This window comes from Thermostichus sp. OS-CIW-31 (assembly GCF_054060305.1).
In genome coordinates this window covers 57,672-114,249 of sequence record NZ_JBSSDA010000007.1, presented here as the reverse complement: position 1 = coordinate 114,249, position 56,578 = coordinate 57,672, and the positions used below count along the sequence as shown (strand labels likewise).

53 protein-coding genes, 2 tRNA genes and 1 other RNA gene (1 of these 56 running past the window's edge) are annotated in these 56,578 nt (G+C 58.4%); 34 read left to right on the top strand and 22 right to left on the bottom strand.

The genetic code is table 11. From position 1 onward, the window contains the following. A protein-coding gene (ppc, locus tag ACVWY9_RS06190) for a phosphoenolpyruvate carboxylase (protein WP_457387791.1) crosses the window boundary here: on the top strand, positions 1-2,585 show its 3' portion. The gene continues 352 nt to the left of window position 1, outside the view; only the last 2,585 of its 2,937 coding nucleotides appear in the window; its start codon lies off the left edge, out of view; it ends in the stop codon at positions 2,583-2,585. A gap of 62 nt (positions 2,586-2,647) precedes the next feature. On the opposite strand, the gene ACVWY9_RS06185 is transcribed toward ppc, so the two are convergent. Then, positions 2,648-3,448 (bottom strand): Ycf66 family protein, encoded by an 801-nt coding sequence (locus ACVWY9_RS06185; RefSeq protein ID WP_414350922.1) that lies wholly within the window; start codon positions 3,446-3,448, stop codon positions 2,648-2,650. Positions 3,449-3,629: 181 nt separating this feature from the next. On the opposite strand from ACVWY9_RS06185, the gene ACVWY9_RS06180 reads away from it, so the two are divergent. Beyond that, complete coding sequence (locus tag ACVWY9_RS06180) at positions 3,630-4,031, top strand: hypothetical protein (protein ID WP_414330894.1); 402 nt, start codon at positions 3,630-3,632, stop codon at positions 4,029-4,031. 384 nt (positions 4,032-4,415) lie between these two features. On the opposite strand, the gene aroH is transcribed toward ACVWY9_RS06180, so the two are convergent. From aroH to ACVWY9_RS06150, 6 genes are all read right to left on the bottom strand, one after another. Next, complete coding sequence (gene aroH, locus ACVWY9_RS06175; RefSeq protein ID WP_011433434.1) at positions 4,416-4,790, bottom strand: chorismate mutase; 375 nt, start codon at positions 4,788-4,790, stop codon at positions 4,416-4,418. A gap of 103 nt (positions 4,791-4,893) precedes the next feature. Next, positions 4,894-5,580: a V4R domain-containing protein gene (locus ACVWY9_RS06170; RefSeq protein ID WP_414419025.1), complete on the bottom strand. Its 687-nt coding sequence runs from the start codon at positions 5,578-5,580 to the stop codon at positions 4,894-4,896. Positions 5,581-5,868: 288 nt separating this feature from the next. After that, positions 5,869-6,327: a globin family protein gene (locus ACVWY9_RS06165; protein WP_041436599.1), complete on the bottom strand. Its 459-nt coding sequence runs from the start codon at positions 6,325-6,327 to the stop codon at positions 5,869-5,871. 36 nt (positions 6,328-6,363) lie between these two features. Then, on the bottom strand, positions 6,364-6,615 hold the full coding sequence (locus tag ACVWY9_RS06160) for a hypothetical protein (RefSeq protein WP_414399553.1): 252 nt from the start codon (positions 6,613-6,615) through the stop codon (positions 6,364-6,366). Beyond that, positions 6,612-7,295: a V4R domain-containing protein gene (locus tag ACVWY9_RS06155; protein ID WP_414330909.1), complete on the bottom strand. Its 684-nt coding sequence runs from the start codon at positions 7,293-7,295 to the stop codon at positions 6,612-6,614. The genes ACVWY9_RS06160 and ACVWY9_RS06155 overlap by 4 nt, the downstream gene beginning before the upstream one ends. Before the next feature lie 323 nt (positions 7,296-7,618). Beyond that, positions 7,619-7,939, bottom strand: coding sequence for an Hfq-related RNA-binding protein (locus tag ACVWY9_RS06150; RefSeq protein ID WP_414415719.1), 321 nt, complete (start codon positions 7,937-7,939; stop codon positions 7,619-7,621). Positions 7,940-8,243: 304 nt separating this feature from the next. Between ACVWY9_RS06150 and gvpA the strand changes: the two genes are divergently transcribed. From gvpA to msrP, 6 genes are all read left to right on the top strand, one after another. Next, complete coding sequence (gene gvpA, locus ACVWY9_RS06145) at positions 8,244-8,462, top strand: gas vesicle structural protein GvpA (protein WP_011429717.1); 219 nt, start codon at positions 8,244-8,246, stop codon at positions 8,460-8,462. Positions 8,463-8,737: 275 nt separating this feature from the next. Beyond that, on the top strand, positions 8,738-9,769 hold the full coding sequence (gene gvpC / locus ACVWY9_RS06140; RefSeq protein WP_457387790.1) for a gas vesicle protein GvpC: 1,032 nt from the start codon (positions 8,738-8,740) through the stop codon (positions 9,767-9,769). A gap of 79 nt (positions 9,770-9,848) precedes the next feature. Beyond that, positions 9,849-10,733 carry a gas vesicle protein GvpN gene (gene gvpN, locus ACVWY9_RS06135; RefSeq protein WP_011433426.1) on the top strand — a complete coding sequence of 295 codons (885 nt, stop codon included), beginning with the start codon at positions 9,849-9,851 and terminating at the stop codon, positions 10,731-10,733. 41 nt (positions 10,734-10,774) lie between these two features. Further along, a complete protein-coding gene (locus tag ACVWY9_RS06130; RefSeq protein ID WP_011433425.1) occupies positions 10,775-11,110 on the top strand; it encodes a gas vesicle protein in 336 nt (111 codons plus the stop codon). Between the two features lie 74 nt (positions 11,111-11,184). Beyond that, a complete protein-coding gene (locus ACVWY9_RS06125; protein ID WP_011433424.1) occupies positions 11,185-11,604 on the top strand; it encodes an LptA/OstA family protein in 420 nt (139 codons plus the stop codon). A 305-nt stretch (positions 11,605-11,909) separates the two neighbouring features. Beyond that, positions 11,910-12,866, top strand: a complete 957-nt coding sequence (gene msrP / locus ACVWY9_RS06120; RefSeq protein ID WP_457387789.1) for a protein-methionine-sulfoxide reductase catalytic subunit MsrP — start codon at positions 11,910-11,912, stop codon at positions 12,864-12,866. Between the two features lie 17 nt (positions 12,867-12,883). On the opposite strand, the gene ACVWY9_RS06115 is transcribed toward msrP, so the two are convergent. From ACVWY9_RS06115 to cysS, 5 genes are all read right to left on the bottom strand, one after another. After that, a tRNA-Arg gene (locus ACVWY9_RS06115) sits at positions 12,884-12,957 on the bottom strand. A gap of 12 nt (positions 12,958-12,969) precedes the next feature. Then, positions 12,970-13,611 carry a ribonuclease HII gene (locus tag ACVWY9_RS06110; RefSeq protein ID WP_457387788.1) on the bottom strand — a complete coding sequence of 214 codons (642 nt, stop codon included), beginning with the start codon at positions 13,609-13,611 and terminating at the stop codon, positions 12,970-12,972. A gap of 35 nt (positions 13,612-13,646) precedes the next feature. Further along, complete coding sequence (locus tag ACVWY9_RS06105) at positions 13,647-15,818, bottom strand: Rne/Rng family ribonuclease (protein ID WP_457387787.1); 2,172 nt, start codon at positions 15,816-15,818, stop codon at positions 13,647-13,649. 766 nt (positions 15,819-16,584) lie between these two features. Beyond that, complete coding sequence (locus ACVWY9_RS06100) at positions 16,585-19,248, bottom strand: TIGR03960 family B12-binding radical SAM protein (RefSeq protein WP_457387808.1); 2,664 nt, start codon at positions 19,246-19,248, stop codon at positions 16,585-16,587. 420 nt (positions 19,249-19,668) lie between these two features. Next, positions 19,669-21,252 (bottom strand): cysteine--tRNA ligase, encoded by a 1,584-nt coding sequence (cysS, locus tag ACVWY9_RS06095; RefSeq protein WP_457387786.1) that lies wholly within the window; start codon positions 21,250-21,252, stop codon positions 19,669-19,671. A gap of 340 nt (positions 21,253-21,592) precedes the next feature. On the opposite strand from cysS, the gene ACVWY9_RS06090 reads away from it, so the two are divergent. The 5 genes from ACVWY9_RS06090 (at position 21,593) to ACVWY9_RS06070 (ending at position 27,381) form a co-directional block, all read left to right on the top strand. Then, positions 21,593-23,266, top strand: coding sequence for a LysM peptidoglycan-binding domain-containing protein (locus ACVWY9_RS06090; RefSeq protein WP_457387785.1), 1,674 nt, complete (start codon positions 21,593-21,595; stop codon positions 23,264-23,266). Positions 23,267-23,373: 107 nt separating this feature from the next. After that, the gene (locus ACVWY9_RS06085) at positions 23,374-24,699 is read left to right on the top strand and encodes an FIST signal transduction protein (RefSeq protein WP_414406827.1); all 1,326 of its coding nucleotides are present in this window, start codon (positions 23,374-23,376) and stop codon (positions 24,697-24,699) included. An 81-nt stretch (positions 24,700-24,780) separates the two neighbouring features. Next, entirely contained in the window at positions 24,781-26,313 is a 1,533-nt protein-coding gene (locus ACVWY9_RS06080; protein ID WP_414330782.1) for a leucyl aminopeptidase, read from the top strand. Positions 26,314-26,515: 202 nt separating this feature from the next. After that, on the top strand, positions 26,516-26,971 hold the full coding sequence (locus tag ACVWY9_RS06075; protein ID WP_457387784.1) for a J domain-containing protein: 456 nt from the start codon (positions 26,516-26,518) through the stop codon (positions 26,969-26,971). Between the two features lie 152 nt (positions 26,972-27,123). Next, entirely contained in the window at positions 27,124-27,381 is a 258-nt protein-coding gene (locus ACVWY9_RS06070; RefSeq protein ID WP_457387783.1) for a hypothetical protein, read from the top strand. 103 nt (positions 27,382-27,484) lie between these two features. Here ACVWY9_RS06070 and ACVWY9_RS06065 read toward each other — a convergent pair whose 3' ends face one another. From ACVWY9_RS06065 to ACVWY9_RS06055, 3 genes are all read right to left on the bottom strand, one after another. Then, complete coding sequence (locus ACVWY9_RS06065; protein WP_457387807.1) at positions 27,485-29,008, bottom strand: AAA family ATPase; 1,524 nt, start codon at positions 29,006-29,008, stop codon at positions 27,485-27,487. 219 nt (positions 29,009-29,227) lie between these two features. Further along, complete coding sequence (locus ACVWY9_RS06060; protein ID WP_457387782.1) at positions 29,228-30,274, bottom strand: thiamine phosphate synthase; 1,047 nt, start codon at positions 30,272-30,274, stop codon at positions 29,228-29,230. 109 nt (positions 30,275-30,383) lie between these two features. Next, complete coding sequence (locus ACVWY9_RS06055) at positions 30,384-30,719, bottom strand: hypothetical protein (protein ID WP_011433411.1); 336 nt, start codon at positions 30,717-30,719, stop codon at positions 30,384-30,386. Positions 30,720-30,790: 71 nt separating this feature from the next. On the opposite strand from ACVWY9_RS06055, the gene ACVWY9_RS06050 reads away from it, so the two are divergent. From ACVWY9_RS06050 to ACVWY9_RS06015, 8 genes are all read left to right on the top strand, one after another. Continuing rightward, positions 30,791-32,038, top strand: a complete 1,248-nt coding sequence (locus ACVWY9_RS06050; RefSeq protein ID WP_457387806.1) for a lipid-A-disaccharide synthase-related protein — start codon at positions 30,791-30,793, stop codon at positions 32,036-32,038. A 72-nt stretch (positions 32,039-32,110) separates the two neighbouring features. Further along, complete coding sequence (locus ACVWY9_RS06045; protein WP_457387805.1) at positions 32,111-33,958, top strand: NAD(P)H-quinone oxidoreductase subunit F; 1,848 nt, start codon at positions 32,111-32,113, stop codon at positions 33,956-33,958. Between the two features lie 12 nt (positions 33,959-33,970). Beyond that, positions 33,971-35,482: an NADH-quinone oxidoreductase subunit M gene (locus ACVWY9_RS06040; protein ID WP_457387781.1), complete on the top strand. Its 1,512-nt coding sequence runs from the start codon at positions 33,971-33,973 to the stop codon at positions 35,480-35,482. Between the two features lie 33 nt (positions 35,483-35,515). Continuing rightward, on the top strand, positions 35,516-36,697 hold the full coding sequence (locus ACVWY9_RS06035) for a CO2 hydration protein (RefSeq protein ID WP_457387780.1): 1,182 nt from the start codon (positions 35,516-35,518) through the stop codon (positions 36,695-36,697). An 82-nt stretch (positions 36,698-36,779) separates the two neighbouring features. After that, positions 36,780-36,851, top strand: a tRNA-Cys gene (locus tag ACVWY9_RS06030). A gap of 34 nt (positions 36,852-36,885) precedes the next feature. After that, entirely contained in the window at positions 36,886-38,049 is a 1,164-nt protein-coding gene (locus ACVWY9_RS06025; protein WP_414419384.1) for a pyridoxal-phosphate-dependent aminotransferase family protein, read from the top strand. A 93-nt stretch (positions 38,050-38,142) separates the two neighbouring features. After that, entirely contained in the window at positions 38,143-39,336 is a 1,194-nt protein-coding gene (locus ACVWY9_RS06020; RefSeq protein ID WP_457387804.1) for an RNA-guided endonuclease InsQ/TnpB family protein, read from the top strand. Between the two features lie 90 nt (positions 39,337-39,426). Further along, the gene (locus ACVWY9_RS06015) at positions 39,427-40,095 is read left to right on the top strand and encodes a PHP domain-containing protein (protein WP_414352014.1); all 669 of its coding nucleotides are present in this window, start codon (positions 39,427-39,429) and stop codon (positions 40,093-40,095) included. Between the two features lie 23 nt (positions 40,096-40,118). On the opposite strand, the gene ACVWY9_RS06010 is transcribed toward ACVWY9_RS06015, so the two are convergent. Next, a complete protein-coding gene (locus ACVWY9_RS06010) occupies positions 40,119-41,168 on the bottom strand; it encodes a potassium channel family protein (RefSeq protein WP_414373746.1) in 1,050 nt (349 codons plus the stop codon). 88 nt (positions 41,169-41,256) lie between these two features. Between ACVWY9_RS06010 and ACVWY9_RS06005 the strand changes: the two genes are divergently transcribed. Further along, positions 41,257-41,469: a DUF2997 domain-containing protein gene (locus tag ACVWY9_RS06005; RefSeq protein WP_414344087.1), complete on the top strand. Its 213-nt coding sequence runs from the start codon at positions 41,257-41,259 to the stop codon at positions 41,467-41,469. Between the two features lie 39 nt (positions 41,470-41,508). Here the strand turns inward: ACVWY9_RS06005 and ACVWY9_RS06000 are convergent, their stop codons facing one another. Both ACVWY9_RS06000 and petE read right to left on the bottom strand, forming a co-directional pair. Further along, positions 41,509-41,739: a hypothetical protein gene (locus ACVWY9_RS06000; RefSeq protein WP_011433402.1), complete on the bottom strand. Its 231-nt coding sequence runs from the start codon at positions 41,737-41,739 to the stop codon at positions 41,509-41,511. 183 nt (positions 41,740-41,922) lie between these two features. Next, positions 41,923-42,333: a plastocyanin gene (gene petE, locus ACVWY9_RS05995; protein WP_414373743.1), complete on the bottom strand. Its 411-nt coding sequence runs from the start codon at positions 42,331-42,333 to the stop codon at positions 41,923-41,925. A 1,276-nt stretch (positions 42,334-43,609) separates the two neighbouring features. Here petE and ACVWY9_RS05990 point away from each other — a divergent pair. From ACVWY9_RS05990 to ACVWY9_RS05935, 12 genes are all read left to right on the top strand, one after another. Continuing rightward, positions 43,610-44,014, top strand: coding sequence for a hypothetical protein (locus tag ACVWY9_RS05990; RefSeq protein WP_011433399.1), 405 nt, complete (start codon positions 43,610-43,612; stop codon positions 44,012-44,014). Between the two features lie 130 nt (positions 44,015-44,144). Continuing rightward, positions 44,145-44,363, top strand: a complete 219-nt coding sequence (gene ndhO / locus ACVWY9_RS05985; RefSeq protein ID WP_414343789.1) for an NAD(P)H-quinone oxidoreductase subunit O — start codon at positions 44,145-44,147, stop codon at positions 44,361-44,363. 57 nt (positions 44,364-44,420) lie between these two features. Then, a complete protein-coding gene (locus ACVWY9_RS05980; RefSeq protein WP_457387779.1) occupies positions 44,421-45,248 on the top strand; it encodes a cell division protein FtsQ/DivIB in 828 nt (275 codons plus the stop codon). A gap of 7 nt (positions 45,249-45,255) precedes the next feature. Then, a complete protein-coding gene (locus ACVWY9_RS05975; protein WP_457387778.1) occupies positions 45,256-45,981 on the top strand; it encodes an energy-coupling factor ABC transporter ATP-binding protein in 726 nt (241 codons plus the stop codon). A gap of 508 nt (positions 45,982-46,489) precedes the next feature. Next, a complete protein-coding gene (locus ACVWY9_RS05970) occupies positions 46,490-46,798 on the top strand; it encodes a carbon dioxide-concentrating mechanism protein CcmK (protein ID WP_011430450.1) in 309 nt (102 codons plus the stop codon). Positions 46,799-46,869: 71 nt separating this feature from the next. Next, positions 46,870-47,211, top strand: coding sequence for a carbon dioxide-concentrating mechanism protein CcmK (locus tag ACVWY9_RS05965; RefSeq protein ID WP_011433395.1), 342 nt, complete (start codon positions 46,870-46,872; stop codon positions 47,209-47,211). Next, entirely contained in the window at positions 47,211-47,510 is a 300-nt protein-coding gene (locus ACVWY9_RS05960) for a EutN/CcmL family microcompartment protein (protein WP_011433394.1), read from the top strand. Before ACVWY9_RS05965 ends, ACVWY9_RS05960 begins: the two co-directional genes overlap by 1 nt. 71 nt (positions 47,511-47,581) lie before the next feature. Beyond that, positions 47,582-49,543, top strand: coding sequence for a ribulose bisphosphate carboxylase small subunit (locus ACVWY9_RS05955; protein WP_457387777.1), 1,962 nt, complete (start codon positions 47,582-47,584; stop codon positions 49,541-49,543). A gap of 66 nt (positions 49,544-49,609) precedes the next feature. Next, the gene (locus ACVWY9_RS05950; RefSeq protein WP_457387776.1) at positions 49,610-50,293 is read left to right on the top strand and encodes a hypothetical protein; all 684 of its coding nucleotides are present in this window, start codon (positions 49,610-49,612) and stop codon (positions 50,291-50,293) included. Positions 50,294-50,325: 32 nt separating this feature from the next. Beyond that, positions 50,326-51,042, top strand: coding sequence for a carbon dioxide-concentrating mechanism protein CcmK (locus tag ACVWY9_RS05945; RefSeq protein WP_457385246.1), 717 nt, complete (start codon positions 50,326-50,328; stop codon positions 51,040-51,042). 72 nt (positions 51,043-51,114) lie between these two features. Continuing rightward, an RNA gene (gene ffs / locus ACVWY9_RS05940) (signal recognition particle sRNA small type) lies at positions 51,115-51,212 on the top strand. Positions 51,213-51,274: 62 nt separating this feature from the next. After that, the gene (locus tag ACVWY9_RS05935; RefSeq protein ID WP_457387775.1) at positions 51,275-51,679 is read left to right on the top strand and encodes a hypothetical protein; all 405 of its coding nucleotides are present in this window, start codon (positions 51,275-51,277) and stop codon (positions 51,677-51,679) included. A gap of 302 nt (positions 51,680-51,981) precedes the next feature. On the opposite strand, the gene serS is transcribed toward ACVWY9_RS05935, so the two are convergent. The 4 genes from serS to ACVWY9_RS05915 form a co-directional block, all read right to left on the bottom strand. Continuing rightward, entirely contained in the window at positions 51,982-53,289 is a 1,308-nt protein-coding gene (gene serS, locus ACVWY9_RS05930; protein WP_457387774.1) for a serine--tRNA ligase, read from the bottom strand. Between the two features lie 34 nt (positions 53,290-53,323). Continuing rightward, a complete protein-coding gene (gene ilvC, locus ACVWY9_RS05925; protein ID WP_457387773.1) occupies positions 53,324-54,316 on the bottom strand; it encodes a ketol-acid reductoisomerase in 993 nt (330 codons plus the stop codon). Positions 54,317-54,379: 63 nt separating this feature from the next. Beyond that, a complete protein-coding gene (locus ACVWY9_RS05920; RefSeq protein ID WP_457387772.1) occupies positions 54,380-55,861 on the bottom strand; it encodes a glycosyltransferase in 1,482 nt (493 codons plus the stop codon). 186 nt (positions 55,862-56,047) lie between these two features. Further along, a complete protein-coding gene (locus ACVWY9_RS05915) occupies positions 56,048-56,509 on the bottom strand; it encodes a YlqD family protein (RefSeq protein ID WP_414329203.1) in 462 nt (153 codons plus the stop codon). Positions 56,510-56,578: the final 69 nt, after the last annotated feature.

The following is a 56,578-nucleotide window of genomic DNA, read 5'->3' as shown; positions in this document are numbered from 1 at the left end:
TCTTCTTCCAGTTGATCAACATTGTTGAACAGCACTACGAACGGGCAGAAGACTCGGACATGCGCATGGTGGATAGCCAACAACGTACCGTGCGAGAAAACGAAAAATTTGAACGGCTGTTCCCTTACCTGCGGGCTCAAGGGGTGCCGCCGGGCCTACTGCGCAGATTGCTGGAGCAGTTGCACATTCGCATGGTTTTTACCGCCCACCCCACCGAGATCGTCCGCCACACCATTCGCGAGAAGCAACGAGCTTTCTCTCGCCTGCTCGGCCAACTGGATTGGGCAGAACAAACCCAGCCTTTGCAGGCCCAGATGATAAAAGAACAGATGGCGGAAGAAGTCTTGCTTTGGTGGCGTACCGACGAGTTGCATCAGTCCAAGCCGACTGTTTTGAACGAAGTCGATTACACCTTGCACTATTTTGAAGAGGTGTTGTTTCAGGCCATCCCCCTGCTGCACGAGTACCTCAGCCGCAGCCTGAAAAAAGCTTTTCCCAGCGTCGAGCCGCCGCCGGCAGGATTTTGCAACTTCGGCTCATGGGTAGGCGGGGATCGGGATGGCAACCCTTCCGTTACCGCCGATGTGACTTGGCAAACGGCCCGCTATCAGCGCAACCTCATCCTGGGCAAGTACATCGAATCGGTGAAGGCTCTCACCAAAACCCTGAGCATTTCCCTGCACTGGGGGGATGTGGACAGCCAACTGCTGGATGCCCTTGAGCAGGATCACCGCCTCATGCCTGAGGTTTACGAATCGTTTTCGCTGCAATATCGCCAGGAGCCCTACCGCCTCAAGCTCAGCTACATTCAGCGGCGGCTGGAGTTGACGCGGGAGCGCAATCGCAACTTGGCCGACTCCGCTTGTTTGCCCACCCCTCCCCCCATGGACAACGCCTATGCCAACGCAGAAGAATTTCTGGCCGACTTGCAGCTTATCCAGAAAAGCTTGAAAAACAGCGGCCTTTCCTGCCGTCAGTTGGATCATCTCATTCAACAGGTACAGGTGTTTGGCTTTCACCTGGCCCATCTGGATATCCGCCAAGACAGCAGCTACCACGAAGCCGCTCTCACGGAGATTTTCGAGTACCTGCGCATTTTGCCGCGCCCCTACAGCGAGATGACGGAAGAGGAAAAAACCGCCTTTCTCCTGCAGGAGCTACAAACACGTCGGCCTCTGATACCGCTGGAGATTGCCTTTTCCGATAAGACAGCAGAGCTGATCGCCACCTTTCGCACCCTGCGCCGCATGCAGCAGGAATTCGGCCTGGCCATTTGCCAAACCTATGTAATCAGCATGAGCCGCCAGTTAAGCGACCTGTTGGAGGTGCTGCTGATGGCCAAGGAGGTGGGTCTCTACGATCCCATTAGCGGTCGCGGATCCCTGGCGGTGGTGCCGCTGTTTGAGACCGTCGAAGACCTGAAGCGGGCCCCGGAAGTTTTGCGGCAGTTGCTGGAGATCCCTTTCTATCGCCAGTACTTGGCTCAGCAGGGGAATCTACAGGAGGTGATGCTGGGCTACTCCGATAGCAACAAAGATTCCGGCTTTTTGAGCAGCAACTGGGAGATTTACAAGGCTCAACAACGCCTGCAGACGGTGGCCGAATCCTACGGGGTGAAGCTGCAGATCTTCCATGGCCGGGGCGGTTCGGTGGGCCGTGGAGGGGGCCCGGCTTACGAGGCCATCTTGGCTCAGCCAGGGCGCAGTGTGGGGGGCCGCATCAAAATTACCGAACAGGGAGAGGTGTTGGCCTCCAAGTATTCCCTCCAGGATCTGGCCATTTTTAACCTGGAAACCGTCACCAGCGCCGTGATCCAGGCCAGCCTACTGCGCACCTACCCCAACGATCTGCACGAGTGGTCGCGCCTGATGGAATCCTTGGCGGAGCGCTCCCGGCAGGTGTACCGTAACCTGGTCTACGAGCAGGAGGGCTTTGTGGAGTTTTTCCACGAGGTCACCCCCATTGAAGAGATCAGCCAACTGCAGATCAGCTCCCGTCCCGCCCGCCGCAGCGGTAGCCAAAAAGACATCGGATCCCTGCGGGCCATTCCCTGGGTATTCAGTTGGACGCAAAGCCGCTTTCTCCTGCCGGCCTGGTATGGAGTTGGCACCGCCCTACAGGAATACGTGGCCAAGGGCGAGCACAACCTCAACCACCTGCAGCACCTGTATCGCGAATGGCCTTTCTTCCGCATGGTGATCTCCAAAGTGGAGATGACCTTGGCCAAGGTGGATTTGCAAATAGCGCGTCACTACGTGCGGGAGATGAGCTCTCCAGAACGTCTAGAGCGGGCGATGGAGCTGTTTGAGTGTATTGCCCAAGAAATGCACCGCACCCGCACAATAGTGCTGCAGATTACGGGTCACAGCGAACTGTTGGAGAACGACCCTTATTTGAAGCGCTCGGTGCAGTTGCGCAACCGCTCTATTGTGCCCCTCGGCTTTATCCAAGTCTCCCTCCTCAAGCGCCTGCGAGAGCGTCAGGGATCCCGCACCGGACGAACACGCTACGACCGAGCTGAACTTCTGCGTGGAGCTTTACTTACCATTAACGGCATTGCCGCCGGGATGCGCAACACAGGCTGAGGGATCCGACTAATTGACCCTGGCGCTGCTTCTATCAAGTTCAGATCGGCATTGAGAGCCTATCAGAACAGATCGTCATCATACTCTTCTGGCTCCACCTCTACTGGCTCTACTTCGACAACGCGGCGGGAAGGACGGCGGGGGGGTTCATCTGCGTAGCTTTCCCCTTGGTCTTGGGGCAGCCGTGGGGGACGGCGGCGGGTAGCTGTACCTGTGCTGCGCTCTTCCTGCACATCCACATCCTCTGGATACTCTTCGGTGGCAGGACGACGGGGGCGGCGGGCCTCTGGCGGCGGTGCTGGTTCATCGTAGTCCGTATCCTGACGCGGGCGGACCCCTGGCTCCTCGTAATACTCATCCCCTTCGGGTCGGCGGCGGGGACGCACACGGGTATCGCTGGTCAGTTGGGGCCGCGGGCGACGGCTCGGCTCTGCGCTGCCTTCGGGAATGGAGCGGGTGGAGGAGGTGTCGCGAATACGGGATCCCTCAGCCCGGGTGGAAACCGTGCGCCCTTGGGCATAGCCGCCCGGTGGATAGGTGCGGACAAAGCCTTGCCGCCGAGTAGTCGGACGAGCCCCGCCCACCTGCCGTGCCTTTTCACTCAAGAGGATGCGCAACCGGAAAGTTTCGAGGGCAAACCAGCCGGCCATCACCGCCAACAGCACCTGGGCAAAGAACAGCAACGGAATGAGCCGCTGACCTTCCAAGAGCAAACAGACGGAATAGATCAGGCCCATCGTGGCAAAAATCACGTCGTACTCAGCGGAGGCCTCGCGCTTGATGAACCGAACCGCGAAGATGGCTCCACTGGCAATCGCCACCAGCGCTGCCATCAAAAAGTAGGGGCTTTGGGTGAGAAACATGCCAGGGATCCCTAAACGATGAAGACGGGAGAGCGTTGAGCCTTATCCATTCCACAGCCGATCCTAGCATTGATCCTCCTGGTGGCACGGACAACAAAACCCAGGTTTGGGTGTAGGGACGGGATCCCTCTTCAATAAAAGGGATCGGTGCTAAAATCGGCAGCATCTTCCTGCATGTTCCATGCTGTATCTGGCACGGGTACACAAAAAAAGTCTCTTCGGCCAGGGGGAGCTGCAGCTCTTGGCCCGGCAGGCCGAGGACGGGGTTTGGATGCCGCTGCGCAAGCCAGAAGGGGTCACCTGCAAAGAGGTTGGCCCTTACAACATTGGGGTGTTGCTGCTGGTTGAGCTTTCGGAAGAGCGGCAGGTACGGCGGGTGGAAGAGGCAGCCATGAAGCTGGTGGAGATGTTGCACAACCTATCCCGAACCCACAGTCTGGTGGATCTGTCGGAGATTGAAAGCTGGCGGCAATCCTTGACTCGGCAAAGCCAAGAGCTGAGCCGTCGCGAAGCAGAGGTGGCCGCTCGCCAAGAGCAACTGCAACAGTGGGAAAACCGTCTGCGAGAAAAGCTGTCTCCTTGAGCTCTCAGATCTACTCTTATCTTAAGTAGAGTCATTTTAAGCTAATTGAGAAGCCCCCCAAGTGCTCTGTGCCGCTGCCATCACCCCATCTCCCAAAAAGAAAGGGGAGCTGGATGGAAATGTTTCATACCTGTTTAAAATGACTGTAAGTCCAAGTAAGTCTATGAGTGAATCTGGATGTTCTGCGCCTTCCCAAATCAGTAGTGATACGACCCGGATCAACTTGAGTTAAGCCATTCTTTTCCCCCAGAATAAGCGGGGCAAATCCGGGATCCATCATGCCCCATGTTGCCCATGGCAACAGACTGTCCCACCTCCAGTGTAGAAATCCCCCGACTTTAGTCGGTGAGAGTGTCAACCCTGTGCTGGTGCTGTATGGATCGATCAAACAGTGCTGAGATCTGGCCTTAACTCGCGGGCACCTCGCAGATAAACATGCTGCATATCAGCTTGGGCAAGGGGAGTATTCAACTGGATCAAAACCCGAATGCAACGGGGTAAGTCGCCGCTCACCTCCATCTGTTGCACATCCAACAGAGGCACCGACTCCCAACCGGGGCGACGACGAGCAAACTGGGCGGGAAAAGCTGCATTTAAATCAGGGGTAACGGAAAAAATAACGCTGACTAGTTCAGCCGGATCGAGGGCGTTGCGGTGCTCTAGCGTATCCAGCAGCTCAGCCACCGCCGCGCCAATGGCCTCGGCACTGTTTGTAGGTACGGTGATGGCTCCCCGAATTGCTCTGACTCGCCACCCCAATGGCCACACCCTCGCGCGCTTGAGCTCGCCTTGCTTCCAGAAAATTATACAGACTCATCCCTGTTGGGATCCCATCCCTCTGGGGAAAACCAGCCCCCATCGCCTAGCTGGGCTGCAGGAGCTTTTCCAGGATCTGCTCGTGGCTGAGGCCGGAGTCCACCCAGGCTTCTCCCTCTTTGAGGCGGGCAGCAGCGGTCACGACAAACAAATTGCTCTCTGCTCCCAAAGCCTCGCTGGCAGTTTGCACGCAGAGCAAATCCTGGCCGGTTAGCTGGCTAAACCAGGTGGCCAACAGCCCTGCCTCCAAAAAGCCCATCGGCCGCTTGAAATGGGGAGGGGTGACAGCAGCGAAGGGAGAATTGCGAATCGACACCACCAGGACTCCCTGATCTTTGTAAGTCCAGTCGATCTCGATCAATCCCCAGCCATGAGTTTTCCAGGCTTGTCTCAGACTTTGCAGGAAAAGGCCCATCTCCAGCTCGGCCAAAGGCTTCTGGTAGTAGTCGGAGAGTTCTTGGGCAAAACGGCGGAAAAACTCCTTGCCCCACATCCGACCACAGTTGCGCAATACCAAACGAGCAGCCTGGCCAGTCTCGTATTCCAGGCCCGTGTAGATGCCCCGCAGCAATGCTTCTGGAAGGGCCAAGAGACGTTCACCGTGGCGACTTTCCAGTAAGCCCGATTCCAAATCGCTTCGCAGATAAGCGCTGGGTGTGTAGTAGTTGGCCAAAACGGGCGTGTAGGGATCAAAGGTGACTGAGCCATTGGAGATAGAGCTAGTGCCGGTCATAAGGGATCCCCTGGTTATCCAATCCAAGTCGTTATTGAGCTTTAAGCATCCAAATAGGAGCAGGGTGCAGTTGACAGTTCGTTGGTTGTTGAGCTGGGAGAACGGTTGTTTACGCTCCAAATCTTATGGCGATCCCTCCAGCAATTGAATACCCCTTGGGCAGATTTACTACAACGCTAACATTAACTCCAACGACACTGAAGTCTCCGGCTAGTTGAGATAGAGCGCTCTAGCACCGAAAAATGCAAAAAGCAAAAAAGTATCTAGCTCTAAAAAAAGTATCTAGCTCTAAAACAGCAAGGCCACCTGTACCTGGGTGATTAAGGGGCGGATAAACTCCAACTCTCCAGGAGCCAAATGGTCTCTCAGCTCTTGCTGGAAAATCCGATAGGCAACCTCATAAACCCTCTGCAGCCCGTACAGGCGCACCTCTTCCTCCATCCACTCGAGCAGCCGCTCTTTCAGGAGGTTTTCGTCCTGCAGCAACATGGCCATAGCGCTGTGACGCAGCAGCAACAGCAGGTGTCGCCGGCACAGATCCAACACTTGGGGGGAAAGGTCGGGCATCTCTTTTTGCAGGGCATCTAGGGTTTTGCTCACCACCTGGCTCTCCCGTTCCCGCAAAACTCGGTACACATGTTGTCGTTTTGGCCAGCCGAGAACATAGGCCTTCAGATGCTCCAGCTCCTCTGGCTTGAGGTAGCGGGCTTCCGACTCGATCAGCATCTGCTCCAAGGGGCTTACCATCTCGCTTCTTCCGGATGTCAGTGGGTGCTAGGAGACTCAAAACAAGCTGAACAGATCTGCCAAGGTGATCTGTTCTTCTGCCGGCTCGGGTTCTGGTGCTGCCGACAGGGATCCCAGAGAATGCGCAGCCAAACTCAGGGGATCCCCCGCCCAGGGGATGGAACCAAAATGCTCCCGCACTTGCAGAAAAGGCATTGGCAGAGAGCGCATCTGTAGGGGGCGGTTATCCCAATTTAGACGGGCAAAAAAGCTCTGCACCGAATCTTCTAAAGCAATCTTCCAGGTCATGCCTTAGCTACTCCCTGACCTGAACGCAATTTTTGGGCAATTTCACCAGCACTGGCCCCTTCGTTCAGCCAGAAGGCAGCCGCATCGATGCGATCTTTGCTGCCGAGCAAAAACTTGCAGTAGCTTTCCCCCATAGAATAGCACTGGATCTCGATGCAGTTGAGCTGCCGTTCCACCATGGTGCTAAAAAAGCCGGCAAATAATCCGGCGTAAAGATGACAGACAGGTTTACCGACATCCCCCAGGGTGCGGGCCACGGCGGAGTCAAAGAGGTTGATGAAAATAAACCCTTGCCGCCGACTCTCGGTCTCCACCTCCCAGCGCCCCCATCCTTGGGAGGTCAGAGGCCACCACCAGGTTTCCAAGAGAAACATTAGATTACTCTGCTTGGGGTGGCGCCGATATTCCTCCTCAAACCAGCGGGAAAAATGGAGGGCATCGTTGCGTCCCCACTCTCGGCCAATGGTGTACATCAGAGAAGCCGAGGCATCTCCCACTTCTTCCTCCAGGCCCTGCTGTAAACCCAGGATAAAGTCTTCGCTCACCAAGACATTGCGGGCACCCGTCCAGTCCACAAGGGATCCCTGGGAGAGGTCAAAGCGAAAAAAGTCTTCGCGGCTGTAGTGGTTATGCCGTTGGGCGGCAGGCTGAAGAGGTATCTCAATGGGGGCAGTCGTCATGGTTGGGTGAGGAGAGATCAGATTTTTTAACACTCCTTATCATACCCTTCTTAATTGGCATTTTTACCAAAAAACTGGGTCTAAAGCCTCGTCCTCAAGGCCTACGGCCCGCTGACGCAGTTGCAACAGCGTTGCGGAGCAATGGGGGACGGCTTTGGGATAGACTCAGGGCGACGGCAGGGTAGTCAACCGCTCCAAAAACCCAGCAGGAGTGGGTCAACTGGAGAAAACTGCCCTCAGAGGGAGACAGAAAAGCCCTGAGTTGTTGTAAAGATTTATTCAAAAATTGGGAAGAAGAGCTGTACAGGGATCCGGAGCAGTACTTAAGACTGAGGCCTGACCTTGATGAAAGCAATGGCAGACCGCCACAGCAGCGACTCCCGCCCCTCGGCATCGGCTAAACAGAGGCAATCGGGATCCTGCCAGCGCAACTGGCCGACGAAGACATCTCCGGTATTGAGTTTGACCTCGAGGGTTTCCCGATCCTTGATGACCTTCTGCAGGCGACGCACGCTCGGGATCCCGGTGTTGAAATCGGTCACGACAGCCCTATCAGCCAGCGAGAAACGGTATGTCAGCAAGCCCACTGCCCCCAGTATAGGGGATCCCTGCCGCTTCCCACTGCCCCTCCACCACACTTCCACAACTTGGGCTCAAAACTCGCCCTCATCTTTGCCCATTTTTTCTGCTGGCGAGTACTATGTAGGGGGGATGGCGCTTAGAAAAGCGGTAAACCTTTCGAGTTCGCCGTCTTTTTTAAGCGAATCTACGGGTGTTCTCCCCGAAAAAAGCCAGCACAATAGGGCTAGGGTGATAGAGGGTGCGGCTGTCGCCCTAGGGAAGCTGAATCCTCAGCTGGGATCCCTTCTACATGCCATTTTGCCGCCGAGTTGTCTGTCCTTTTCAACCCTCATCAGTATCAGCAGTATCAGTGCAGGAGAGATCGTTATGGCAGTTGAGAAAGTGAACTCCTCGTCCAGCTTGGCCGAAGTGATCGATCGCATCTTGGACAAAGGTATCGTTGTCGATGCCTGGGTGCGGGTTTCTTTGGTTGGGATCGAGCTGTTGGCCATTGAAGCCCGCGTCGTTGTGGCTTCCGTGGAAACCTACCTGAAGTACGCTGAGGCTGTGGGTCTGACGGCTACTGCTGCTGCTCCTGCCGTCTAAATCTGGCCCAATCACTCAATCCCCTTGCCTTCAATACCGTGATGGTTTGACGGGTCATGGGTCTTGGGCGGGGGTCTGGAGCTGGCCGCTGTGAAGGCTCTCGGAAAGCGAGGCAGGGATCCACCGCCGGTCTCTGCCTTGCTTCTGCGGGTTTTGTTCGAGGATTGAGTCTTGCAGCCGCACTGAGCTACAGGTTGGCAGTGCCATCCAGTTGGGAACAGGCAGAGAAGCTGTATCCACCCAAGCATTGAAAACGACGTGAGGGATTGGAGATCATGAGTTTGCAGGAACAATGGGCCATGGCCCGCAGCCAGCGGGTGGCTCAGAATCGAAGTTTGTTAAGCCGATCCCGGCAGCAGCGCCTAGAGCAGCACCAAGCCCTGATGGTTGAGCTGGGGCAGCGCCGCCAGCAACGACAAGAAGCAATACGGCACCAGACGGAGCAAACCCGCAGCCAATTGCAGAAACTGAGGCAGGAGCGGGCTGTGAGGCGATCCCTGGACGAATGCTCCCGTTCGGAAGCGGCGGCTCAGCGGGCCAAGTCGGTGGCAGAGCGTCTTGCTTGCCTGGAGCGGGAACGGGCTGCTCAATTGGAAGTCAGCCGGCAGCAATTGCAGGCTTTCCGGGCTAACTTGACTGCGGCTGTGGAGCATTTGCTGAGCACCTATACGCAGGCTCGGCAGGCGATGGCCGACAAAACTCAGCAAGCGCGGCAGTCTTTTTGCGCCGATTTGCGGCAGTGGGTACAGGCTCTCCGGCAAATGGCTCGACAGGAGCTGGCTCAGATGGCTCAGGAACAGCAAGCCCAGGCCCAGGCCCTGCGGGGATCCCTGGCCACTTTCCGGGCGGAGTTGCATAAGCAGGTGTGGGGCAATGGGATCCCTGTCCTCGCCCCAGAACCTGAGGTCTCCATTTCCGGTGAAGGTTCTGGCAGTTCCGTTGAGATTGCCGGTGAGGCGCCAATATCTGCCTCTGACTCAACGCCCATAGCCGAAGACCAAGCCCCGGTGGAGCCGCCTGCTCCCGTCTCTGTTCCCCAGCCCCAGCCCTCGGAGGGTTTAATAACGCCTGAACCCCCTGAAGTTCCGCCTACTGTTGAGAAACAGGTGGATCCCATCCTTGACTATGTCAACAAGTATGTGAGTGATCTACAAGCGCAGGATCCCAACTTGACCCTGCTGCAGGTAATTGGGGATCGGGAACGGGTGCGGGATTTGTTGGCCCGCGGCGCGGTGGATCTGGGGTTGGATCCCTCGGAAATCTTGGCTACGCTGCGGCGCATGGTGTCGGGGACGGTCGCAGTTTAGTTGTGCCGAGCGCAGGAAGAACATCCGGGCTATAGTCAAGGCAAAGGAGTCTAGGGCAGCAAAGAGGTTGAGTATCTCCATGGCCACGGTTCTGCAGGCGCGTCCCCGCCAGTTCGTGAACACCCCCTACATTGAGCGGATTACCCGCCGCGCTTTGCGCTATTTGCAATCGGGCTTTGCGGTGCATTTGCGGGGGCCTTCGGGTACGGGCAAAACCACTTTGGCGATGCATCTGGCCAGCCTGCTGGGCCGCCCCATCATGCTGATCTATGGGGATGACCGCTTCGATTCTTCCGACCTCATCGGGGGGCGCACCGGTTTTACCCATCGGCGGGTGGTGGACAACTTCATTCACTCGGTGGTGAAGACGGAGGAGGATGTGCAGCAGCGCTGGGTGGATGCCCGCCTCACCTTGGCTTGCCGAGAGGGGTTTACCCTCATCTACGACGAGTTCAATCGCTCCCGCCCTGAGGCCAACAATGCTCTCCTGAGTGCCTTGGAGGAGAGGCTGCTGGTGTTGCCGCCGGACAGCAACCGCTCGGAATATCTGCGGGTGCATCCCCAGTTCCGGGCCATTTTTACCTCTAACCCGGAGGAATATACCGGGGTTCACAGGGCCCAAGATGCGCTGCTGGATCGGATGATCACCATCGATATGGGGGAGCCGGACATCGAGACCGAAAAGGAGATTCTCACCTCGCGAATAGGCTTATCCGGCCCCGACGCCCTCAAGATCGTCCACATTGTGCGGGCTTTTCGCCGCAAGTTGGATCTGACGCGCCACCCCAGCCTGCGCAGTTGTTTGATGATCGGGCGCATTGTCAAGGAACATGAGCTGGCGGTCAGCAAAGAGAATGCCGATTTTCGCGCTTTGTGTGCGGATGTGCTGTTGCCGCGAGCCGGCAAGCGCTATGAAGAGGGATCCCAGCTGCTGAATTATCTGCTAGACCAACTGCCTGGCTGAGTCTTTTGCCTGTTGGTACACTTTGGAGGTCGATTAACCCTGTGCCGATTAGCTCTCAACCCTTGACCACGGCTACTCATGGCTCCTCGCTGGCCGATGTGCTGGAGCGGGTGCTGGACAAGGGCATTGTGATCGCCGGAGACATCACCGTTTCGGTGGGCAATGTGGAGTTGCTGAATGTGCGCATTCGCCTGCTGATTTCTTCGGTGGATAAGGCCAAGGAGATCGGCATCAATTGGTGGGAGTCGGATCCGTATCTCAACAGCCAGGCGCGGGAGCTGCTGGAAGCCAACCGACAGCTCATGCAGCGGGTTGCCGAATTGGAAAGACAGCTTGCCCAAGCTCTGCCCCAGGGGGGAAAGGGAACGGACCCATAGGCTGCCCCCCGCCATTGTGACCTGGATTGACGGGCTAGACTGGCTGCTGGGGTGGTTTGACGGGGTGATGGGGCATGGCTTTGGAGATGGCGTTTGACCGGAAGGGTTGGCAGCGGCTAGGGACGCTGGGCTGGGCTGTGGGTGTGGTGCTGGCCCTTGGGATCCCGGCTTGGGGTCAGAATCCCCGTGCCATCAGCATCAGCGCCGATGTGCAGGAGGCCAACGCCAACACAGGGGTTTTTACGGCCATCGGCAATGTCACCCTCAGTTTTCCTGCCGAGCGGCTGACGGCCCGTGCCCAAAGAGCTGTGTATTACAGCCAGGAGCAACGCATTGAGCTGGAGGGCCAAGTCATCATCAACCAAGGGGAGAATCAGTTGCAAGCGGAGAAAGTCATCTACCACATCGACAAGGGCACCATCCAGGCAGTGCCATCGGCAGGGCGGCAAGTGGAGTCCATCTACGTTTTGCCGGAGCCCAGCTCAAGTCCTTAGCTGATCCCCACACTTTTTTCCAGCAGCACGGACTCAGCCAACACGGCTATACCGTGATTTCGTCACCGATCATCCCAGCCTGCAGGGTTTCCCTCACCCCCAACCCCTCTCTCAAAAGGAGAGGGGAGCCAGGGACAGACATAACAAATCGTTTCATTGCTGTTTGAAATGACTACATTTGAAATGACTACACATGGGGCAGCGCTGGAAACGAGCTCGGGGAATGTCGGCTTAGATCCGTTTAGGATGTAGTAGTTCGGGCGGCAGACTTTTTCCCTGACTCTGAATCAAAGGATGGCTGATGGATGTTCGGGATCCGAGTTCCTCACCCCTGGCAACGAGAGGCACAGGTCACTCCAGAAGAGATGTTTTTCAGCCGGCGGCAATTTCTAGCGCAACTGGGATCCGTTGGGGTGGGAGCCAGTTTTTCTATTTTTGGGTTTGGCAGCAGGGGAGCTGCTCCCTCGGTAGAACGAGAGCTGAGGGGGATCCCACTCAACCCCCACTTTTCGGATGTGGGCAGGCCCGTCACCGAGGAGATTGTAGCTGCTCGTTACAACAACTTTTACGAGTTTGGCTCCGGAAAGCGCGTCTGGCGGGCTGCACAGGCTTTGCCCACGGATCCCTGGACTGTCGAGATTACCGGGCTGGTGCGGCATCCTCAGCGGTTGGGCCTGGAAGATCTGTTTAACTTCCCCCTCGAAGAGCGCATCTATCGCTTTCGCTGTGTGGAAGCCTGGGCGATGGTGGTGCCGTGGTTGGGCTTTCCGATGCGGCTGTTGCTGGAACGGGTGGATCCTTTGCCGACGGCTCGATTTGTCCGCTTCACTTCCTTTTACGATCCGGAAATTATGCCTGGCCCGATCTGGCCCCCCAACTTGCCTTGGCCCTACACGGAAGGGTTGCGGATCGAGGAAATGGCCAACGAGTTGGCCTTTTTTGCCCTCGGCGTTTATGGCAAGCCGTTGCCCAAACAGCACGGAGCGCCAATTCGCATGGTAGTTCCCTGGAAGTATGGCTTTAAGGGGGGAAAATCCATCGTCAAAATCGAGTTTTTGGCCCGTCAACCCTCCACGTTTTGGAATACCCTCGCCCCTGGGGAATATGGATTTGAGGCCAATGTGGATCCCAGAGTGCCTCACCCCCGTTGGTCACAGGAGCAGGAAGTCTTGATTGGTTTCGGATCCCGTTCCCAGTGGCAAATCGTTCCCACCTTGCCCTACAACGGGTACGGAGAGTATGTTGCCCACTTATATGGCTGAACTTATATGCCTGAAGACGCCCACGAAAGGATTCGAACCTCCGACACCTGGGACCGGAACCCAGTGCTCTAGTCCACTGAGCTACGTGGGCAATGCAACTGCATTAACCATCATATCTGCTGACTTTCAGTTCTGCCAAGGGGGCAAAGCTGCGGCGGTGCTGCGGGGTGGGCCCCAAGTTCTGCAACGCCAGTCGGTGCTCTCGCGTGCCATAGCCAACGTTGGTGCGCCAGCCGTAGCCGGGGTACTGCCGATCCCAGCTCTGCATCAAGGCATCTCGCCAGACTTTGGCCACAACTGAAGCAGCGGCAATGGAGAGGCTGATGTGATCCCCCTTGACCAGGGCCGTTTGCCGGGATCCCAGCTCGGCCAGCGGCAATCCATCCAGCAAAATGTGTTCGATTGGATCCAACTTGGCCAAAGCCCGCTGCATGGCTAGCACCGTGGCCTGGCGAATGTTGAGCCGGTCGATCTCAGCAGCAGAGGCACTGCCAACGCCCACAGCCAAAGCCACCTGCCGAATCCGTTCCGCCCATTGAGCGCGTTGCTGCGGACGCAGTTGTTTGGAATCCCTCACTCCCTCCAGTTCTTTGGGATCCATCTGGGCCGGCAAAATTACCGCCGCCGCCACTACCGGCCCGGCCAGGGCCCCCCGCCCCACCTCATCCACCCCCGCCACCCGCAGGATCCCCTGCTGCCAAAGGGATCCCTCCCAGATCAAACTCGGCCTTGCCCGCTCCACCATACTCCCATGCCTGCCCCTGGGCTTGAGAGCAGCGCCTAACTGCTGCGGGAGCGCCGTCGCCTGGAGGCTGCTGGAGATTGCTGGGCAGGGCTGATCCCCAGTTCCGCGGCTGGCTCGGCCAAGCTGCTCTGCACGGCTGGCACGAACGATTCAGCAGAAGGGATTTCGGGTTCAGAAAGTTCGGGTGGAGAGAGGTTGTCCAGCGGCTCCTTCTCCTGCAAGGCATCCGGTTCGGGTGCAAACTCCTCTGTCTGAGAAGTTGCCTCAGTCTCCATCCTGGGCGGACTTTCCGCCTCTAGAGTTCCCGGCAGAACCACCCTAACCGCCGTGTCTCGGCCCCAAGGCGGCGGCTGGTCAAGCAGCAACAGCGGCGACAGTCCCAACTCCGAGTAGACCCGTTGTTGTAACGGGGTCATCTCCACGGTGACGGTTTGCCGTACCGGAGCCGGACGGCCTTCTGAGGACTCCGTCCCGCTGGCGCGAACGGTGCGGGCTGGGGAAGTGTGATCTTTGCGTGAGGCGGATTCTGCCTCTTCCCCAGGGCCAGAACGGCGGGGTTCTTGACGCTTTAGGTCTGCTCCGCCCCCTGGCAGTTGCATCGGCTCTGGGGCTTCCTCTTCTACAGGAGTATCCAGGCTCCGGGCAACGAGGCGCTGGCCAGTGCGGGGATCCCCCCAGTCTTCACGGGGACGCTTGCGTCCCGTTTCAACCCGTGGCTCTTCCTCCAGATCGTCTGAAGTCGTAAAGGGATCCGGGCTGGGGCGTCGTTGTCCGGGGGCAGAGCGCGACCGCCGCAGCAGCGCACGGCTATCGCCTCGAGACAGCCCATCGCTCCCTACTCGCAGGCGTGCCCGTTGGGGGTTGCCATCGCGGGGCAGGATCGGGCCGGCCTCTTCCTCATCCCCTCCTTCCGCCTCGGTGGGTAGCGTTACCGTCAGGCCGCTTTCTATTGTTAACAGATGCCCTGGCTCGGCCCCCGGCAAGCGGGCTAGGATCCCCAGCCCCTCACAGGTGGGGCAAGAATAGCCGAAGATCTCGTAAAGGCTTTGCCCCTGCCGTTTGCGGGTGAGCTCCACCAGCCCCAATTCCGACAGTTGGACCACCTGTGGGCGAGCTTTGTCGCTGGAGAGGGCCTTGTTAAAATGCTCCAAAACCAGCAACTGGTCGCGGCGGGAATCCATATCGATGAAGTCCACCACAATCACACCGGCAATGTTGCGCAGCCTCAATTGGCGGGCAATCTCGGTAGCCGCCTCACAGTTTGTCCACAGCACTGTCTCCCGAGAAGTGGCCGATTGGGTGAAGGAGCCCGAGTTAACATCAATTACCGTCAGGGCCTCGGTGGGCTCGATGATGATGTAGCCACCAGAGGGCAGATCCACCCGTGGCCGCAGCGCCTGCCGAATAACCGCGTTGACCCGAAAATACTCCAGAATGGGGGTGGGCTCGCGGTGGGCATCGACAACGACACCAGGGGGCATTTGGCCCTTGTTCCAGCCCTGCAGATAGCTACGGACTCGCTTCGCTCCTGCCGCAGAGTCGGTCACAATACGGTTCACATCGTCGGAGTAAACATCCCGCAGCACCCGCTGAATAAAGTCGTCATCCCGGTTGAGTAGCCCCGGCCCCCGTGCTGCCTGATACTGCTGTTGAATATCTTCCCAGAGTTTCTTCAATTGCTCCAGGTCGTCGATCATCGCTTCTTCGGACACACCTTCCGCTTCGGTGCGCACCAACAGGCCCATCTGCGGGGGTTTAATCAAAATGGCCAGCGACTTCAAACGGTTGCGTTCTTCTCGATCCTCGATGCGGCGGGACAGATGAACGCCTTTTCCGTAGGGTCGCAACACCAAATACCGCCCTGGAAAGGCCAAATCTCCGGTAAGCCTTGGCCCTTTGTTGCCGGTAGGCTCTTTCATCACCTGTACCAGCACCTTTTGCTGCGGCAAGACCAGCTCAGAAATCGAGGCATGACTTCGCTTGAGGCGCAGCGGGCCCAGGTCGCTGACGTGGATAAACCCATTGCGCTCTGCAGGGCCGATGTTGACGAAAGCGGCATCGATGCTGGGCAGAACGTTCTCGATGATTCCGACGTAAACGTCTCCCACTTGGTGAGCGCCGCTGGCGACGATCAGCTCCTGCACTTGATCTTCGGCGAAGACGGCTGCCACTCGATGTTGCTCGGCAATGACAATCTGCCTGGGCATCAACCTTCCTCCCCGCCCCAAGGGCACGCGGTTACGGGTTGAACCCTCATTCTGGCGAGGTGTTGTCCTTTTGCCGGGATCCGCTTAAGTTTCTTTGACCAGGATTGACTCATCATGGGGCTGTCCATTACCCTCAGCTCTGCTTTGACGCTTGGCTTTGTTTCCTCTCCAATGGGTGAGGTGAGTTTAAGTGCATGTGAACTACCCAATGCTGGCTCTGGTGGGTACAGCGGGGGGCTTCTGCTGATTGGAAGGAAAACTCATCGGATGGGATGAATGGATTCGGTGAGGTTTGCATGGAGATTCATGGATGGGCTCAATCGATAGGCTCAGGGAGCAAGACGGCTCCGCCTCGGGAGATCCAACGCTGGCCCATTGCAGAACCCCAGTTGTGCGGCCCAGCCTGTTCGCGAAAGCGTCGCGTAGCGATAGTCCACAACAAGACAGGGTTTGCGCGCGGAAAGAAGCACCTTCTCAGGGTAAAATTTTCTGGTTAGATCTGGGCTAGGTCGAAGAGGCACACTTTTCTGTTGCACCTATCGACTCGACCCCATCACGCCTGTTACCTGCCCTGGGTACTGAGTTAAGAGTGTCTCCATTCCAGAATCCGGCCCAGCTTTTGCCTGCTGCTCACCCCGCCCTTGGTCAAGTTGATGCTTGGCGAGCCCCACAGCGGCAGGAGCCAGCAATAGCAACATTATAGCGCTTGTGGGATCCCTCAGCCCAGACAGACCCTTAGCCCTTGGGTTGCTCCCAGAGGAAGTGCTCAATCTGGATCGGCTAGGGGGTTCTCCCACAACAGGCGCAGCCGCTTTGCCGTCTGTAGTGTCCAGTGGGGCAACCCCAATGACTCGGCCATTTGAACCAGATGGGTGGGCCGCAGGTAGGCACCGTCGTTGCGGCAACTGCCCCGGTAAAGGAGGCAAGCGCTGCCCTCGGGGGTCAGGCCCTGAAACTCTAGGTAGTAAAGCAGGGCGCGGGCATTGAAGGGAGAGGACTTGCCAGACTTGGAGGTTTTTTCAATCCAGATTTCCTGCGCGTCTAGGATCTGGGTGACCCAGGCAGGCCAAGAGGACTCCGTCCCGCTGCCGTGAACGGCTTTGGGCAACTCGCAGCTCACCGTGAGCTGATATTCGGCGGCGTAAACGGCTGCGGTGGCCGAGGGATCCCGAAGGCTAATTTCTTGGACGGCTTGGATGGGGATCTCCGGGGGCAGCTGTTCGCTCAGAAGGGCGCGCAGTTTCTCAGGCGTCAGAGGACCCTCAGGCCGATCCAGCAGCTCCAGATCCAGGATTTCGCCATAGCCTTCCTGGCCGATGGGCAGAGCGTTGGCGTTGGCCAGGCGGGGCATGGGGTGGTAGCCGCCGCTGAAGGCCAGAGGTAACCCCGCTCGCCGACAGGCCCGTTCCCACAGGCGCATGAGATCCAGGTGGCCCAGCCAGCGCAGATCCCCGGTTTTGCCGTAGGTGATGCGGAAACGCTGGGCAGGTGGCTCCGGCTCCAGGGGATCCGGGGTGGGGGTGGGTTGGCTCTGCAGGGGCGGGACGGGCGGAGGGGGAATGACGATGTTGTGGCCGAAGCCGGGGCCGCAGATGCCGCAGGCGGAGCAGCCCTCGAAGGAGCAGTCTTCCACGGTGAGGGCTTCCAGGGCGCGGCGGTAGTCTTTTTGCAGCCATTTTTTGTCGATGCCGGTATCGATGTGATCCCAGGGCAAGGGATCCTCCAGGCCCAATTCCCGGATGGGGAGATGGGCGCAGAGGGCGACCGGAGCGGCGGCAGGATCCACCTCTTCGCCGCAGTAGGCCCTCACCCAGGCAGCATAGGCGGTGTCGATGCTTTCCCACCAGGCATCCATGCCGGCACCGGCCCGCCAAGCCCGCTCGATCATGCGGCCTAGGGAACGATCCCCTTTGCCGATGAAGTCTTCCAGGATGCTGAAGCGGATATCGGTGAAGTGGGCCTTGACTCCCCGTAGCCGGCGCAGCTCCTTCTGCAGCAGGGCCTGCTTCCGCTGCACGTCGGCGTAGTCCACCCGGTGCCACTGGAAGGGGGTGTGGGGCTTGGGGGTGAAGTTGGAGAGGGTGAGGGTAAACTCCACCCGCTTGCGACCCAGGGCTGCACATTCTCGCTGCAGCATCTCGACGGTGCGGGCGATCCCCAGGACATCGGCGTCGGTCTCGCCGGGCAGGCCAATCATGAAATAGAGCTTGATTTTGTCCCAGCCCTCTTGGACGGCGGTGCGAATGCCGCGAATCAAGTCGGCATCAGTAAGGCCCTTGTTGATGATGTCCCGCAGCCTTTGGGTGCCAGCTTCGGGGGCAAAGGTGAGGCCGGAGCGGCGGGATCCCTTCATGATGGCGGCAATTTGCTCATCAAAGCGATCCACCCGCTGGCTGGGCAGGGAAAGGGCAATGTGTTCTCTGAGGAGACGGTTGTGCAGCTCCGCTCCCACCGCCGGCAGGGAAAGGTAGTCGGAGCAACTGAGAGAAGAGAGGGAAAATTCGTTGTAACCTGTTCTCCGCAAGCCCTGCACCACAGCCTCCACCACTGCTTCCGGATCCACATCCCGCGCTGGTCGGGTAAGCATTCCCGGCTGGCAAAATCGGCAGCCCCGTGTGCAGCCCCGCCGCACTTCCATCACCAGGCGGTCGTGGACGGTTTCCACCAAAGGCACCAGGCCGATGGAGTATTGGGGTTGAGGCAGGGCCACCCGACGGCGGATGCGCTCCGGCACCCCAGGCACAATGGGTCGAGGCGGGATCCCCTCGTAAAACTGGGGCACGTACACCCCCGGCACCTGGGCCAGCTCCAGCAAGACCTCTCGGCGGGGCTTGGACAGGGATCCGGCCAGCACTTGGCCAATTTCCGGCAGCACCTCTTCCCCATCTCCGAAGACGAAGAAATCGAAAAAGTCGGCAAAAGGCTCCGGGTTGGAGGTGGCGGTTGGCCCGCCGGCAAAGATCAGAGGGCACTCTTCCGGGGTAAAGGGCTGCCGCTCCCACCACTTGAGCGGGATCCCGGCCAGATCCAGTATCTCCAGGATGTTGGTGCCCCCCAGCTCGTAAGCCAGGCTGAAGCCAATGATATGGAAAGCGCGCAGAGGACGGCGGGATTCCACGGCAAAGAGGGGGATCCCCAACTGCCGCAGGCGGGCCGCCAGATCCGGGCCTGGCAAGTAGGTGCGGTCACACAGTTGATCCGGCTGGGCGTTGAGGATGTTGTAAAGGATGAGGTGGCCTAGGTTGGAAGCTCCCACCTCGTACAACTCTGGATAGCTCAGCACCCAACGCACCCGTGCCGAATCCCAAGGACGGTGGACGGCGCCAAACTCTTTGCCCAAGTAGCGGGCTGGCCGCTGAATCTCAGGGGTAAGCAGGCGATCCAGATCGATGGGACTCAGATGCGGTTCAGTTGCAGCCAGAGAGAGCATGGGGATCCGCCGAGACGTTGACACAGTCACTGATCTGACTCTAGCCGAACTTTTCCAGCAACCCAAACGAAGGGAGAAGCACTTTGCCCCTCTGAGCCCCTAGGTTACAGCCATATCCATTTTGAATGAGCCCGAGGAATGCTGATACATTCACGCTGAACTCTCCTGAACATGGTTCAGGAAAGAAGCGATCGCATCCTGCCTATCTCTGAGCAGGAAGGCGGTATCCCGCAAAGCCCTGAGGAATACCCCCCGAGCGCTTTCCCCCTTCACTTCCCGGCAACCGTTGCGGTGGACTCAAGGATCAGGGGGAAACTTGGTCTACTATATCCCTCTCAATGACTTTTGCCAAACCGCCTAAAGCTCAGTAAATTCAGCAAAGTTCAGGGTTTTGGGGGTTAGAGGCATGCTCCTCAACCCCTATTCTCGCAGCCAACGGGTGGTGCCATCTTTTTGATCGATGAGGGTGATGCCGAAGGCTTTCAACTGATCCCGAATGCGATCTGCCTCTGAAAAGTTTTTCGCCTTACGGGCTGCCGAGCGCTGCGCGATCAGCTCCTCGATTTTTTTAAAGTTAAGTTCCCCATTTGTAGCTGCTTCTTTGGATCCCTCGAATTCAGAGAATGAGGGCCAACAGAATCCCAAAGTAGCCAAAATCTCCAGCAAGGCAGCGCTTTTTTGTTTGAGGGCCTGGGGCTCCAGATGGGTTTGGCCTTGATGGGTGAACAGGTTGTGTTCGCAGGTGAGTTCTTTGGCCAATTCAAAGGCGATAGCCAGCGCTTCAGGGGTGCCAAAATCATTGTCCATAGCAGCTTGAAAGGCTTGCATGGCCTCAGCATCAGGGGATCCCTTTTCTTCTTTGCAGAAGTGCTGGGCACAGTGGATCCCTTTCTGGAGGGTTTCCCAGCCACGGCTAGCCGCCTGCATGGCTGCCTCGGTGAGATCTATGGGGCTACGGTAGTGGGTCTGCAACAGAAACAGCCGCAAGGCCATGGGGTGATAGACGGCGAGGGCCTGTCGCAGGGTGGTGAAGTTGCCCAAAGATTTGGACATTTTCTCGCCGTTGATGTTGAGAAAACCGTTGTGCATCCAGTACTTGGCCATCGGCTTGCCGGTGATTGGCTCCGATTGGGCCAGCTCATTTTCGTGGTGGGGGAAAATCAAATCTGCCCCGCCGGCGTGAATGTCGATGTGATCTCCCAGGGTCTCCCGCACCATGGCGGAACATTCGATGTGCCAGCCCGGTCGTCCCCAACCCCAAGGGGAGGCAAACCCCGGCTCAGAAGGGGGGGCCGCTTTCCAAAGGGCAAAGTCGAAGGGATCCTGTTTGTCGGCTCCTTCTTCTCCTACCCGGCCACTGGCTCCCGCCTCCATCTCCTCCAGTTTTCGACCGGATAGCTGGCCGTAATCCGGGAACTTGCGGACAGAGTAGTAAACAGAGTACTGAACAGAGGCGGGGGTCTCTGGCTGGTGTCCCGCTTGCAGGAGGGAAGACTGGTCGGTCTGGTGTCGAATCGGATCCCGTACCCGGTAGGCAAAGCCTTTGAGTTCCAGAGATTGGATCAACTGGAACATGGCTTGCAGCGATTGCGTTGCCCTCGGGTAGAGATCGGCCCGCTTGATGTTCAGGCGATCCATGTCCTGGAAATATTCGGCGATGAAGCGCTCCGCCACCGCTTGCATGGATTCGCCACGTTCCAACGCCCGCTTGAGGATCTTGTCGTCCACATCGGTAAAATTCTGCACATACTTCACTCGGTAGCCGCGCCACTCCAAGTAGCGACGCACCATGTCCCAAACCACGTAGGTACGCGCATGGCCGAGGTGGCAGAGGTCGTAAACCGTTACACCACAGACATACATCCGCACCAGGGGCTTCTCCTCCGCAACTGGAGCTGCAGATCCCTGGGAATTGCCGACAGAAACGGATTGAGATCCACCTGCTGCCAGCGGCTGAAACACTTCCTTGCGGCGAGTCAATGTGTTATAGACAACCAAATCCATGGGTATCCCTAGTTTGTAGTTTCAGCTACAGCAAAACAGGCTTTGTCTTCCAAAAAAAGACGATGGCGCACTTTGTCTTGAATCGGATGAGGCTCGACAAAATCTCAACGAGCCAAGGGCTGGAACCATTGTGAGGCAAGCATTGTGGCTGAAATTACCTGCCAAGACTTGTCTAGATTTGTTAACTACGGTACTCTAACCTGAGTGCGAGCCAGCCTGTTCATTAGCGAGCTCCACCCCGGCTTGAGTCACCCCTGGGGTGCTCGGTGCCAAGGGGCTTATGCCCCTCATTTTGACATCTTCTTCTCTTGCACTCTAGTGTCAGCCTGTTGGTGTGAGGATGCCTTTAAAACCCACTTTCCCCAATCCCCAAAACGGGGAGCTGGATTTCCGCGGTGCTGCCGTGAGCACCCTTTCCCCCCCACCCCTAAAGGGGATCCCTTCAGAACAGTCCTGGACTTCTCCGGATTCATCTGCCGAGGAAGCCTATCTTCTGGAGTGGGCTCCAGCCCCTCTCTCTGGGCGGTCGAAGCCAAGATGGGTTGGTTTGGCCCTCTCTCTCAGCTTAACGGGCCTGGTATGGCTTCTGAAGCTGGAGGCGGATCCCTGCGCAGAAGCTGGGGAAGAGCAGCTGCCGGCCACCCCCAGGTGCCCAACCGAGCCTGAGACAGCCCATCCAGAGCCGGGGGATTCTGCTCCTGCGCGTCGGGGATATCCGGCTTGGGCCACTGGTCTTTTGCTGATGCTGGGCTTGGCCGGAGTCGCTACCCTACAGCAGCGACAGTTGAATCGCCCCCTGTCTCCGGCGGTAGAGCCGATCCCACCCTCTGTGCATACGCTATCTGGCGCTCTGCAGCAAAACTACGAGCGGAAAAAGGAGCAGCTGCGCCAAGCCTTCGCAGAAGGGCGAATCCCGACAGGAGAAGGGCCCAGAGGCATTCTGGAGCATGAAATTCAGCCGGGGGAAACCCTCTGGCAACTGACCCAGATGTATCAGCTCGACGCGGCTGCCATCACCGTCTCCAATGGTATTCAGGCCAGTACTGAGCTGAAGCCGGGGCAAGTTCTCCTCATCCCCAGCCAGCCGGGATTGATCTACACCGTCAAGCAGGGAGACACACTGGAGGACATTGCCAACCGCTACCGAGTTCCCCAGCAGCGGATTATCGAAGCGACTCCTCTGGATCGCCCGGAATATCTGCGCATTGGCCAACGCCTGCTCATCCCCGGCGATGTGGGCGAGTTGATCCAGCGTCAGAAGGAGATGATCGCTGCCCAGAAAGCTCGCGAAGAGGAAGAGCGCCGCCAGCAAGAGGAGGAAGCCCAACGCCAAGCCGAAGCCCAAGCTCGATTACAGGCGGAGCAGCAACGCCGGGCCCAGCAAATGGAACAAGAACGGCAGGCCCTCTTGGCCGGTGGATCCCTGACCCACACAGTTGGAGCCGGTGACACCATCGAACGGATCGCCGCCCGCTATGGGGTAACTCAGCGATCCATTATTCAAGCCAACAACTTGCGCAATCCCCACTGGCTGCGCATTGGCCAACGCCTTACGATTCCGGCGCCGGGTACGCAGCCCACCCCAGCTCCCGCCCGACAGGCTCCGCCAGCGCCCCCTCCAGCCCCTCCCCAGGTTCGCAGCAGTGGGTTTGTCTGGCCGGTCTCCGGGCAAATCACCTCTGGCTTTGGCTACCGTCGCGGTCGCCTTCATGCAGGGGTAGATATTCCTGGCCCCGTGGGATCCCCCATTGTAGCCGTTCAGGAGGGAGTGGTGTTCTTCGCGGGGAATGCTGGGGATGGCTACGGCAATCGAGTGGACATTCGCCATCCCAACGGAATTGTTACTCGCTATGCCCACGGCCATCAGATTTACGTTTCCACAGGCCAGTACGTGCAGCAGGGGCAGACAATCATGAGCCGCGGCAGCACTGGCTGGAGCACAGGGCCGCATCTGCACTTTGAAGTCCGCCCCGGCGGGGGCGCGCCTGTGGATCCCCGGCCCTATCTGCCCTGATCCTGTCCCAAAGCGAGACTACACAGAACAGCCAGCCTGGCCATAAATTGCTAGCCTAAAGACAGCTACCCTAAAGACAGCAAACTCCAGACCGTAGGAACACGCCGATGCAGTGGGTGAACGCGCTCTCCCAGCTCCCTTCCCTAGAAGCGGCTCTGCGGCAGGTGGTGGAGGAAGCCAAGGCCAAGCTTCAGGCGGCCCAGCTGAAAAGTGTCCTGAGTCGGCAGGTGCAGACGGTGGGATCCGGTGGGTTGCCGGGGCTGCTGACGGGGTATGTCCCCTCTCAGCCGCTGCGGCCCAACTTGGGGGTTTTGTTTGTGTCGGCGGCCTTTGCCAGCGAATACATCCGGGTGTTGCCGTTGCTGTCGGAGCTGCTGGAGGTGGACGTTTTGATCGGCTGCTCCGGCGGTGGCATTGTGGGTGGGGGGCATGAAATTGAGGATGGCCCGGCTCTCTCCTTGTCTTTGGCAGTCATGCCGGAGGTGGTGCTGCATCCTTTTCATCTGCGGGGGAACCAATTGCCGGACTTGGATGCGGCTCCTTCTGCTTGGATCGATTGTGTTGGGGTTTCGCCGCAGAGCAAGCCTCATTTTCTGCTCTTGGCCGATGGATTTTCCTCTGGCATCTCAGAGTTGCTGCAGGGGTTGGATTTCGCCTATCCGGGATCCGTCAAAGTGGGGGGATTGGCCAGTGGGGGCCGCGGCCCTCGGGGCAATGCTCTGTTTTTGCTGGATGCGCGTACCCTCACACCTCGGCGGGAGCTGTATCGAGAGGGCACAGTGGGGTTGGCGCTCTACGGCAATGTGGTGCTGGATGCAGTGGTGGCCCAGGGGTGTCGCCCCATTGGGGATCCCTTGCGGGTGACGGAAGCAGAGGGGAATGTGATTCTTGGCTTGGAGGGTCGCCCTCCTCTAGCGGTTTTGCAGGACTTGGCAGAGCGGCTCAGTCCCGTGGATCAGCGATTGGCCCGCCACTCTCTCTTCATCGGCCTGCTGATGGATGAGTTCAAGTCGGAGCCGACGCCGGGAGATTTCCTCATTCGCGTAATCTTGGGCGTTGATCCGCGCGTGGGGGCGCTGGCCATCGGGGATCAGGTGCGCCCTGGCCAGACGGTGCAATTTCATCTGCGGGATGCCCAGACTTCGGCAGAAGATCTGCGTTGGGCCCTCAGCCGCTATTGTGCCGAGCGCAACTTGAGGCAAAGCCCCTCTCAACCGAGGCCGGAGCCTTGTGGGGCGTTGATGTTCTCCTGTTTGGGGCGAGGCAAGGGCCTGTACGGCACTCCCGATTTTGACTCGCAACGGTTTCGGGAATTGCTTGGAGAGCTGCCCTTGGGGGGGTTCTTTTGCAATGGTGAGATCGGCCCCGTTGGGGGATCCACCTTTTTACACGGCTACACTTCCTGCTTCGGGATCTTCCGGCCCGCCCACTAGAGGGGGGATCCCTTGCCCTAAGAGCCGGCAAAATTAGATAAACTGAGGATCTGCTGTCAACAGCTTGGTCAAGGGTTTCTCATGCAGCTTCATCTCAGCGAGCCGCCACTCACTCAAGGGGAATGTGCCCTGGTTTATTGCTTTGCCGCTTCCGGCGGGAATGGCCGCTTTCCTCTGCCCCCTGAGATCGCCTCTTGGGATGAAAAGGCGTGGTCGGGGCTGGTGGCGGAAACCGTTCAGGAGCAGGGGTTTCAGGGGAAGCCGAATAGCAGTGTTGCCCTGCGCCTGACAGGAGAGATCCGCAAACTGGTGTTGGTGGGGCTAGGGGATCCCGCCGCCCTAACGCTAGAAGCCCTACGACGGGCCACAGCCAACGGCCTGCGCCAGGCTCACAGCCTAAAAGCCAAGCAGGTGATGCTGTCTTTGCCGGAGACGGGGTTGGATCGGGTGCGTGGGGTTCAGGCGGTGGCCGAAGCCTGCCTACTGGTGGCGCACCGGGACAATCGGTTCAAATCTTCAGCCAAAGGGGAAGAGGAAAACAGCTTTTCTGTGCAGGAAGTAACCCTTTTGGTGCCGGGGTTGGCCCAGGCCCGTTCTGACTACGAGGCCGCGCTGCGGCGGGCCATTGAGATGGCGGCAGGAACCATCTTGGCTCGGGAATTGGTGGCTGCCCCCGCCAACATTGTGACTCCTCTTGCCCTGGCCGATACCGCCCGCCAACTGGCCCAGGAATATGGCCTAGAGGTGGAGATTTTGGGACAGGAAGAATGCGAAGCTCTGGGGATGGGGGCTTTTTTGGGTGTGGCCAAAGCCTCTGATCTGCCGCCCCAGTTCATTCACCTCACCTACAAGCCGCCACAAGGGGATCCTGTTACCAAATTGGCCCTGGTGGGCAAGGGGCTGACCTTTGATTCCGGTGGGCTGAACATCAAAACCGACTCCCGCAGCATCGCCATGATGAAAACCGACATGGGGGGAGCAGCGGCAGTTTTGGGAGCTGCACGGGCCCTAGCCGCCCTCAAGCCGCAAGTGGAGCTGCACTTCATCGTCGCTGCCACGGAAAACATGATCAGCGGCCATGCCATCCACCCAGGGGATATCCTCACCGCTTCTAACCAGAAGACCATTGAGGTCAACAACACCGATGCAGAAGGCCGCCTCACCTTGGCAGATGCCCTGGTGTTTGCGGAAAAGCTGGGCGTTGATGCCATCCTCGATCTGGCTACCCTGACCGGTGCTTGTGTGATTGCTCTGGGGGAAGAAATTGCCGGCTTGTTCACCCCAGATGAGACGCTGGCCCAGGAGCTACAGCAAGCTGCCAACCTTTCCGGCGAAAAAATCTGGCGCCTGCCGCTGGAGGAAGGCTACTTCGAGGGTCTCAGCTCCATTGTGGCCGACATGAAAAACACTGGTCCCCGCTCAGGGGGATCCATCACCGCTGCCCTGTTCCTGAAGCAGTTTGTGGAGAAAACCCCTTGGGCCCACCTGGATATAGCAGGCCCCGTTTGGACAGAGAAGGATGCAGGCTACAACAACAAAGGGGCCACCGGTTATGGGGTGCGCACCCTGGTGGAGTGGGTCTTGGCGCGGCAAGCCGCAGCAGCTTGCTCATAACCCCGCCTTTCTGGACGTTGGGCCTTGAAAAAGCATCTACTGAGGGAGGAGCCAAGGGCTGCTTGGCTGGAGCTGTCCGATCCCTAAAATAGGCTTAAAAAAGAGTCTAGGTATTGAGTAGCACTTTGCAAGGCTTCCCCTCAGGGAATAGGATCCCCGCATCAAAGTAGCCGGCACAAGGCCCCCTGCGCCGGATCCTCCCATGAAAGACCTTTACCGCGAGCTGGAATTACAGCCCAATGCAACTCTAGAAGAAATTAAAGAGAGCTATAGGCGGCTTGCCAAAGAATACCATCCCGATAAACTTCACCCAGATACGCCTGTTAAAGCGCGGCAGTACATTGAGGAAAAGTTTAAGTCTATTCAGGAAGCATACTCGGTCCTGAGTGATCCTGTGAAGCGAAAAGCCTATGACTCCCAAAGACTTTCCCAGACTTCGCCCACAAAAGGGAGCGGGTATGACCAAGACTTAAAAGCAGAACGCGGTTACAGCACCCAAGACGGCAACCCTTGGCCCTTTGACTTCGACAAGATAAAGGAAGCTGCAGAAGAGATAGAACGTCGTAAGAAAAACATCGAGGCCAACTATAACCAAAGAGTAGAGCAAGTTAAGTCTGAGTTAAGGAGAAACTTGATCTCTATCGGAATAAAAAAATAAAACAAGAGGAAGCTAAAATTGATCATACCTTTGCCACCAAAAGTGACACTATACTGGGTGCCCTCTCGCTTTTAGTCCTGAGCTTGTTCATTGGTGCCTTAAGTAGCTCAATCGGGCTTGTGCTCTTTCTAATCTCAGTTATTAGTCTTTTTATGGCCATTTTTGATAAAGGATATAGCAAGTCGCAAGTTGAGAGCGCTAAGAAGCTACAGGAAGAGGCAAAATCAGTAATAGCCCAGATAGAGAAAGATAGGAACTCGAAGCTTTCCCAGCTTGAGCTTCACTGTAGAATTAAGATCGATCATTTTAAAGCTGTCCCTATCGAATCTATATCCCCATTTTATAAGTGGGCTGAGTGGGGAGGATCAGCTATTTTTGCTAACTGCAATGAAGGAAAAGGCAGATGCTAAAAGCCTAGAAGAAAACTTGAAGATAGCGGCTGGAGTTGCTGTGGGTATTGGCATACTAGCCGCCTTATTTGGGCTGGGAGGTGGATTTCACCCATTCTGAATCTCAAGAAGAGGCAAAACACTGCTTCATCTCCTGCAGCACCTGGGCATCTTGAGAGGCCGTTCTCGCGCCCGCTTGAGCAGCCCAGCACTTAAGACTCTCGATTTGGTCGCGGGCAATCGAGGCCAAAGGCACGGTTTCGCGGATGGCCTGCAGGATATCCTCTTGGGTAAAGTCCCGCCGAGTGCTGCTGCCACTGCCCCCAAAGGCGTTGTACATGGCATCTACGATGGCTTGCTCGATCTCGGCCCCGCTGAAGTCCTGAGCTGTGGCTGCCAAGGCTTCCAGGTCGAACTCCCGCAGGCGGCTGGGGCGCAACCGCTGCAAATGCACCCGGAAGATCTCTTTGCGCTCAGCGTGGGTGGGCAGGTTCAAGAAGAAAATCTCGTCAAAGCGGCCCTTGCGCAACAGCTCTGGCGGCAGCAGCGGCACGTTGTTGGCAGTGGCCACAATGAAAACGGGGCTGGTCTTCTCCTGCATCCAGGTAATCAGGCTGCCAAACACCCGGCGGCTGGTACCAGAATCTCCATCGGCACTGCTGGTGATGTTGCCAAAGGCTTTGTCGATCTCGTCGATCCAAAGCACGCAGGGGGCCATCGCCTCTGCCAGTTGGATCATCTGCCGCACCCGGCTTTCCGACTCGCCAACGATGCCGGCAAACAGACGCCCAGCATCCAACCTCAGCAGGGGCAACCGCCACTCATTGGCGATGGTCTTGGCGGAGAGGGATTTGCCGGTGCCCTGGATCCCGACCAGCAGCACGCCCTTGGGGTTGGGCAGGCCATAGCGACGCGCCTCTTCGGTAAAGGCTTCTTGCCGCACTCGCACCCAGGCCTTGAGGTTATCCAGGCCCCCCACACTTTTGAGGGTCTCGCGGGCGGTGAAAAACTCCAGGATGCCGGTTTGGCGGATGGCCTGCTTTTTCTCCTCCAGCACCAGGTCGATATCGGCTTCGTTGACCTCCTGCTTGGCGGCCAAAGCGCGGGCCAAAACGCGGCGAATACGTTCTCGGCTCAGCCCTTGACAGGCTTTGACCAGTTGCTCGCGGGCTAGAGGGGTAAGCTTGAGCTTATCTGGAGCCACATAGAGCTGGATGAGGCGGCTGATCTCTTCGCTGTTGGGCAGGGGAATATCGACGACGGTGATCTCCTCCGTCAGGTCGCTGGGCACTTCCAGGGTGTGGCTGAGCAGGATCAGCATCTTGCGGGTGCGCTTGAGCTCGCGGCTGAGGTTTTTCAGCTCCCGGATGATGGGAGCGTTTTTGTCGCTGGTGGCGTTGCGCAACACAAAGTGCAGATCCCGCAGCACAAAGAGAGTGTCCTCGTTGGGGGCAGAGCGCCACACCCGCCCCAGAGCTGCCATGATGGAGCCCCGATCCTCGCCTGTATCTTGCCAGCCCCGCACCAAGTCCCAGAACAACAATTGCCGCGGTGGGTCTGTCCGTCTGGCTACTTGGGTTAGCACGGCATCGGCAGGCTCTTCTTCTGGAGAGACCAAGTAAACCAGGGGGTAGCGGGCCCGGATCATCAAATCCAGCTCTGTCACCAGCCCTGCTTGCAGCTCCGCCGGGATCTCGACCAGGGCAGGATCCCTGCTGTCTGGATTTGTTTTTCTTGCGGCTTCTGTCATCGCCTCTGGAGTTTAGAACATCCTTACTTCATCTTCCTCTCACTTGTTCAGAAACCATTTGGATTGGAACAGCCAATAAGCAGCAAAATGCTCACGGTTGAGCTTCACGGTTGATCTTTAGGATAGGGCAGGGATCCCTTGCAGTTCGGCCAGCATGGTGCGGGCTGTCTGGGTGGGATCGGCAGCTTCCATCAAAGCACGCACCACGGCTACACGGGTGGCCCCAGCTCGACGCACCTCGGGCAGGTTGTGGGGATCGATGCCGCCGATGGCAAACCAGGGCAGGTGGGCTTTCTCGGCAGCCAGGCGCACGTACTCCAGGCCGGCAGGGGGTTTCTCCACTTTGGTGGGGGTGGGGTAAACGGGGCCGACGCCGATGTAGTCCACGTCGCTGTTCAGGGCTTGGGCCAGCTCTTCGGCGTTGGTGGTGGACAGGCCAATGAGCCGCTGGGATCCCAGCAGTTGTCGGGCTTCAGCCACCGGCAGATCCGTCTGGCCCAGGTGTACCCCATCTGCCTGGCTGAGCAGAGCCAAATCCACGCGGTCGTTGACGATCATCAGCGCCTGGTAGCGGTTGCACAGCTGCCGCAACTGCTTGAGATCCCGCAGCATCTCGCCGTCGGGGAGGTTTTTGCGGCGATATTGCACCAGGGTCACCCCGCCCCGCAGGGATTTTTCCACCACCTCTAGCCAGTGGGGCACAGGGCTGGTCACCAAATAAAGATGGGCTGCCAGGAGACGCTGCCGCAGGGATCCGCCCAGCAGTTCACTTTCCAAGACGTAGAGCCGATAGCGCATGTCTTTGGCCAGCTTGGCCAGGCCAGGGGCCACCCAGTGGTGGGATTCGGCCAACTTGCCGTATTCTTCTAACACCCGCAGGGCTTCTTGCACACGGCTGCAATTGGCTTGCAAGAGGTGGCGGAGATCCCGCCGTTGCTCCTCTTGGGGGTGGGAGATCTGGGTGCCTGGATCGGCGGGGGTATCGCGGGCCAAACGCAGGGGATCGCTGTGCCAGCGGGCTAGGGCTTGGCGCATGGCCTTGCATTCGGCAGAGAGCTCTCCCTCTTCCAGGCCGAAACGAAACCATTCTTCCAATACCCGTAGTCCTTCACGAGCTCGATCGAGGTTGGCATCCAGAATACGGGCGACGGCCTGGGGTTTCATGTTCCCTATACGTGGGAAGAGAGTTGCTTAATTTTTACCAAAAAAATGCGCCTAAAGCCCCGTCCTACCCTTAGCCGGAAGCAAGTCAGTAGGGTGGAGAGTAGTCAACTCACTGTAAATCGGAATGGTTTCCCTGAGGCTGTCCTTGGCCCTGAGGAGAAAGAGGGTGATGCCATAAGGCGTTAAGAAAGGCTTGCTGCGGCGTGTGTCCCCAGGCGAAGGCCCGTGGGCCGGCCCCTTCCGGCAAGTAGGCCCAAGCATAGCGCTCGCAGGCGGGAAAGTAGCGGATCTCCCACCAAGTTCCCCCTACAGGCACATCTTTCACTGCCCGCAAGAAAGGGCCGCGATGGCGGGCGAGGCGCTCTTCTATAAAGTAGGGGCCTTCCAGCTGAAGGGCTTCTACCGCTGCAATAAGCTCGGCTCGTTGTCGCTCATTTCGGATCATCTCCCGGGTTCCCCTCTTGGATTGGCTCTATTCTATGAGGAGATTTCTGGTGAGCTGGGGGATCCCTCTTGATTCAGCCCAGATTGCGCCTACGGCAAGCTGTGGAAACCCAATGGAATCCGACAAACCCACCGCAGGTGCTGTGTCTGAGCAATGGACACGGGGAAGATGAGGTGGGCAGTCGCCTTGCTGTTGCCCTAGTCCAACTGGGGATCCCGGTGCAAGCCTTGCCGATTGTGGGAGAAGGGACAGCCTACCAACGCCAAGGGATCCCCCTGCTGCCCATTGCCCAGGTGATGCCGTCGGGGGGGTTTATTTATCAGGATTGGCGGCAGTTGTGGCGGGATTTGCGGGCCGGTTTGCTGGGGCTGACGGGGCGGCAATTGGCGTTGGTTCGGCGGGCAGCAGCCCAGAGGAACCTGGTGCTGGCCGTGGGGGATATTGTGCCCTTGCTGATGGCGTGGTGGAGTGGGATCCCCTACGTCTTTGTGGGCACGGCCAAGTCGGACTATTACTGGCGGGATGAAGGGGGTCCCTACCGACACCCCTGGATCCCTTTTGGGCAGCCGATTTCCGATTACCTGCCCTGGGAGCGCTGGCTGATGGCCCACCGACGCTGCCTGGGTTCTTTTTTGCGGGATGAGCTGACGGCTACAGCTTTGCAAAAACGGGGCCTAAGGGCCTTTTACCTGGGCAACCCGATGATGGATGGCCTAGAGCCACGCGGGACATTGCCTTTGGATCCCCACCGACCGGCCTTGCTGCTCTTGCCCGGATCCCGTCCGCCGGAAGCCTATCGCAACTGGGCTCTGATGATGCAGGTGGTGGAGCGGCTCCCAAAGGAGCTGCAAGTCTATGCTGCCCTCAGCCCCAACCTGGAGCGAGACCCGCTTCAGGCTTGGATCCCATCTCAGCGCAGCGATGTGCTTCTGGTTTGGGGGGACTTCGGGGCCTGTGCCCAACGAGCAACAGTGGTGCTGGCCATGGCGGGAACGGCTACCGAGCAATGTGTGGGCCTGGGAAAACCGGTGGTGACCCTGCCGGGAGAGGGACCGCAGTTTACCCCGCGCTTTGCCGAAGCACAGACCCGTCTTTTGGGATCCGCCGTCCACCTGACCTCAGTGGAGCAGGCTCCCGCCGTGGTTGGCCGGATTCTGGAACGCCTGGCCGCCGATCCCAACTACGCGGCTGAGTTGCAGGCCCATGGACGCCGCCGCATGGGATCCCCAGGAGCTGCCCGGCGCATTGCCGCTCAACTTCGAGATTGGCTCCGGCCAGCCGGCCCGACTTTGGAACCGTTCGAGCCAGGTATATCGTGAAATAGAGAACGAGCGATTCAAAAGCCTGACTGATTTCCATTGGATCCAGTTTTCCGTATTTAGCATTTAATGATGTCAAACCTTTTGGGGTTGGAGAGCAGTTGGTGGATCCCTTGCTATGGGTGGGCGGGAACAGCTTTGGCCATTCCCTGGGCAACGGGGTGGGTCAAGCGCAGTGGCCCGCGTCCGGCAGCTTACCTCAACATCCTTCTGACTTTTGCCGCCTTTGCCCATGGCCTTTGGCTGTTGCGGCAGGTTTGGGGTCGGGATCCCCAGATCCTGAACTACCCCTGGTTTCGGGTGGCCGATCTGGATTTGACCCTGTCTTTGGAGATCTCGCCCCTGACAATGGGGGCCGTCGTCTGGATCAGCGGTTTGAGCTTGCTGGCCCAGATCTATGCGCTGGGGTATTTGGATAGGGACTGGGGCCTGGGTCGCTTTGCCGCCCTGATGGGCTTTTTCGAGGGGGGAATGACAGGGATCGCCCTCAGTGACTCGCTGTTTTTCAGCTATGCCCTGCTGGAGATGCTCACCCTTTCCACCTATTTGCTGGTGGGCTTTTGGTACGCCCAGCCTCTGGTGGTGACGGCGGCGCGGGATGCGTTTTTAACCAAGCGGGTAGGGGATCTGTTGCTGCTGATGGGGGTGGTGGCGGTTTCCAACTTTTCTGGGGCCTTGACGTTTTCCGACCTGCGGGACTGGGCGGCTACGGCCAGCTTGGATCCGGCTTGGGCGGCTTTGATGGGGTTGGCTTTGATTGCAGGGCCTTTGGGGAAATGCGCCCAGTTTCCGCTGCACCTGTGGCTGGATGAGGCGATGGAAGCGCCCAACCCGGCTTCGATTTTGCGCAATTCGGCAGTGGTGGCCTGCGGGGCTTTTGTGCTGATTAAGCTGCAGCCGCTCTTGGCCCTGTCGCCGATTACGAATGGGGTCTTGGTGGCCATCGGCACGATCACAGCCCTGGGCGGATCCCTGGTGGCCTTGGCGCAAATCGATATCAAACGCACCTTCTCCTACTCCACGAGTGCCTACTTGGGGTTGGTGTTTGTGGCAGTGGGAATGCAGCAGCCGGAGCTGGCCCTGGAGTTGCTGCTGATGCACGGCCTGGCTAAGGCGTTGCTGTTTATGGGGGTGGGATCCCTCATCTACACCACCTCTACCCAAGATTTGACAGAGCTGGGGGGCCTGCGCAGCCGCATGCCGGCCACGGTGGCCGCTTTTGCCGTGGGATCCCTGGGGATGGTGGCCCTGCTGCCGCTGGGGTGCTTTTGGACGCTGGCCCGCCTGGCGCTGGTCTACAGCGGGGTGCAGCCGGCCCTGGTGGGGGTGCTGCTGCTGGTGAATGGGCTGACGGCTCTCAACCTGGCGCGGGTATTTGGCCTGGTCTTTTTGGGATCCCCTCAACCCAAAACCCGCCGGGCCCCTGAGGTGGGCTGGCTGATGGCTCTGCCCATGGGCATCCTGACGGTGCAAACCTTGCTCATGCCCTGGCTGTTTGGGCGGTGGAGACTCTATCCCGACTGGAGCCCGGAGCTGAGGTGGATGGCAGCCCTGCTGACGGCTGCTGGGCTGGTGGGGGCAGCCATTGGCGGCTGGCTGTACTGGGGAGGCCAACGGAGGGTGCACCTGCCCTGGCCGGAGTTGCAGGATCTGCTGGCCCACGACTTTTACACGGGGCACCTCTACCAAGCCCTGGTGGTGCAACCGGTCAGCGCCCTCTCCCGCGGATTGGAGTGGCTGGATCGCAACGGAGTGGACGGCTTGGTGAACGGGGTGAGCCTGGCCTTTTTCTTCAGCGGCGAAGCCCTCAAGTACACCCTGTCGGGGCGGATGCAACTCTATGTGCTGGTGATTGTCATGGGGGTGGTGTTGGTTACAGCTTGGCTACTGCGTTCGCCCCATTTGGGGTTGGCCTATTGATGGGAGAGAGCCATGTTGAGCCTTTTGATTGGGATCCCGTTGTTGGGGAGCATCTTGATTGGGTTGATTCCCGAGCAGGCGGGGAAGGGCTTGCACCGGGCTTTGGCCTTGGGGTTTGGGTGGGTTTTGTTTGGCCTGAGCGCGGGGCTGTTGCTGATCTTTGACCCCCACCTTGGATCCCTGCAATTGGCGGAAAGGATGGCCTGGATCCCCCAGTTGGGCTTGGTTTATGAGGTGGGAGTGGATGGGATCTCTCTGCCTTTGGTGGTGATGACCGGGCTACTGGTGTTGATGGCTATTTGGGCCAGCGGCCAGGTGGAGCGGCCCCGCCTCTACTACAGCTTGGTGCTCATGCTGGCGGCAGCGGTGGCCGGAGCTTTTTTGGCTCAGAATTTGCTGCTGTTTTTCCTGTTCTACGAAGTCGAGCTGATCCCCCTGTATTTGCTCATCGCCATCTGGGGAGGGCCGCGCCGCACCTATGCCGCCACCAAGTTCTTGATTTACACCGCTCTGTCGGGGATCCTCCTCTTGATTGGCTTTTTCGGCCTCAGTTGGCTGAGCGATGCCCACAGCTTTACCTATACCGTCCTGCAGGCTCACCCCTTGCCCCTGGTGCAACAAACCCTGTTGCTTATTCCCATTCTGCTGGGGCTGGCCATCAAGATCCCCTTGGTGCCCTTCCACACCTGGTTGCCGGATGCCCATGTGGAGGCTTCCACCCCCATTTCCGTGTTGCTGGCGGGTTTGCTTTTGAAGTTGGGCACCTACGGCCTGGTGCGCTTTGGCCTGCAGCTCTTACCGGATGCTTGGGATCAAGCCGGGCCTTGGCTGGCCGGTTGGGCGGTGGTTAACGTGCTCTATGGATCCCTGAACGCCTTGGTGCAGCAGGATATGAAAAAGCTGGTGGCCTACAGCTCCATTGCCCACATGGGCTACATCCTCTTGGCTGTAGCAGCAGCCACTCCCCTCTCCCTGGTGGGATCCATCTTTCAGATGGTCAGCCATGGCCTCATCTCCTCGCTGCTGTTTCTTCTGGTGGGAGCCGTCTATGCCAACACCGGCACACGGGATCTCAAGCTGCTGCGGGGATTGCTCAACCCGGAGCGGGGCTTACCGCTTATTGGCAGCTTGATGGTGCTAGGGGTGATGGCCAGTGGCGGCACACCGGGCATGGTGGGCTTTATAGCTGAGTTCACCCTCTTTCGGGGCAGCTTTGCCGTCTTTCCCCTGCAAACGCTCCTGTGCATGGTGGGGACGGGATTGACGGCGGCCTATTTTCTGCTGATGGTGAACCGTGTCTTTTTTGGGCGCCTCTCGCAAGTGGCCATAGCCATGCAACGCCACGCCACTGAAGAGCGCCTGCCTGCTGTTGTTTTGGCAACGCTGGTGGTGTTACTGGGCCTGCAGCCTAGCTGGGCAACCCGCTGGGTGGAGTCCACCACCTTGGCCTTGGCCAAGGCTAACCTAGCTGGTGTTGCAGGACTGGTCACTGCCTTTCAGTTTGGGTTGTCTTCCTTTTGGTGATTTGATGAGATCGACGGAGTTTCTTTTGCTCCCATGACTGCCACTCTTGCTCCTGCTCCTTCCTGCTTCTTTCTGGCCGGCTTATCTCCTCTGGAGCAACTGCAACTGGCTCCTATTGTCCAGCACCTAGAGGCAGGGGGAGCCCTTGTGCCGGATGCCCCTGCCAATCGCCTAGAGGTCATTGGCATCCTGCATAGCTACGGCGAGGTGCTGGATGCCTATTCGCGCAATTTGATCTTTATTGCCGACCACCAATTTTTGGAGCTTTTTCCGGCGTTTAAGTATTTCAACGGCGAGATTACCCTGGGCAAATGGCTGCGCTACCTGTGGCATGACCGCATCAACTACGAGTTTGCCGAATACTGCATGAAGGCTATGCTCTGGCATGGGGGAGGGGGGCTAGACCGCTACCTGGATACCCCTGAATTTGTCGAGCGGGCCAAGAGAGCCATCCGGGCCAAAATCCGCTTCAATCCCTTCTTGCAGGGCTTGGGGATCTTGTTTCCCGACTTTGCTCTAGAACAGGTGCGCATGCTGGCTATGTACAGCGGCTTGGGCCAGTTTTGGCGGGTGATGAGCGATATTTTCCTGGCGCTGGCCAAGCGCTTTGAGACAGAACCCCACCTCACCATTCCCGACGTGGTGGCTCACATCCAGCAGGGGTTGGTGGCAGCTGCCGACAAGCCTATCACCTACGCTCCCTGCATCTGGGGCCGGCGCTATGAGATCATTCCTCTCTCAGCAGGCCTGACCTTCCTGCCGGATACGGCCATCCCTTATGTGGAGGCGGTGTTTTTCCGCTCCTTTCCCTTTATGGGCACGGTTTCCTACAACGCCCAGGCCCACCAGATCCCGGCTGAGCAGGCTGACTTTGCCTACGGCGCCCTCTACGCCGATCCGCTGCCGGTAGGCAGCGCTGGGATCCCGCCTACCCTGTTGATGCAGGATATGATGCGCCACCTGCCCCCCTACTTGCGAGAGCACTACCGCCGCCAGCCTCGCGGGGATGATGACCTGCGGGTGAAAATCTGCCTTAGCTTCCAAAAGGCCATGTTCTGTGTTACCACTGCCGCCCTGCGGGCTCTTGCCCCCTTCCCTCTGGAAACTCAGGATCCCCAGCAGCAGTTGGCCAACCGCAAGTTTCTGGCTCCTTGGCTGCAGCGCCTGCTGGGATCCCGTCTGTTAAAGGTGCAGGAAGAAAGGGTTGAGGCCTAGCTGAGCTGGGAACTGCTACTTTTGGTTACTGGAAGGGGGATCCCCTTTTCGGATACAATATCTGCGCCCAGTTGAGCAATGGGGTGGCGTAGCCAAGTGGTAAGGCAGAGGTCTGCAAAACCTCTATGCGCCAGTTCGAATCTGGCCGCCACCTTTTAAACCTTACTTGCATCCCAAGCAGGGCAAGCATGAAAGACAAGCTGATATTGATGATCCCCGGCCCCACTCCCGTTCCCGAGAGTGCTCTGCTGGCGATGGCACGGGGGCCCATCGAGCACCGCAGCAAAGAGTTCACCGCCATTTTGGAAGAGGTCACCGATGGGTTGCGCTGGCTGCACCAAACCACCTCCGATGTGTTTGTCTTTTCCGCCAGTGGCACTGGTGCCATGGAAGCCGGGATCCTCAACACCCTCAGCCCTGGGGATCGGGTTTTGGTGGGGGTGAACGGCAAGTTTGGGGAGCGCTGGGCGGAAATGTCCGAGCAGTTTGGCCTTCAGTGTGAGCGGGTGGAAACCCCCTGGGGGATCCCTTACCCCGTCGAGATCTTCCAAGAAAAGCTGGCTGCCGACCGGGAAAAAACCATCAAAGCCGTCATCCTCACCCACTCGGAGACTTCCAGCGGCGTAGCCAACGATGTCCAAGCCATTGCTGCTGCTGCCCGCGAGCACGGGGAAGCCCTCGTCCTGGTGGATGGGGTCACCAGCGTGGGGGCAATGCCGGTGTTAATGGACGAATGGGGCTTGGATGTGGTGGCCTCGGGATCCCAGAAGGGCTATATGATCCCACCAGGGCTGGGATTTGTGGCCGTCAGCCCGCGGGCCATGGCCGCTACGGAGCGCTCTAGGTTTCCCAAGTACTACTGGAGCTTTAAGCTGGCGCAAAAGGCCCTGCGCCAAGGCACCACTCCCTTTACACCGGCGGTGAACCTGTTTTACGCCCTGCAGGTTACCCTGCGCATGATGCGCGCAGAAGGGTTGGAAGCCATCTACCGGCGTCATGCCAAGCTGGCCCAGGCCACCCGTGCTGGCGTCAAGGCTCTGGGGCTAAAGCTCTTGGTTGATCCAGAGTCAGCGGCCAGTCCTTCGGTAACAGCTGTACTCGCTCCCGAAGGGATCAACGCTGACACCATCCGCAGCACCTTGAAGAAACACTTCGACATCGCCCTTGCCGCTGGACAAGACCACCTCAAGGGCAAAATCTTCCGCATTGGCCATTTGGGCTTTATCAGCGACCGCGATGTGCTGATGACCTTGGCTGCTCTGGAGTCAGCTTTACACACCGTGGGCTACAGCGACTTCACCCCAGGGGCGGGAACTCGCGCCGCCGAGGAAGTATTGGCCCACGGCTTCTGAGCCCCCAGCTCAGCTAGAAATCGCAGGAGCCCCGCACTGTACCCGTAGGGTCAGTGCCGGGAGAAATGCGCTTTGATGAAGTACAATGGACTTATGAGCCAAGTCCTGACAATATCCTGTAAGCTCAAGGCGTTCCCGTCACAAGCCGCCAAATTGGACGCGACGATGGATGTCTTTGTGCAGGCATTGAACTGGGTCAACCAGAACACGCCGGAGAAGATCGTCAACGCGGTCAAGTTGCAATCCCTTTGCTACTACGAGATTCGAGCTCGGTTCGGCTTGTCCAGTAACTTGGCTCAACAGGTGTGCAGACGGGTGGCAGGCGCTCGCAAAGTGGCGAGACAGCGCAACCGTCCGGTTAAAGAGTTCAAGCGTAGGTTCGTTACCTACGATGCACGTATCTTCTCATTTCGCGAGAAAGACTGGACGGTGTCGCTGACCACGGTGGAGGGGCGAGAGCGCTTTGAACTAGCCATTGGTAACTACCAGCGTGGGATGCTGGCTGGTTCTAACCCCAAATCGGCCACCCTAGTCCAGCGGAAGGACGGCTCCTACTACATCCAGATTTGCGTAGAGAAAAACCCGCCCAAGCAACAAGATACCGACAGGGTGATCGGGGTGGACTTGGGCAGGACGGATATCGCCCATACGTCAGAGGGGGACAATTGGAATGGGCAGCAGTTGAACCGAGTCCGCGACCACTACTCCAAGCTGAGGGCGGCACTCCAACGCAAAGCCAGTAAGGGCACACGCAGTTCGCGGCGCAGATGCCGTCAACTGTTGCAACGGCTGTCTGGCAAGGAGAGACGCTTTCAAACGTGGGTCAATCATCGCATCTCCAAAGTTATTGTCTCCAGGGCAAAAGCTACCAACAGCGCTATCGCCCTGGAAGACCTGACAGGGATCCGAGAAAGAGTCAATCAACAGCCGCGCAGCAAAGCCGAACGGCGCAGGGCCAACAGTTGGGCGTTTTATCAACTCCGTCAATTTTTGGAGTACAAGGCTCTGCGTGCAGGGGTTGCTTTGATTCTTGTTCCGCCTGCCTACACGTCGCAGACCTGCCACCGGTGTTTGCACATTCATCCCGACCCTGCGCAATCCTACCGCAGTGGAAAGAAGTTTAAGTGTGGACACTGTGGATGGGAAGGGGATGCGGATTTGAATGGTGCGAATGTGATTGCGCTTTTGGGGGCTGCTGTAAACCAGCCTAGAGGTTCGTGGTTGGCTTGCCAACTGCAGGGCTACCGAAAGCCCGCCCTGTACTGCGAAGCAGTCAGGGTCGGGTAGTTTACTAGTCTTTGACCCATAGCACTGACCCTTGCCCCTGGCTACAATGGGGGGACATGCTTAATAAAACTTCAGAACCCAAGGGTGGCTATGGTTGTCAGCTTGGAACGGGATCCCTGCGTGGTGCCTTCTGCTGGGGAGTTGCGGCAGGTGCTACAGGGGGTTGGCCCTCGTTCTTGTCCCTTGCAGTACAACTTTCACCTACACACTCGTTGTTCGGATGGGCAGATGGATCCCGTGGATCTGGCGGAGCAAGCACGCCGGCACGGTCTGAAGGGACTGGCCATCACCGATCACCACACCTTGAAGGGCTACGAGCGAGCCCGCGCCCACCTGGATCGTCCCGACGACCCCATCCTGTGGCCGGGGATCGAGATCACAGCCAACCTGTTGGGCTGTGAAGTGCATATTCTCGGCTACGGCTTCGATCCCACCGATGGTGTCCTGGATCCCTTTGCCCAAGGGGAGCAGGTTCCCGGCTTGCCCGCCGCCGACGCGATCCAGGCCATTCAAGCGGCAGGAGGCTTGGCGGTGTTGGCCCATCCCTTTCGCTATTGCCTGCCTGCAGAGGAAATTGTCCCAGCAGCAGCGGAGTTGGGAATAGATGGCCTTGAGGTCTACTACGCCTACAAAAACCCGGAGATTTGGATCCCTAGCCCAGAAGTGACGGAGAAAGCGGAAGAGTTGGCCGAGGCCTACGGACTTTTGAAAACCTGCGGCACCGACTCTCACGGCCCCAGTATCCTGAGGCGGATTTGAGCCAGGCTACCCAGAACAAGCTGCTACGGGCGTGGATAGAGCAGCTGACCAAGCCGGCGCAACTGCTCTGCAGTGCCCATACACAGCAGCAGATCCCCCGGCTGCAACAGGGTTTCTCCGCTGGGGCCACCGATCAACTGGCCATCCGCCCGTCGAATCGCCACCACCAAAGCTCCGGATCGGTTGCGCAAATCGGCTTTCCGTAGGGTTTGCCCGACATAAGGACATTCTTGGGCTGCCAGCTCGTACTCCTCCAGGTAGAAAGTGCGATCCCGACCGACAAGGATGCCATCCACAAAGTCCACAACCCGGGGGCGTAAGGCAGCCGCCGCCATGCGTTTTCCGCCCGTGATGTAGGGAGAAATGGCATGGGCAACGCCCGCCCGCTGCAGTTTTTGCAAAGCCTCCTCCGTATTGGCGCGGGCAATGGTGCGAATGCGGGGGTTCAAGGTGCGGGCCGACAAGACCACGTAGAGGTTCTCGGCATCGGAAGATAGGGCGGCAATCAGTCCCTCCGCCTGTTGCACCCGCGCTTCCAGCAAAGTGGCATCCAGAGTACTATCCCCCTGGAGAGCCACATATCCCAGCTCTTGAGCCACCTGAATCGCCTCAGCAGACTGATCGATCACCAAAAATGGCACCCCTTCTGCTCGAAACTCTTGGGCCACCTGCCGGCCAATGCGCCCGAAACCGCAAATGATGTAGTGGTTGTTCAGCGCTTCCATCTGTTTCTTCCATTTCCGTTGCCGGATCCCTTCCTGAAAATGTCCCTGGATGAGGGCCTCTGTAAAGCGATTCACCATGAACCCAATGCTCAAGACCCCCATCAGGATCAAGGCCACCGTAAATAAACGCCCCCGCTCCCCCAGCGGCCCCACCTCCATGAAGCCCACGGTGGTTAGGGTGATAACGGTCATGTAAAAAGCTTCCACCCAAGGCCACTGCTCCACCCCGTGGTACCAGAGGGTGCCGATCAGCACCACACACACCAATGCCCCCACACCCAAGCCGAGGTCTCGCCGGATCCCGGGATCCCTTTTGGCAGCCTGGAAGGGGGGACGAGCAGAAGCCATAGAGCCCAGCCAGATCTAGCCCAGGAAAAGGAAGCAAGAACTAGAATGGGGAAGAACCCGTTGTTGTTCGGTAACAAGCGGAGTGCCGATGCCTGAATACATCAAGGTGGAATATCGAATCGACAAAAACGGACAGGTTACCGAGACCGTACTGAATGGTTCTGGCTCCAGTTGTACCCTAGCTACCGCCGGCTTGGAATCGGCGCTCGGAGCCGTGCAGAAACGGGAGCTCTTGCCGGAGTTTCACCAACTGACTGAAATCGAGAGGGAGTCTGAGGTCTCCTTGAAGCAAACCCGCTGACTCCATATCCATTTGCCTAGGGTTCTCACCATCTTCTCATCACTTTTTCTTTTTGCTCCCCTTTCCGGCCGTATTGCCGGCTCGTGCCGCTCCAACCGCAGCCTGAAACAGCCAAACAGCCAATGGAGCAGCGACAACCAAGATGATGCTGGTGGGGCCGACGCCAAAATCCGGCTCGCCAGAAGCCAACTCGAAAATTGAGCCAACAGCAGCAATGGCGCTGAGGCAGGAAACGGCCAAGAGCAGGTAACCTTTAACGCTGGTGGTCATAGAGAACCCGTTTGAGAACTACACTTGCGCAGTACAGGGCAAGCCGGTCGAATGCGTATTCATTCGCTAAAAAGCCCTCCCACTCCTGAGAGGGCTAACTTTTATGCTAAAGCCAGGGATCCCTGTCCAGCAAGGCAAAACCAAAAGTGGGATCCCTAGAAGTTCAGCACTTGGGGTGTGGATTTAGCCGTTCACGATGATCTTGCCGACCATTCCGGCCCCACGGTGGGGCGTGCAGTAGTAGGTGTACTCACCTGGAGGAACATCGACAAAAGCTGACTCCACCACCTGCTTGGGAGCTGTAAGCAGCGCCTTGTGGGAGAGTTTGGCCGCCAAAGCCGCATCTCCACCGGGCACCTTGTCAAAGACGACGTTGTGGGGGTAGACCTTGTTGTTCACCCATTGGACGGTATCCCCTTGATTGATGGTGAGAGAAGGCGGATCGTAGACCAACTGGGCTTTGTCGGATCCCATTTTGACGATGTAGGTTTCGGCAGCAGCAGGGTTGGACAAGAGCGCCACAGCTACCCCCCCAACCACAAGGCTGAGCAGGATGAGCTGCAAACGCTTCACCAGGTTGAAAACTAGAGACATGGATTCCTCTCAAAACGCAACAGCAGTTATCCCAGACTTTGCGGCTCGGTTGCCCCTTTCCAGGTTACGAAGAGCACCCAGCCAGGCGGATGGGCAGCAGGGACAGTTGAATTCCCAATGCTTATTATAAGAGGGCTCATCCCAGAATAGAGCAATGCCCAACTGCGGGGCGGCAACATCCATCCTTTACAGGGAGCCGCGGCAGACCGAACCCGTCAAACAACAGAACTCTCTCGCGGGTCTATGGCAACACTTCTGCTGGGCAACCCGATGCGGCTGGATCCCCGGCCAGTTGGGGCAGGATGTTTTGGCGGTTGGTGAGCGTGCGCAGGGAACCGAGAGCCAGTTTTCCGGGTCGTCCTCATCTCTACCCAAAAGTGCTTCGCAAAGTTTCGAAAGTAGAGATTCTTTTTCCGTGGGATCCCTTAAAGTCCAAGAGTGTCTTGCCTAACAAATCCGTAGGGTTGTCGATGCACAAGAAGGGCAAATCATCCTAATCTCAAAGAGCAGGTTCTTGGATGCTGCTGGTCGGTATTCCTTTGAGATTCCTCAATAACATCACCTGAAAGTCAGTTGGTTGTTCAGCCCTCACCAAAATAGGGAGTCTGTTAAGATGAGCGTACAGCGTTCACCCGTAGTTGGTCCAAGCAAGAGTCGGCTTGCAACCAGTTTAGAATCGCTGGATCAGCGGCTTAACGTTCAAATCCTGGCCCGTTGCATCGGCAGTGCCTTGAACCTGGGCGCTCCCCTCAGGGTTGAAGTACACTACACCTCAAAAGTGCAGCAGTAAGGTTTTCTTACCAGGCCGATCTGGAGGCACAGCTTCATACTGCAGTTTTTACTTATCTGAGCCTGGAGTGAGTTTTTGGACTTCTTACTTCACTGTATAGCCATATAGCCACTGCTAGCTAAGACAACGCATCTAGCGTATGAGGAAACTCCTCTGGCTCTCTAGAAGAGAGGAGCGAGCGTAAGCCAATTTCTCGGCCAGAAGGTTGTATGGCAGTCGGCTACAGGGATCCCTGAACTTCCTGATCCTGAGATGCTTTGGGGATGAGTTACATTGCCATCGGCCAAACCCTTTGCCAGAGGTTGAAACTCTCTCCCTCTGAGGTGCGGGATCCAGAAACCCTTCTGCCCCGGAGGGCAGGGTGCTCTAAGTTGGCTTAACATTATTTCATGACCGGGCCTGGCCCTCACCTTGCCAAGGGCGGGTGGCCAATATCAGTGCCTAGGGATCCGGCTCAACTTCCTTCCCATTGCAGGCAAAACGACCATGGTAGGCATCTTCAAGCGCTTGTTCGGCTCGCGCGGCAAAGCTGCGGCCACGTCCTCACCGGAAACTGTTGCTAAGCCAACCCCAAAGAAAGCGAAAAACGACAATACTTTTTTTCTCGACCCAGATGAAGCCAAAACCCTTGGCAACATCGAGTATATGCGCACCCCCAGGATCGTGAAGCACACCTTCCAGGATTTCGGCAGCAAGGAGAAGGTGGAGGTGGTGGAGCAGGTCTCTTCCCTCAGCAAAGTTAAGTTGTCCACAGAGCAAGCCAAAACTCCTGAAACTGCTGCTGAGCAGGGATCCTCCGCTTCAAGCAGCAGCGGAGCAAGCCCACGCCGTCAGGGGGGATCGGACATGGATACCTTCCGCAATATGGCCCGCAGCCTGAGACGCAAATAGGCCAAATTCAGGTTGATCCCCGTCAGAGCCGAGCCAGAGGCTGGATCCCAGCTTTCCTCTTCGCAGCAGCGACAGGCGTGATACAACTGCTATCGAACCGGCTAATCTGCGACTGAACTGAGGAGGAGCAATGGCGATTAAGCGAGGCACCCTGGTGCGGGCCATCCGCGAGAAACTGGAGGGTAGTTTAGAAGCGCAGGCGAGCGATTCTTTTATTCCCAACTACGTTTTCGAGACCCCCGGAGAAGTCGTGGATATCAAAGGTGACTACCTGCAGATTAAGTTTGGGGCTGTTCCCACCCCTACGGTTTGGCTGCGGGCGGATCAGGTTCAGGAGATGGCGGGTTGAGTAGAAGCACGGAATGTTCCCCATCTGCATACCCCGTGATGGGGTGAAGGGGGATCCATGGCACTCCTGGCTGCTCCCAACCGTGAACGAATCCTGCAGCGTAGGCAGCTTTTGCGTCGGCAACGGCGCAGCCGATTCTGGCAGGGATCCTGGCGCCTGACCGGTTCGATGACCCTCTTGGCGCTGCTGGTGCTGGGCCTACGGCAGCCCCACTGGCAAATTCGTCAGCCAGAACAGATTCAGGTAAAGGGTGCCCACTGGGTCGATCCCGCCTGGATACGGGCACAATTGCCCCTGCAGTATCCCCTCAACATTTGGCAGGTGCAACCGGCTGTTTTGGAAAGGGCTTTGCTGGGATCCCCGACCCGCCCCTCTCCCATCGAAAGCGTCCAGGTGCAGCGGCGGCTGCTGCCGGTGGGTGTCATCGTCCAGGTGCGGGAACGGCAACCTGTGGCGCGCGCGCGATGGGGCGACCAGATGGGCTGGGTGGATGTCCAGGGCAACTGGCTGTCTCCCGATCCCTACCGTTCCCCCAAGTCTTGGCCTGAGCTGGAGCTGCTGGGCTGGGAGAACCACACCCCAGACCAATGGGCGCTGTTGCTCAAGGCTTTGCAGCAATCCGAAATCCAGATTAGGGCAGTGGATTGGCAATCTGGAGCGGGAATTACCCTGCATACTGAGCTGGGCAACGTCTACCTGGGGCCGATTTCCGACCGCTTGCCCTTGCAAATTCAGACCCTCAACCAAATGCGGGATCTGCGCCGCTACTGCGAGTGTACGCCCGACGACATCGTCCACATTGACCTGACCAGCCCCAGTGTGCCCACCTTGCAACTTACCCCCACGGCCACCCAGGAGCGCTGGAAAGACGTGCGGATGCCCTAACTTTGCTATGAACCCGGTGCCGGCGGTGGAGGTGAACCAATTGTGGACAGCTTATCCCGGTCATCCGCCGGTGCTGCAAGGGCTGGATCTACGGGTCGAGGTTGGGCAACATCTGGGGGTGATCGGCCCCAATGGCGCGGGTAAAACTACCCTGTTCCTCACTCTCTGCGGCCTGTTGCCCCCCTGCTCTGGCCAGGTGAGTTTGTTTGGCCAGCCGCTGCGGCCCGGCCAGTTTCGCCCTGAGGTGGGGTTGGTGTTTCAGGATCCCAACGACCAACTGTTTGCCCCATCGGTGGCCGAAGATGTGGCCTTCGGACTGCGCAATTTGGCCCGTCCTGAGGCGGAGATTGCGGCTGCGGTTCGAGAGGCCTTGCACCTGACCGGCACCCTCCATTTGGCTGATCGTCCCCCCCATCACCTCTCCGGTGGGGAAAAGCGCATGGTCGCCATTGCCGGGATCCTGGCGATGAAACCCCAGTTGGTGCTCTACGATGAGCCGACGGCCAACCTCGATTTGCGAGCCCGGCGCCGGTTGATAGTTTTTTTGCAACAGGCCGCCCACACTTTTCTGCTGGCTTCCCACGATCTGGAGCTGATCCTGGAGGTGTGCGATCAGGTCATCCTGTTGGATCAAGGGCGGATCTGGGCCCAGGGATCCCCAGCCCACCTGATGGGCCAAGCCGACCTCATGGAAGCCCACGGCCTGGAAGTGCCCCCCTCACTGCGCCGATAACGACAAAAGTTGAAAAGATATCAAGAATTATTTTTAAGCTGACAACATTTTTGCTTCTCTTAATAAAAAGCTATCGTGCTAATTAAAAATATTGATTTTCGTCCAGGATTGAGTGGGGATATCATTTTGTTAAGTCGGGGATCCCTTCTCTGAGTCGTCCTAATCGATTTTGTATGATCGATTGTGTACAAGAAAGATGTGGACTTAGCTCAGAGTTGGCAGCTTTGCCCGCCTGAGTGACAGTTGCGGTTAACCCTGATGGCTCCTACAACCTGTTCTGACTTCAGTCGGAGGTCTGTGGCTCAGAGCCTTCTCCCCTCAGAGGGGGGTCTCTGGTGGCTGGGGTAGGTGTCGCCGGGAAAAGCTGTCAATCGAGATTTGGGCAGAGGATCTCTCTGATGAAATCGAAAGGAGATTGCATGAGCGAACCCAATAAGCGAGATCAATTTGCCTTGTTGCTGGGTTCGACAACGTTCAGGAACTGAGTGTTCAGAAGTGGAGAGTTGATATGCCTATTGCAGTTGGAATGATCGAGACCCGCGGGTTCCCGGCAGTGGTAGAAGCTGCCGACGCCATGGTCAAGGCAGCCCGCGTTACCCTGGTGGGTTACGAAAAAATCGGCAGCGGTCGGGTCACCGTGATCGTGCGGGGGGATGTCTCGGAGGTGCAAGCCTCAGTGGCTGCCGGTTTGGAGTCTGCCAAGCGGGTGAGCGGGGGTGAGATTCTCTCCCACCACATCATTGCCCGTCCCCACGAGAACCTGGAGTTTGTGTTGCCCATCCGCTACACCGAGGCGGTGGAGCAGTTCCGCACCTAGTCCCCACTTCAGTAAAGTTCGCACCCCAGAAAGTTCGCACCCCACTTTCACTTTCAGCGTAAGGAGTACCTATGGCTATTGCAGTTGGAATGATCGAAACCCTGGGCTTCCCGGCAGTGGTAGAAGCTGCCGACGCCATGGTCAAGGCAGCCCGCGTTACCCTGGTGGGTTACGAGAAAATCAGCAGCGGTCGGGTCACCGTGATCGTGCGGGGGGATGTCTCGGAGGTGCAAGCCTCGGTGGCTGCCGGCATTGACTCGGTGAAGCGGGTGAACGGCGGCCAGTTGTTGTCTTGGCACATTATCGCCCGTCCCCACGAGAACCTGGAGTACGTGTTGCCCATCCGCTACACCGAGGATGTGGCTCAGTTCCGCGAAGGGGTCAATGCCATCCGTCCCTTCACCCGTCCCTGATGCGTATTGCCATTGTGCGGGGCACCGTCACCAGCACTCAAAAGGATCCCAGCTTGACGGGCGTGAAGTTTTTGTTGGTGCAGTACGTCGATCTCGAGGGCCAGCCGCAACCCGATTACGCTGTGGCTGCCGATCCGGTGGGGGCCGGCATTGACGAGTGGGTGCTGGTTAGCCAAGGCAGTGCCGCTCGCCAGCCGCAAGGAAACCAGACTCGCCCGCTGGATGCAGTGGTGATGGCGATTATCGATACGGTCAGCGTTGGCGGTCGCTCTCTCTACAACAAGCGCGATCAACGCTAGCTGGGATCCCTTCCCTTCTCATCTCTCTTGCTGCCCTTGTCCGCCCTACTGCGTTCTAGAGGCTCACGGTTATGCCTGCTCACACCTATGCTGCACCGCCAACGCCCTGGTCTCGCCGACTGGCGGAGCCCAAGATCGATCCCACAGCCTACGTGCATTCTTTCTCCAACCTCATTGGGGATGTGCGGGTGGAAGCGGAGGTGCTGATCGCCCCGGGAACTTCCATTCGCGCTGACGAGGGATCCCCCTTCCACATTGGCGCCAGATCCAACATTCAGGATGGGGTGGTCATCCACGGCCTGGAACAGGGGCGGGTGATAGGAGAAGACGGCCAACCCTACTCCGTTTGGATTGGCAGAAACACTTCCATTGCCCACATGGCTCTGATCCACGGGCCGGCCTACGTGGGCAACGACTGCTTTATTGGCTTCCGCTCGACGGTGTTCAACGCTCGGGTTGGGGATGGCTGCATCATCATGTTGCATTGCCTGATCCAGGATGTGGAGATCCCCCCAGGCAAGTACGTGCCTTCTGGATCCATCATCACCACCCAGGCCGAGGCCGACCGGCTGCCCGACGTCCAGGATAGCGATGCCAAGTTTGCCCAACACGTGATCGGCATCAACCAAGCCCTGCGAGAGGGCTACCAGTGCAGCGAAAACCTCGTCTGTATTGCTCCCATCCGCAACGAACTGCAGCGCACCTCTAACTCAACGGCTACGGAGACGGCACCCATGACTCATTCTTCCCATCGCGGCAATGGCCGGAACGGCGGCGGATCCCCTCTCAAGCCGGAGGTGGTGGAGCAAATTCGTGCCCTGTTGGCCCAAGGCTATCGCGTGGGGCTAGAGTATGCCGATGCTCGCCGCTTCAAAACCTCTTCCTGGCAAAGCGAAAGCCCAATCACCAGCACCCACGAGGCGGAGGTGGTGCGATCGCTGGGGGCCATCCTGGCGGAGCACCAGGGAGAATATGTGCGCCTACTGGGGATCGATCCCAAGGCTAAACGGCGGGTGCTGGAGCAAATCATCCAAACCCCCGATGGGCCGGCGCTGGTCTCTGGGATGCCCAGCCGCGTCTCGGCAGCCGCTGCTCCGGGTTCTGGGGCGGTCGGCTCTCGCTCTGGCTCAGGGCTGGAGGAGGAGATCCGGACTTTGTTGGCGCAGGGGTATCGCGTTGGCCTGGAGGTGGCCGATGCCCGCCGCTACCGCACCTCTTCTTGGCAGACCTTGGGCAATTTGAGCGGTCAGCCGCAGGAGATCCTGGCCGCTGTTCAGGCTGCCCTAGCAGAGCACCAGGGAGAATATGTGCGCCTGTTGGGGATCGATCCCAAAGGCAAACGGCGGGTGCTGGAGAAGGTCATTCAAACCCCGCAAGGCCAGGTGAGCAGCAGTCCTGCAGGAACCGGCGTGGTGGCAGATACGGCTCCTGCGGCAGGGGGCAGTGCCGGCCTGGATCTGGAGGTGCAGGAGGAGGTGCATCGGCTGCTGGCTCAGGGCTATCGCATCGGCTACGAATATGCCGACGAGCGCCGCTTCAAAACCTCTTCCTGGCAGAGTGGGCCGGCCATTCGCGCCACCCGCGGGCCAGAGGTGTTGGCTAAGCTGACGGCTGCCCTGGCGGAGCACCAGGGAGAATATGTGCGCCTGCTGGGGATCGATCCTAAAGGCAAACGGCGGGTCTATGAGCGCATCATCCAAACCCCTGGCGGAAAATCTGCTGCTGCTGCCGCGGCTCCTGCTTCTGCCCCCAAGGGATCCCCTTCTGGCACCCGCCTCAATGCCGAGGTGGTGGCTCAGGTGCAGCAGTTGCTCAGCCAAGGCTACCGCATCGGCACCGAACATGCGGACAAGCGCCGTTTTCGCACCTCTTCTTGGCAAAGCTGTAGCCCCATCGAGGCCACCCAAGTGCCGCAAGTGGTGGCAGCTCTGGAAGCCTGTCTGGAGGAACATCGCGGCGAATACGTCCGCCTGCTGGGGATCGATCCCAAGGCCAAACGGCGAGTGCTGGAGCAGATCATCCAAACCCCTTGAGGGATCCCAGCTTTTTTTGACCTCTGTTGGTTCAAGCCCAACCCCCCAGCGATGAGGAGCACTTTGTTGGCCTCTACTTTGCCCAACTCCATGACGCTCCGCGCCTTGCCTGGCCAGAACGACGAAACTCGCTATTTTGTCAGTGGTGAGGTGCAGGTGGAAGCTGGGGCGGGGATTGGGGCAGGGGTGCTGCTGCGGGCCAACCCCGGCTGTCGAATTCACATCGGGCGCGGCGCGTGTATCGGCATGGGATCCGTTCTGCACGCCTGTGGGGGATCCCTCATCGTGGAGGCGGGAGCAACCTTGGGAATGGGGGTGCTGGTGCTCGGGCAGGGCACCATCGGCAAAAACGCCTGCATCGGCTCAGAAACCACAGTGCTGAATTGTTCGGTGCTCAGCCAAGCAGTCATTCCCCCCGGCTCGCTGCTCGGGGATCCCACCTATGGTTTCGATCTCCAGGAGGCGGGCGGCAGCAAGCCCATCCCGGCAGAGCCCTCGCCGGCGGCAGTGGAAATGGCTCCAGAGATGTCGCCTGAGCCGTCTCCCCCACCCAGTTCTCCGGTGGCCAATGTTGAAAAGCAAACCCGCCGCTGGCAGGAAGCTGCCGAGCAAACCCAAGAAAAGTCCGGTTCCCCAAGGACCAAAACGCGCAACCTCAACGGGATCCCTGGCCATTGGGAATTGGATCGCCTCTTGAGCAAGATTTATCCCCATCGACAGGTGCTCTCCTCTGGGGATGGCCGGCTCTGATGGCTAAACTGGCGTGAGTGGTTAGGATGCCGATGTCAACCTCCCTGGGCCTGATTCAGACGCGCAGCTTTCCGGTCATCGTGCGCATTGCTGACGCCATGACCAAGTCGGCAGGCGTGACGCTGATCGGCTTTGAGAAAACCTCGGGGGGCTATTGCACAGCCATTGTGCGGGGGGGAATTGCCGATGTGCGCATTGCCATTGAGGAGGGCATTGAGCTGGCCCGCCAGTTTGACCAAGAGGAGATCTCCAGTTTGGTGATCCCGCGCCCCCTGCCCAACTTGGAAGTGGTACTGCCGATCAGCAGCAAGCTGTCTCAACTGGCACAAAACCGCGGCTACAGCCGCCTCAGTAACTTGGCCGTGGGCCTGCTGGAAACTCGCGGCTTCCCGGCAATGGTGGGAGCTGCCGATGTCATGCTCAAAACCGCGGATGTCCAACTGGCGGCCTACGAGACCATTGGGGATGGCCTATGTACGGCCATTATCCGCGGTACAGTGGCCAACGTGGCCATTGCCATCGATGCCGGCATGTACGAAGCAGAGCGCATTGGGGAATTGCACGCGGTGGCAGTGATCCCCCGCCCTCTGGACGAACTGGAGCAAGCGCTGCCCGTGGCCAGTTGTTTTGTTGCTCAACCGGTTACCCTGCCGGTAACCCTTCCTCAAGTTCAGGAACAGGAGGTGCAACGCAGCGATACAGCCGTAGAGCGGATCCCTGTTTATCTGGAGCCGCCTGAAACTCCCTAGCCCCCTGAGAAACCCATCTGTTGCCCAAGAAAGCCGAGCAGGGCAGAGGGGAAAAATGCTAGGCTACTGGAAGACCTGGGTCCGTGCAGCTCCGACGCCCAAACCGTGTCAGGATCGGAAGATAGCAGCACCACGGGATGCTCTGAGCAGGCGCGTCAACCCGGGTCGCCCTTTGCAGCCCTACTTCTCTCTGCTGGGTTCTCTCCTCCTTGCCCTAGCAGCGCATTACACTATGTCCGAAACAGACAATCCCCTCGCCAACTGGGCTCAAAAAGCCTTTTACTTCGGCATGGGTTTGGCGGCTGTGGCGGCGGATAATGCTGCCAAGGTGGCCAGCAAAGCGGGTATCCGTCTGATGGAGTTGCGCAAGCAGGCGCAAGCTTTGGTGGACGAGCTGGTGGAGCGGGGGGCGATGACCGCTGAAGAGGCGCGGGCTTACATGGATGCCATCGCCGCCAACGCCAACCGCAAGGGGGAATACAGACAAACTGCCGGCCCCCGCAAGATCACCATTGATGACATTAGCGATACCGAGGGCGAGGCAGGCACGGCCATCGAACTTTCAGAAGCGGCCCGTCTGCGCCAGAAGATCGCCGAATTGCAAGCTGAGTTGGATCGCCTCAAGGGCAAATCTTGAGCGGAAGGACAGCCCGGCAGGAAGGTAGGAATGCATTGCTTCCTAGCTCCTCTCCCCTTTTGCATAGCGGAAGCGGTACCGCAGAGCACTTGGGAAGTGTCTCAACCTAACTTGAAATGACCCTAAAGATTGAGGCTACCGTCAGGTGGATCGTCTCTGTGAAGTGTTAGGGATCCTCATCCTTGTAGAGCGAGGAGCAGGTCAAGCTGATTCATTTCCAAACTGCAGAAAAGATAAGGGCGTCTGCCGGGTGGGCAGGAGCGTCTCAATCGAGTCTCAATCAAACTGGGTTGAGTTTGAGCTCAGGCAGCAGGAATGAGGATCCCGTCTTCCGAGAGAAAGCGGGAGCTGAGAAAGGGACGCAGCGCCTTGGGAATGCGAATCGAGCCATCCGGCTGTTGGTGATTTTCCAGCAGGGCAGCCAGAGAGCGCCCCACCGCCAAGCCAGATCCGTTCAGGGTGTGGACAAACTGGGTGCCTTTCTGGCCGGCTTCTTTGTAGCGCAGGTTAGCACGGCGGGCCTGAAAGTCCCAGCAGTTGGAGCAACTGGAGATCTCGCGGTATTGATTTTGGGAGGGGAACCACACCTCCAAGTCAAAGCAGCGGGCTGCCGCAAAGCCCAAATCGCCGCTACACAGCTCCACCACCCGGTAGGGCAGCTCCAGCATCTGTAAGATGGCCTCGGCATCCTGCACCAGCTTCTCGTGTTCGGCTTCCGATTGATCTGGGCGAGTGACCTTGACCAGCTCCACTTTTTGAAACTGGTGCAACCGGATCAGCCCCTTGGTGTCGCGGCCATAGCTGCCCGCCTCACGGCGAAAACAAGGGGTGTAAGCACAGAAGTAAAGAGGGAGGGACTCCGCAGGGATCACCTCATCCCGGTACAGATTGGTAAGGGGAACTTCCGCCGTCGGGATCAGCCACAGGTCGTCGTCAGCACAGCGAAAGCTGTCTTCGGCAAACTTGGGCAACTGCCCCGTCCCCTGCAAAGCGGCGCTGTTGACCAAAAAGGGTGGGATCACCTCGGTGTAGCCGGCTGCAACGTGGCGCTCCAGCATCATGGCAATCAAAGCCCGTTCCAGGGCCGCGCCCGCCCCTACCATAGCCACAAAGCGGCTTTGGGCCACTTTGACCGCACGGCCAATCTCCAGCAACCCCAGTTTTTCGGCAATCTCTTCATGGGGAAGGACAGGATGGGCCGGCTTTAGCTCCTCACCCCAGCGGCGCACCTCTACATTGTCGGCCTCATCTCGGCCAACCGGCACGCTGGGCAGGGGCAAATTGGGCAGGGTAAGCAGCCGAGCACGAATCTCCTCTTCCAGCTCCCGTTCCTGCTGCTCCAGTTGGGCAATCTCGGCCTTGAGATCCACCCCCTGCTGCCGCAGGGCCGCCACTTCGGGGCCTTGGGGATCCGCCCCCTGGCGGATGATCTCGCCGACTTTTTTGCCGAGGCTGTTGCTTTCGGCCTGCAGGGATCCCTTGCGGGTCTCCAACTGCCGCCGCTCCCGATCCAACTGCAGGATCCCGTCCAGATCGACTGTGGCCCGGCGATTTTGCAGGGCTTGGCGTACTTGTTCAGGGCGATCCCGCAGCAGCTTCAGATCCAGCACAGAGATGGTCTACCCTCAGCTCCAGATATCCGACCTATTTCTTTAGCCAGCTAAACATGGCCCGCAGCTCCCTGCCCACCTGTTCAATGGGGTGTTCGGCCTCGCGGCGCCGCATCGCAGTAAGCCCTGGCTTGCCGGCCTGATTTTCCAAGACAAATTCACGGGCAAATTGGCCGCTTTGAATCTCGGCGAGGATGCGTTTCATCTCGGCGCGGGTTTGCTCCGTGATGATGCGGGGGCCACGGGTGTAGTCGCCGTATTCTGCCGTGTTGGAGATGCTGTGGCGCATTTTCTCCAAGCCCCCCTCGACAATGAGATCCACGATCAGCTTCACCTCGTGCAGGCACTCGAAGTAGGCCAGTTCCGGCTGGTAGCCCGCTTCCACCAAGGTTTCAAACCCCGCTTTGATCAGAGCCGTCAGCCCACCGCAGAGCACCACCTGCTCGCCAAAGAGGTCGGTTTCGGTCTCTTCCCGGAAGGTGGTTTCCAAAATGCCGGCCCGCGTGCCACCGATGGCTTTGGCATAGGCCATGGCCCGCTCCCGTGCCATTCCCGAGGCATCTTGATAGACGGCAAACAGGCAGGGCACCCCTTCCCCCGCTTGGTAGGTGCGCCGCACCAAGTGCCCAGGGCCTTTGGGGGCAACCATGATGACATCCACGTCTGCCGGCGGCTGGATCTGCCCGAAGTGAATGTTGAAGCCGTGGGCAAAGAGGAGCACGTTCCCCGGCTGCAGGTGGGGACGGATTTCGCCCTGGAAAACGGCCTTTTGCACTTCATCGGGCAGCAAAACCATTACCCAATCGGCGGCAGCGGCAGCATCCGCCACCGTTTTGACCATTAAGCCGTCTTGCTCGGCTTTGGGCCAGGAAGGGCTGCCAGGGTAAAGGCCAACGATGACCTGGACACCGCTATCGCGCAAATTGAGGGCGTGGGCGTGGCCTTGGCTGCCATAGCCGATGATGGCAACGGTTTTATCGGCCAGAAGCTCCAGATTGGCGTCGGTGTCGTAGTAGAGGCGGGCCATGGTCGAGCGGGGCGTAAGCAGGTGCTTGACTAGGATAGCAGGATTGGATCCAACTTGCTGACCTCAAGCGCCGTGATGAACAGTTTTCACCCACCTTAGGCGCTTGGGCTGTACACACATGCGAGCGGTTGTGGCGATCATAACCGGCAGCCAGTGGAGCATGTAGACCAAGCCCAGGGCGGTGTGCCACCAAAGTCGCCGTCCGCGCAAGCCCTCCACCTGGCGTAGCCCCCGGTAAAAAGCCACCGTCAGGCAGCCCATCACCAGAGCGTTCAAGGGGAGCAGCACCGAGGAGTGGCCCGTCAACAGCACCCAGAGGGTATCGGGAACCAAGGCCATCGGCAGCAAGTACTGAGAAATAAAGAAGGCCCAGAGATCTACTGTTTTGGCCATCCCCATGCGGCGACTGAGGATCCCTGGCCAGTAGTCGAGATAGCGCTGGTAGCCCCCTTCCGCCCAGCGGCAGCGCTGGTGCCAGAGACTTTTCCAAGAGGTGACCCCTTCTTCGACGATGGCCGGCTCCGTCAGAAAGGCGATATCTACGCCCGCCAGGTGCAGCTTGAAGGTGAGATCCAGGTCGTCAGTGAGGGTGGCCTCGTTCCAGCCGCCGCACTTTTCCAAAACATCTCGCCGCACCAGTTGGCCATTGCCGCGTAGCTCGCCAATGCCCCTCACGGCCACGCGCTGCTGCTGAAAATAAGCGTCGGAGGCCATTTCCGCCACCTGCCCCAAAGTCCAGAAGTTGACCTTGGGGTTGCTCAGGGCCTTGCGCACCTGTACAGCCCCTACCATCCGTCTGCCAAAACGGCTGCGCAGGCTGCTCACTTGAACAAACAAGGGTAGAGTGCGGGCAAGAAAATCCGAGGGCACCACAGCATCGGCATCGCAGACCAGGATGATCTCCCCTTGAGTCAGGGGCAGTACCTCGTTGAGGGCACCGGACTTGCCCCCCCCTCGTCCTGGCTGCCGCCGGTAAACCCGCAGATGCGGGATCCGCTTTTGGGCTTCCCGCAGAACTTCAGGGGTGGCATCGCTGCTGTTGTCGTCGATGGCCCACAGCTCCAGATGGCTGGTGGGGTAACGGAGCTGGGTCAAGCTGTGCAACAGCCGTGGGAGCACTGCGCTCTCATTCTTGGCTGGGATCAACACAGCTACACGGGGCAAGGCCAGCCCGCCCAACTCAGAAAGCCCGCTCTGCCCATCCCGTTGCATTGGCAGGACAGAGTCATTGTTGTTAGGGTCATCGCTGTTATCTGTTGACCTGGGATCCCGGCGGGTCGCAGCGGCAGGAGGAAGTCTCAGAGGGGGCAGGGAGGTCGCCGGTTGCAGGCGAAATAAGCGGCTAATGTGGATCACCATGAACGTGGCCAGACCGACGGTGATCCAACGGGCCGTCGGCACCACATGCATCAGGCTGACCACCCCCCACACCATGGCCAGAACCAGCAGAGCCTTGAGACGGCGGCGCTGGGCCGAGGTGAGCAACCAATCGGGAAGATGAAGATCCTCGAGAGGCTCTGGCTCTGACCAGACGAACTCAGACATGGGGATCCTCCCACGGGCGACAACGCTACCCAACCTCGCCAGCCTGTGCGAGCGTTAACCCAAAGGCTGTTAAGAGGTTGTTACCTATTGTCACCCATTGTGTTGGCGAAACGGAGTTCTCGAGAACCTACAGGCGAGAAAATTGGGGATCCCGACTGCCGCTTCTCCGGCAAGGGGGTGAGCGGCCTATGGGTTACCGCGAATCTCTTTGATCACCCCATCTTCCAGGAGGATCTCAACCTGCATTTTCTGGATCAGGTTGTCTCCTTTTTGGACTCGGAAGAAGCTCTCCACATTGCCCTGCAGCACTTCTTGGTTAAGCTCCAGGGTGCTCAGTTGGTTGATCTGCTGCAACAATTGGTTTTTCTGATCCAAGAGGCGGATTTTCTGCTCGTTCACGCGGCTTTTCACCGCTTCCACCTGTTGGAGCACTTGGGGGCTGTTGGGGTTGGGGCTCTGTTTCTCCAGTTCGGCAATAGCCCGCTTGCCCTGAAACTCCAGTTGTTGCATCTGAGCATCGGTGGCTTCGATCTGCCGCTCTAATTGCTCCTGCATTTCCTTTTTCCAAAGGGGTGTGACCACCACCTTGATGGGAATGTTGCGCTTGAGCAGTAACTGAGTGCCGTTGCTGACGTTGTTTTCTTCCATAAGACTCATCCAGGCAGACGACCAACCAAACCAGGGGCTTGTGCCCATTGTAGAAAGCTTCCCTCAAAA

Coding starts and splice junctions, on each gene's coding strand:
- ACVWY9_RS06155 (WP_414330909.1), bottom strand. CDS start 7,295: ATGACGACTGCCCCCATTGAGATACCTCTTCAGCCTGCCGCCCAACGG.
- ndhO (WP_414343789.1), top strand. CDS start 44,145: ATGGCGATTAAGCGAGGCACCCTGGTGCGGGCCATCCGCGAGAAACTG.
- ACVWY9_RS06075 (WP_457387784.1), top strand. CDS start 26,516: ATGAAAGACCTTTACCGCGAGCTGGAATTACAGCCCAATGCAACTCTA.
- ACVWY9_RS05965 (WP_011433395.1), top strand. CDS start 46,870: ATGGCTATTGCAGTTGGAATGATCGAAACCCTGGGCTTCCCGGCAGTG.
- ACVWY9_RS06160 (WP_414399553.1), bottom strand. CDS start 6,615: ATGACCTGGAAGATTGCTTTAGAAGATTCGGTGCAGAGCTTTTTTGCC.
- ACVWY9_RS05935 (WP_457387775.1), top strand. CDS start 51,275: ATGTCCGAAACAGACAATCCCCTCGCCAACTGGGCTCAAAAAGCCTTT.
- cysS (WP_457387786.1), bottom strand. CDS start 21,252: ATGGATTTGGTTGTCTATAACACATTGACTCGCCGCAAGGAAGTGTTT.
- ACVWY9_RS06020 (WP_457387804.1), top strand. CDS start 38,143: ATGAGCCAAGTCCTGACAATATCCTGTAAGCTCAAGGCGTTCCCGTCA.
- ACVWY9_RS06060 (WP_457387782.1), bottom strand. CDS start 30,274: ATGAAACCCCAGGCCGTCGCCCGTATTCTGGATGCCAACCTCGATCGA.
- ACVWY9_RS06070 (WP_457387783.1), top strand. CDS start 27,124: ATGGCCATTTTTGATAAAGGATATAGCAAGTCGCAAGTTGAGAGCGCT.
- ACVWY9_RS06090 (WP_457387785.1), top strand. CDS start 21,593: ATGCCTTTAAAACCCACTTTCCCCAATCCCCAAAACGGGGAGCTGGAT.
- petE (WP_414373743.1), bottom strand. CDS start 42,333: ATGTCTCTAGTTTTCAACCTGGTGAAGCGTTTGCAGCTCATCCTGCTC.
- ACVWY9_RS05970 (WP_011430450.1), top strand. CDS start 46,490: ATGCCTATTGCAGTTGGAATGATCGAGACCCGCGGGTTCCCGGCAGTG.
- ACVWY9_RS06105 (WP_457387787.1), bottom strand. CDS start 15,818: ATGCCCAGGCAGATTGTCATTGCCGAGCAACATCGAGTGGCAGCCGTC.
- ACVWY9_RS05960 (WP_011433394.1), top strand. CDS start 47,211: ATGCGTATTGCCATTGTGCGGGGCACCGTCACCAGCACTCAAAAGGAT.
- gvpN (WP_011433426.1), top strand. CDS start 9,849: ATGGCCACGGTTCTGCAGGCGCGTCCCCGCCAGTTCGTGAACACCCCC.
- ACVWY9_RS05920 (WP_457387772.1), bottom strand. CDS start 55,861: ATGTCTGAGTTCGTCTGGTCAGAGCCAGAGCCTCTCGAGGATCTTCAT.
- ACVWY9_RS05975 (WP_457387778.1), top strand. CDS start 45,256: ATGAACCCGGTGCCGGCGGTGGAGGTGAACCAATTGTGGACAGCTTAT.
- msrP (WP_457387789.1), top strand. CDS start 11,910: ATGTTCGGGATCCGAGTTCCTCACCCCTGGCAACGAGAGGCACAGGTC.
- ACVWY9_RS05955 (WP_457387777.1), top strand. CDS start 47,582: ATGCCTGCTCACACCTATGCTGCACCGCCAACGCCCTGGTCTCGCCGA.
- gvpA (WP_011429717.1), top strand. CDS start 8,244: ATGGCAGTTGAGAAAGTGAACTCCTCGTCCAGCTTGGCCGAAGTGATC.
- ACVWY9_RS06180 (WP_414330894.1), top strand. CDS start 3,630: ATGCTGTATCTGGCACGGGTACACAAAAAAAGTCTCTTCGGCCAGGGG.
- ACVWY9_RS06110 (WP_457387788.1), bottom strand. CDS start 13,611: ATGGTGGAGCGGGCAAGGCCGAGTTTGATCTGGGAGGGATCCCTTTGG.
- ACVWY9_RS06000 (WP_011433402.1), bottom strand. CDS start 41,739: ATGACCACCAGCGTTAAAGGTTACCTGCTCTTGGCCGTTTCCTGCCTC.
- ACVWY9_RS06035 (WP_457387780.1), top strand. CDS start 35,516: ATGACTGCCACTCTTGCTCCTGCTCCTTCCTGCTTCTTTCTGGCCGGC.
- ACVWY9_RS06015 (WP_414352014.1), top strand. CDS start 39,427: ATGGTTGTCAGCTTGGAACGGGATCCCTGCGTGGTGCCTTCTGCTGGG.
- ACVWY9_RS06005 (WP_414344087.1), top strand. CDS start 41,257: ATGCCTGAATACATCAAGGTGGAATATCGAATCGACAAAAACGGACAG.
- gvpC (WP_457387790.1), top strand. CDS start 8,738: ATGAGTTTGCAGGAACAATGGGCCATGGCCCGCAGCCAGCGGGTGGCT.
- ACVWY9_RS06125 (WP_011433424.1), top strand. CDS start 11,185: ATGGCTTTGGAGATGGCGTTTGACCGGAAGGGTTGGCAGCGGCTAGGG.
- ACVWY9_RS06170 (WP_414419025.1), bottom strand. CDS start 5,580: ATGACCGGCACTAGCTCTATCTCCAATGGCTCAGTCACCTTTGATCCC.
- ACVWY9_RS06165 (WP_041436599.1), bottom strand. CDS start 6,327: ATGGTAAGCCCCTTGGAGCAGATGCTGATCGAGTCGGAAGCCCGCTAC.
- ACVWY9_RS05980 (WP_457387779.1), top strand. CDS start 44,421: ATGGCACTCCTGGCTGCTCCCAACCGTGAACGAATCCTGCAGCGTAGG.
- ACVWY9_RS06010 (WP_414373746.1), bottom strand. CDS start 41,168: ATGGCTTCTGCTCGTCCCCCCTTCCAGGCTGCCAAAAGGGATCCCGGG.
- ACVWY9_RS06185 (WP_414350922.1), bottom strand. CDS start 3,448: ATGTTTCTCACCCAAAGCCCCTACTTTTTGATGGCAGCGCTGGTGGCG.
- ilvC (WP_457387773.1), bottom strand. CDS start 54,316: ATGGCCCGCCTCTACTACGACACCGACGCCAATCTGGAGCTTCTGGCC.
- ACVWY9_RS06085 (WP_414406827.1), top strand. CDS start 23,374: ATGCAGTGGGTGAACGCGCTCTCCCAGCTCCCTTCCCTAGAAGCGGCT.
- ACVWY9_RS06100 (WP_457387808.1), bottom strand. CDS start 19,248: ATGCTCTCTCTGGCTGCAACTGAACCGCATCTGAGTCCCATCGATCTG.
- ACVWY9_RS06045 (WP_457387805.1), top strand. CDS start 32,111: ATGTCAAACCTTTTGGGGTTGGAGAGCAGTTGGTGGATCCCTTGCTAT.
- ACVWY9_RS06065 (WP_457387807.1), bottom strand. CDS start 29,008: ATGATCCGGGCCCGCTACCCCCTGGTTTACTTGGTCTCTCCAGAAGAA.
- ACVWY9_RS06055 (WP_011433411.1), bottom strand. CDS start 30,719: ATGATCCGAAATGAGCGACAACGAGCCGAGCTTATTGCAGCGGTAGAA.
- ACVWY9_RS05915 (WP_414329203.1), bottom strand. CDS start 56,509: ATGGAAGAAAACAACGTCAGCAACGGCACTCAGTTACTGCTCAAGCGC.
- ACVWY9_RS06025 (WP_414419384.1), top strand. CDS start 36,886: ATGAAAGACAAGCTGATATTGATGATCCCCGGCCCCACTCCCGTTCCC.
- ACVWY9_RS06080 (WP_414330782.1), top strand. CDS start 24,781: ATGCAGCTTCATCTCAGCGAGCCGCCACTCACTCAAGGGGAATGTGCC.
- ACVWY9_RS06040 (WP_457387781.1), top strand. CDS start 33,971: ATGTTGAGCCTTTTGATTGGGATCCCGTTGTTGGGGAGCATCTTGATT.
- ACVWY9_RS05945 (WP_457385246.1), top strand. CDS start 50,326: ATGTCAACCTCCCTGGGCCTGATTCAGACGCGCAGCTTTCCGGTCATC.
- ACVWY9_RS05990 (WP_011433399.1), top strand. CDS start 43,610: ATGGTAGGCATCTTCAAGCGCTTGTTCGGCTCGCGCGGCAAAGCTGCG.